The sequence below is a fragment of the Aurantibacter sp. genome (genome assembly GCF_039941195.1).
In the GTDB taxonomy this organism is placed as follows: domain Bacteria; phylum Bacteroidota; class Bacteroidia; order Flavobacteriales; family Flavobacteriaceae; genus Aurantibacter_A.
This window is the reverse complement of the sequence record NZ_JBDVFA010000105.1, coordinates 57,672-115,342: the sequence shown is the minus strand read 5'-3', so window position 1 is coordinate 115,342 and position 57,671 is coordinate 57,672. Positions and strand designations below refer to the sequence as shown.

Sequence of the window (57,671 nt, the reverse complement as noted above, 5' to 3'; positions counted from 1 at the left end):
AGCTATCGAATAAAAAAGAAAACAAAGTGCTGCTAGGAAGATTTTATTCGAAAAGGGCATAAGGTTATTTCGTTATTTTAAATAATAACTTACTATAAATCGTAAGTTTTTAGAGAATTATAGCTCCAAATATTGTAACAAGTATATTAATAAAAAAGGAGTTCCGTATGGTATTGAGTGTCTTTAAATATCGAAATCACCAAACACTTTTTTAATGATATTGAGCGTACTTATAAATTCATTGAAAACTAGTTTTACGAATATTGATTAAAGTGCAGCGCAAATTAATTCGTAGCCAACAAAAATACATTCTCCATTTTTTAATTTTTGCGCCCGAAGTAGTATTAAGGTTGTTTAATTCAGAATTTTATTGTTTTTAAAAAGATGATAAAAAGTGAAAATAAATAACGAACATTAGTAGATTGAGATACTTTTTATCAAAAAATAGTTCTATCATTTTGCAAAAAGGGGATTTTATAGCCAATCAAATAAGAAATGAAATGTTCCCCTAAGGAGTCAACAACTAAAATATGTAAGTATTTCGATTGCCTTTCATATTCACATGCCTCCAGCAAACGATGTTCACTTTAACTAATTCATGTAAAACGAATTCCTTTTCAAAGGGATTTTTATTAGAAAAAGCACAGCCTTCGTTCTAAATATCTGAAAATCAACCAATACTATTCCAAATCAATTTTAATATTAGATTTGCGGTTCATTTGTTCAAAAATTAAATTTCATTGCTAATAATTCAAAATAAAAAACAAACCATAATGAAATCGATAATTTGAGCGCAGAATTGAGACTTTTAAAGATTATTTTACAACAATTTCAATTACAAATATATCTTTGACGCTTGAAGAAGGTATTTAGAGTAATTCCCCCAAAAATGAAAATAAACGAGTTCTAAATGCAGGCCACCGATTGCCAGCGTATAAAATTGTAGTGCTAATGTCAATATTGAAGTTTAAAAGGTCGAGTATCGTTATGCCGCTGTCGCTTCTATGTCATTTGACCATAATTAATTGCACCCTATACTTTTTCACCCCAGAAACATATCTGCATACCAAAAGTATATTGTTTTATAATATTTGCTGGCTACTGGTAACCTTAGAATTTGAATTCTATACTATTTTAAGAAAGGAGAAGTTCCAAACCAACATCCGTAAAATTCTCCATGTCTATATTAGCTTTGGTTTACTTTATTTCGTGTTTTTCGTTTTCAATCCGGAATTTAAAATCTCAATAGAACATCAACTAAAAGTGTACCTTTTCCTTTGTTTAGAATTAGCTATTTATCGCTGGTTATTCTTTTGGTTGCGCGGAAAATATCGTTTTGAAGGCGGTAACTCTGTACAAGTTGTTGGCATCGGACGAGATAAAAATTTAAAAAAAATACGAAGAGTTTTTGACGACCCAAATCTCGGCTATCGCTACAAAGGATTTTTCGATGATGGTAAATCTAAAAGCCCTACTTATCTCGGAAAAGTAGCGGACTGTTTTCTGTATATTTTAGAAAATAATATCGACGAAATTTATTGTATCGCTTCTCAATTCTCAAGTAAGGAACTACAAAACCTCATCAACTTCGCTGACAATAACCTCATCAAAATAAAAATCATACCCGATAACAAAAACATTTTTACCCGTGCAATGACTATTGAAATGTATGATGACACTCCTGTGCTCAACATACGAAAAGTGCCCTTAGAAACAGCATACGCGAAAGTTACTAAGCGAATTTTTGATATCGTATTCTCGTTTTTGGTTATTCTTTTAATACTATCTTGGTTAACCCCTATCCTATATGTCTTGGTAAAATTAGAATCACCAGGGCCTTTGTTTTTTCGACAAAAAAGACACGGTTTAAAACGGAAAGTATTTTGGTGTTATAAATTTCGTTCTATGACCAATTCCTTGGATTCGAATAAACCTATGACCACCAAAAACGACTTACGTGTTACTAAAATAGGTCGTGTACTTCGTAAAACTAGTATTGATGAGTTGCCACAATTTTTCAATGTATTTATGGGAAGCATGAGTGTTGTAGGTCCTAGACCACATATGGAATATCATACCATGGGTTACGAAACCAGTGTCGATAAATATTTAGTGCGACACTTTGTAAAACCTGGTATTACTGGACTTGCTCAAGTACGCGGATACAGAGGTGAAATAACTGTACCTTCAGACATTGTTAATAGAATTCGACTCGACATATTTTATGTTGAAAAATGGTCATTATTTTTAGATATAAAAATAATTTTCTACACGGTCTACAACACCCTAGTCGGTGATGACAATGCCTATTAAACAGAAATTGATTCACTAAATTTAAACTCGAATTAAATAGCTACGATGAATTGGTTTGTGCTTCAAGTAAAAACGAATAATGAAATAAAGATTGCTGCCGCTCTTGAAAAAGAAGGCATTAAAACTTTCTGTCCCGTTCAAACTGAAGTTCGCCAATGGAGTGATCGCAAAAAGAAAGTGGAAGTACCACTTTTTAAATCATATGTTTTTGTACAACTTCCAGAAGCCGATAGAAACAAAGTTTTTGTAATTAATGGTGTGCTGCGTTATCTTTTTTGGCTGAACAAACCTGCCATTGTACGTGATGAAGAAATCACAAAAATAAGCAGTTGGCTTGCTGATGAAACCATTGAAAAAGTAGTTTTAGAAAATTACAAGCCCGGTGATGAAGTTACCATAAAAAGTGGACCGCTAAAAGATAAAAAAGGGGTGCTGCAACGCATCGATTCAAAGTACTCCAGAATCATACTGAAAGATATGGGTATTTTGGTTACAGCGAAAAATAAATACTTTCATTAGCCTCGATCGAATTAACCTCAAAAAATTTTTACGAAATATCCAAAATCGGCAATAATTATTGCCATTATTTCACCATACCCATTAATTAAAAAGGTAATCTTTAACCGAATTCTTAGTTGACTGATAAATTGATAATTAGCTATTGGTTAGCCAGTTAACAAAGCCCTCGAACATACCCATTTTATTAATTTAAAACTGTTTCTTTGCAGCTTTTACAGGACACTGGTGAATGCTAATATAATTGAATTGAACAGCAAGTAATTTCCCCCGTAACATGTTCAATGTTCACCTTTGTGTATACGAAAGCATTACCGAGGGATTATGTACTGTGACCCCATGCGGCGGAGCCGTGTAAAAAAGGAGACATACTCCACCCTAGTTGGTTGAAAATTCGAAAGAAAAACCACTAAAATCGCTTTCAACTTTTAGCTATATTTGCGGCTAAATACGGATTACTTACCCCACTTTGTTACGCTATTAAACATAGCTATTATTTATTTTTAGTTTTATATAAATTTAAAGTATTGACAATGTTCCGAAAAGTATTGCTTATTAGCATATGTTCTATGTTCCTTTTCTCGTGCTCGAAAAGAAGTCTAGGTTATTTTAACAATTATGGAGAGGGTAAGGTTTTAACTGAAGAAGTAGTTCTGTCAGACACAAGATCTATAATTCAACCAGGTGATTTATTACAAATAACGGTTACCGACCCCAACCAAGTTGCCGCAGCCCCTTTTAATAGAATTTCACAAAAATCATCAGGAACTCCGGGAGGAGCCAGTTCAACGGAAGGTTCTTCAGAAGGTTATTTGGTAGATGAAAACGGACTTATTGATTTTCCCATCATAGGAAGAGTGAAAATTGGAGGCCAAACAAAATCAGAGGCCAAATTAAATTTAACCAATTTATTAACCAATTATTTAGGGAACCCCCTAGTAAGCATTCGTTATTTAAATTATAGAATTACAATAGTAGGTGAAGTTAATAACCCAAATACGTTCCTGGTTCCTTCGGAGCGTATTAATTTAGTAGAAGCGCTAGGGATGGCTGGAGATTTAACCATCTATGGTAAACGAGAAAATATAATGGTTGTTAGTGAATCTGCAGGAGTACGTACCGTAGCACGGTTAGATTTAAATGACAAAGCCATTTTAGATTCTCCACATTTTTACTTACAACCCAATGCCATCGTCTATGTTGAGCCTGTGAAATCAAGAAAAGATCAAGCAAGTTTAACTAGAAGTAACATTTCCCTTGTTTTAGCTGTAATATCATTGGCTTCGCTAGTATATCTTAATTTCAAATAGATTAATAATTCATGTTCGAACTAAATACAAGATCGACAGTGTCTGAAAGCAAAAATTTTCGTGACATTTTAACACATTATTTAAAGTATTGGTATTTGTTTGCTGCTGGAGTAGTTCTTTGCTTAGGTGCAGCCTTCTTATATATTCGCTATAAAACGGTACCACAATACTTAATCAGTAGTACGGTTTTAATTAAGGATAAAGATAAAGGCTCAAGTTTTGGGCCGGGTGAGGCTATGGGAGATTTAGGTTTAATTAAAGCCTCAAGCAATATCGACGATCAAATAGGTATTTTCGGATCTTCCAGTTTAATGCAAAAAGTTCTTGATCGATTAGATTTAAATGTGAATTATCAAATAAAAGGGAAGATTCGCGATTTAAATGTTTATTGGAAAAGTCTTCCTTTTTATATTGATGCTAATCCAGCCCATCAGCCTACTACTTTACCCCCATTTAATGTTCAACCAAAAGATTCTCTATCTTTTGTTATAAAAGGGATTGATGGCATTGCAAGTGTTTTAGAGGGTACTTATAAATATGGTGATACATTAATTGCGGGAAATGGACAATTTCAAGTACTTAAAAATCCAACAGCTAACAGCATATTTTCAGAACATGAACCTGTAACTATTTCTTTTGTAAATACCCAAAATTTGGCGCAAGCATACGCAGGGCAATTGGAAGTTGAGGCAGTCAATACTACAGGTAGTTTGTTGGGTGTAAGTCTGCTAGATGCTATCCCTGAACGAGGAAAAGATATTGTGCTAAATCTTATTCAATTGTATGCCGAAGAATCAGTAAAATACCAAAATCAATTGGCTATTGGTACCATTGAGATTATCGATGAACGTTTAAAATTTTTGACCGGTGAAATAACGGAGGTTGAAAAGGACATTGCTGACTATAAACAAGAAAATGACCTTACCAATATAAGTTCCGATGCAGCAGTTTATTTGCAAAGTGCCAAGGAATCTAGCAGAAAGTTGGAGGAATATCAAACACAACTCGATATATTAAATTCGCTCGAATCATATATTAGAAATGGAAATGACGAAAGTTTGGTTCCAAGTTCCTTAAATATTCAAGATCCAACACTTTCTGGATTAATAGCACAATTTAATGCACAGCAATTGGAACGTAAAAATTTGTTGAGGAGTACTCCAGAAGATAATCCTTTGGTTGTAAATATTAATCGTTCATTAAATAATTTGAGATCGGATTTATTAGAAAATCTTAAAAACATTAAAACAAGCTTGCAAATTGCTTTAAATAACGAAAGGCAAAGCGCCAGTAGATCCAGAGCGCAAATCGCGAAAGTACCAAGTGCTGAGCGAGCTTTATTAAATATCAACCGTGATCAAAGCATAAAACAAGACTTGTACTTGTATTTATTACAAAAACGGGAAGAAGAAGCCTTGTCTTTAGAAGCTCCTATTTCTAATACGCGTATTGTAGATGCTCCAAGTTCAACTAATTTCCCAGTTAGTCCCAACAAAACTTCCATTTATTTGGGAGCATTAATTTTTGGTCTTTTTATTCCGTTTGCCTTCGTTTATGTAAAAGATTTAATGAATAATAAAGTAACAGATATTGATGACGTTGAGAAAATAACAGATACTCCTATTTTGGGTCAAATTTCACATGATGAACGGAGCAATGCGTTAGCTGTTTCTGGAAAGGATACCACATCGGTGGCTGAATTGTTTCGTTTAATACGCTTTAATCTAAGCTATTTAACAACGGGCAGAGCACATAAGGTTATCTTAATTACTTCGGGTATGCAAGGGGAAGGAAAGACATTCTTTACTGCAAATTTGGGTGCTAGCTTAGCATTAACAGGAAAGAAAGTAGTTGCCCTAAGTTTCGATTTACGTGCGCCAAAATTATTACAGAATTTGAAACTCAAAGAAACTATTGGTATTACCGATTATTTAGTCGACTCCAAATGGACAGCGAAAGATATCACAGTAGCATCTACTAACATTGAAAATTTTGATTTTATAGGATCTGGACCTATTCCGCCCAATCCCGGTGAACTAATGTTGCATCCGCGGATTGAAACCTTAATAGACGAATTAAAAGCCAAATACGATTATGTTTTAGTTGATTCAGCTCCAGTAGGTAAAGTAGCAGATGCTTTTGCATTAGCTCCACATATTGATGCCACTATATTTATGATTCGACAAGATTACTCCAGAAAGGATAATATTAAGATAGTAGATGATATCTATAAAAATCAGAAGCTTAAATTTCCTATGGTAGTATTGAATGACACCAATGCAAAGAATAGTTATGGTTACGGTGAGCACACCACTTAAGGCGCCTAAATAATATGCTAAGGTTGCCTATTTTCTAAAATAGCAATGTCACAAATTTTCAAATACAATCCAAGTTTAGATGGTCTTCGCGGTATTGCGGTAATTTGCGTGCTTTTGGTCCATGCTTCCTATGGCAAAATTAGTGGAGGGTTTTTAGGGGTGGATCTTTTTTTTGTACTAAGTGGTTATTTAATAACAGCAATTCTGCAAAAGGAATTTAGCTTGTACCATAAAATATCCTTTAAAAATTTTTACATAAAAAGAATACTACGGCTCGTGCCGCCACTGGTCGTTTGCATTGGACTCTATTTAATATATCAGTTTTTTATTCCACCAAAAGGGAATGAAAACCCATTAATGATTGTATTTGCCAGTCTCTTTTATTTTGTCAATTTTATACATGAATCGTATATGGGGCCTTTGGTACATTTGTGGTCCTTGTCTGTAGAAGAACATTTCTATTTATTCTGGCCTATTTTGGTAGCTGGTGTGCTGTTTAAACTTTCCAGAAAAAATCAAATACTATTTATTCTTCTTTTTGTAGTAGTAATAACCATATTTAGAATCTGGGTATATCATACCAATACCATAAACCCAATGACTGCCGGAATTTTCTCTATCGATTCTTATCGGTTTACCTTTTGCAGAATTGATGCCATCTTAATTGGTGCACTTGCAGCAGTAGCACTAAAAGTAAAACAATACGATTTTAAAATAAATATAAAGCCCAATATTGGTTTAGGTTTACTTTTGGCACCACTAGCTTTGTTGGTACTCTTTCTTGATGTTGACAACCAAATTTGGCGCTATGGCGGTTTTTTTGCCACCAACATACTTGCTTTAGTTATAATCCTATTTGCAATTGAAAACCCCAAGAATAAAATATTAGGTAATCAAATACTCTTATGGTTTGGGCAACGTTCGTATGGTATTTATGTATACCATTACTTAATTTTTCTAGCAATGGAGCCTATGCGAGAGCCGGGGAATATTATCAATTTAATGGTAATTACCTTGTTGCGCTTTCTAATTAGTCTGGTATTCGCAGAAATATCTTACCGGTTTGTAGAAAGACCTATTCTTATATTTAAAAAGAATTTTCAAAATACTAAATTAAGGCAGCCAATAGAAGGAAAGGAAAGATAATCATTAGTTTTATGAAAGTAGGTTTTTACTTAGAGTCAAAGAAATTAAAGAGTTTTACATGGGAAGACATGGAAAATAATTCCATTGGATTACCAGGTACAACTAGTCAGGCATTCAGACTAATTTATAATATTGAAAAAAAAACTAACTGGGAAATAAATTTATTCGATACTGGCACAATGCCTGATTATGGAAAAATAAAAGCTTTCACTGTAGATGATTTCAATTCAGGTGTAGAATCTGCAATTAAAAATCAATGTGAAGTTTTGATTATAATCATAAGCCCTAATCATAGAGATGAGGATGCTTTAGTTTTTAAAAAAGCAAATGATGCTAATTTAAAATTGATAGTTTGGTCGCACAATCAAATTTCTGAAATCAACTTAAAACTGTTCCATCAGTTAAAAATGGTTAAAAGAATTGTTGGGCCATCGGCCATAATGATGAATTGGTACCGGCATAAAAAAGCATTTAGCAAAATGACATTTGTACACAACGCTTTATATTTTGATTATGATAACAATTCTAAATCCAAATTAGATAATAAACAATTTGTATACATTGGTGCTTTAACAGAAGATAAGGGGTTTCATCATTTGGCGAAAGTCTGGCCCAATATTGTTAAGCGAATTCCGAAGGCCAGTCTTTTGGTGATTGGGAGCTCAAAACTATATAATATAAATGATGAATTGGGACCATTAGGAATAACATCCAAGGTTTTTGAAGAAGAATATCTCATACCCTATTTAGGAAAAGATAAGGAAAGTATTTCTAAAAAGAATGTTTCCTTTTTAGGCTTGCAAACCTCAATCGAAATAAAGAAACATATTGCAAATTCGCTTGCTGGAGTTGTAAATCCAAACTGGGAAATATCTCCAGAAACTTTTTGCGTTTCGGCCATTGAAGTTCAGTCAATGGGAAAACCAATTATAGGTGGCAATGTCGGAGGATTAGTGGAGGTTAGTAAAACCGGAGAAACAAGTATTCTAATTAACAATCATCTCCAACTAGAGAAAGCTATTTTAAAACTTTTAAATAGTCCCGGTCAAGCTACAGAAATGGGGATTAAGGCTAAAAAATATGTTTTAAATAAGTTTGACAAATCTAAAATTACAGATGAATGGATTCAAATGATTAGTAACATAGATACAAAAAAATTAAAAAAAGTGCCAATTACAAAGAATGATTCTACTATTAAAACTGTAATAAAAGAGGCTTTACGACTCCTAAATCATTTAATTTAATAGTAAAGAATGAATGATAATATAAACATAAGTTACAATTAGAAATAAACAATCAGTTTTAAATCAAAAATTCTTTATTTAAAACATACAGAAAGTCTTAAATATTGCCTATTAACAAACGTCCGACATTTATACAACGGTTTAAACAGCATGAGCTTTACGGTAAAACTATTAATTGGATGAAAATTATTAGTCTTACGGGTTCGGCTCAAGTAGGTGTACAAGCTATAGGCCTTTTATGCGGGATATTGGTCATTCGGATGCTTTCCACTGAAGAATATGCACTATATACGCTGGCAAACACCATGATGGGCACTATGGTGATGCTAGCCAATGCTGGTATACCCATTGCGGTAATGTCAGAAGGCGGTAAAGTTTGGCAAGATAAAAGTAAGCTAGGAGAAGTTCTGGTAACTGGTTTCGACTTTCGAAAGAAATTTGCTATTGGTAGCCTTTTGGTGTGCATTCCTATTTTGTGTGTTTTGTTATATCGTAATAATGCTAGTCTTTTAATGATTGGTTTAATTGTTCTAGGCCTAATTCCTGTTTTCTATACACAGTTATCCGATGTGCTTTTGCAGATTGCCCCTAAATTAAAACAAGACATTGTTCCGCTACAAAAGAATTTAGTACTGGTTAATTTAGGACGATTATTTCTTTTAGGAGTTTCTCTTGTAACATTTCCTTTTGCTTTTGTCGCTATATTTTCAGCCAGCATTCCACAGGTTTTTGGTAATCTCAACTTAAAGAAAATAACAAAACCGTACGCAGATTGGCAACAAAAACCATCTTCTGAATTAAAGAAAAAGATGATGGTAACAGTGAAAAGAGTGTTACCTGAAGCCATTTACTATAGTATTTCCGGACAAATCACCATTTGGATTTTGTCAATTTTCGGTTCTACCATAGCACTAGCTGAAATTGGAGCTTTGGGTCGCATTGCCATGCTACTGAACCTAGTTTCCATTATATTTGGCATGTTGATTATACCTCGGTTTGCCAGATTGGAAAACACTTTTAATTTGTTGTTACGACGATATATTCAAGTACAAATTTTGGTAATAGTTATTTTTTCCTTATTTGTGCTACTTGTTTACATCTTTCCAGAAGAAATCCTTTGGGTTTTAGGACCGCAGTATGCCGATTTAAAATACGAGCTCTTTTTGGCGGTAATTGGTAGTAGTTTAAGCGTTTTTTCAGTCATTGTATTTTCTTTATATTCGGCTAGAGGTTGGGTAATGAATCCGGGATTATCAATTCCAATAAGTATTGCCACAATAAGTATTGCAATTTGGGCAACTGATGTCACCTCTTTAATAGGAGTATTATGGCTAAATATTATTGTTGGCAGCGTGCAATTGTTAGTCCATAGTGGTTACGGTTTTGTGAAGATTCTTAAAATAAAATCTAAATAAACTTAATTTTTGTTCTTACTATTTTTAAAATATCTATTATCTTATAAATAACTATGATTAAGACCCTCCTTGCAGAACTTAAATTATATATCTGTAATAAGATAGTTTCTAAAATTCCTAGTCATCATTTTCGATTATGGTTTTACAGGGTATTTATGAAATTTAAAATCGGAAATAAAAACTCTATTTTCTTAAACTGTAATTTCGATAGCTCTTCGGGTTTAAAACTTGAAAATAATTGTGTGATAAACGCCAAATGTAGATTCGATACTAGAGGTGGAATTAGCATAGGATCAAATGTTTCAATATCAGAGGAAGTAGTTTTACTTACTGCATATCATGACCCTAACACTTCAGATTTTTACGGAAAAATTAATGGAATAAGAATTGAAGATTACGTTTGGATTGGCACACGTGCCATGATATTGCCAGGAGTTACACTACAAAAAGGAAGTTTAGTGGCTGCTGGAGCGGTAGTTACCAAGTCGGTTCCACCCTTTGAAATTTGGGGCGGTGTACCGGCCAAGAAAATTGGGGAGCGAAATCGAGAACTAGACTATACAGTAAAATACAGAAGATTTTTACATTAAAACAGCGCGTGACTAAATTTTTACAAAAATTATTTTTCGTATTACGGTTTCGATATTGGGCTACTGCTAGTTCATTTTTTAGAAAGGCCTACTACCGGTTTTTAGGAATGCAAATCGGGAAAGGGACTCAAATTCCAAAAATACATGTAACCTGGCCGCATCAAATAGTGCTTGGTCAAAACTGCAGATTAGAGCATGGTATTTTTTTTAAATATGATGGCGTTTGGCAGGAAAAAAAATCAATAATTATTAAAGATAATGTTTTTATAGGAGCCAACTGTGAGTTTAATATCTCCGATAAGATTGTAATAGGAGAAGAAAGTATGATAGCTTCTGGATGCAAATTTATAGATCATAATCATTCAACCGAATTATTACCAAAAAGAGAACGTAAAGGAGATTCTAGAAAAAAAATTTTAATTGGTAAAGATGTTTGGCTGGGTGTTGATGTAATAGTTTTAGCTGGAGTCAGTTTAGGTGATGGATGTATTGTAGGGGCGGGAGCTGTAATTTCGAAATCAATACCTCCATATGAAATTTGGGGTGGCGTACCAGCTAAAAAAATTAAAGACAGAAAGTTATATGATTTAAGATAGGTGATTCCAAAAAATTAAATTTTGGTGTTATTTTTAATCAATTACGTAAAATGAAGAAAATTATTGTTCTTACACCGATAAAAAATGAAGAATGGATACTGGACATTTTTTTAAAAACAACATCTTGTTTTGCGGATCATATATTATTGGCCGATCAAAACTCAGATGACAATAGTGCAAGCATAGCCAAAAAATTCCCGAAAGTTGATGTTATTAAAAACAATTCAAGTGATTTTAATGAAGCTGAAAGACAAACACTTTTAATAAATACAGCAAGGGATAAATATGGTTCTAATAATATACTCTTGGCTATAGATGCTGATGAAATAGTGGCCTTTAGCTCTTTAAAATCTAAAGAATGGGAACTTATAAAATATAGTGAGCCGGGTACTATTTTGTTTTTTGAAAAACCTACTTTTTACAATGGTGTTGAATTTGTAATTAGATACCAAGCCCAAGGTGGGTGGCCCTTAGGTTTTGTAGATGATGGCACGCAACATAAACCTGAATTCATTCATAGCACACGTATTCCTTTTAATGATAATGCTCCAAAGCTTGTTTTAAAAGAAATTAAGCTTTTACACTGTAACCTACTCTCATTAAGAAGGCAAAGAGCCAAAGTTAGGTACTACTGTATCTTAGAATCTATTGCGAATAGCAAGCCCTGGTATCATAGATTAAGAATGTACAGAAGAAGCTATGATTACGCTAAACAGGAAGGAGATGGTCTTGCACCCGCTCCGATAGAATGGACCGATGGATGGATTAAAAAAGGAATAGTATTTAAGCAACCTGAAATAATGGAACATTATTGGCATGATCGAGAAAGTCTTAAGTTGCTTAAAAAATATCAGTTTAGGACGTTTTGGTTTGAGGATGTTTGGGATGTAAACTGGAAAAATGTGGGTGATTACTTTAAAATTACTGATGTCAATTATAATCATCCATCTATTTTTATTTCGTTATTTCGCGAGATGACTTATTATTTGATAAAGTTTGTCTTTTTTTTAAAGAATTTAATATAAGTACTTGCAGTGATTATCCGCCAATAGGTTTAAACCTTCAAATCAAATGATGAAAATCAATTTAACACTTCTCCAAAAGATAATGAGTTTTCCATTGAGTTGAATAGATTTCTTTTGACCATTTTAAAATAAACTTTTCAACTGGCCACATCACAAATAATGTGGAGCAGGGAGCCAATAGAAACGACGGTACTAAAAATTAATAATAAATGTAGACCAGAAGAATGCTTTTTAACTCGATAGACTTTGCGGTTTTCTTACCAATAGTGTTTATACTATATTGGTATGCGACGCATAAAAATCTAAAGCTTCAAAATTTATTAATTGTAGTTGCGAGTTACACCTTCTATGGTTGGTGGGATTGGCGGTTTCTACTATTGATTATTTTTAGCACCATAATTGACTATACTATAGGCATAAAACTGAAAAAAGAAGATTCTGTGCTTAAACGAAAGGCCTTGCTATGGACAAGCATAGCTGTTAATCTTGGCTTTTTAGGCTTTTTTAAATATTACAATTTCTTTCTGGACAATTTTATTACAGCATTTTCATTTTTCGGAACCGAGATCAAAGCTAATTCATTAAACATTATTTTACCGGTTGGAATTAGTTTCTATACCTTTCAAACATTGAGTTATACCATAGATGTTTATAAAGAAAAACTAGAACCAACAAAAGATTTTATTGCTTTTTCTGCTTTTGTCAGTTTCTTTCCACAACTAGTAGCTGGCCCAATAGAAAGGGCCGCTCACTTGCTTCCTCAATTTTATAAAAAACGATCTTTCGACTATACAAAAGCAGTGGATGGAATGCGACAAATTCTATGGGGGCTGTTTAAAAAAATTGTTATTGCAGATAATTGCGCGGAATATGCCAACCAGATTTTTAATAACTCGGCAGATATGAATGGTAGTACTTTGGTTTTAGGAGCATTGTTTTTTACTTTCCAAATTTATGGTGACTTTTCGGGTTACTCGGATATTGCAATAGGTACGTCGCGTCTTTTCGGTTTTGATTTAATGCGCAACTTCAACTTCCCGTACTTTTCGAGAGACATTGCGGAATTTTGGAGACGATGGCATATCTCCCTTTCAACCTGGTTTAGAGATTACCTCTATATACCCTTGGGAGGTAGTCGTGGCGGAACATGGATGAAAATTAGAAATACGTTTATCATTTTTATTGTAAGCGGATTTTGGCATGGCGCAAATTGGACATTTATTGTGTGGGGGGCATTGAATGCGATTTATTTTTTACCACTTTTATTGACTAACAATAATCGTAATAATCTGGAAACGGTCGCGCAGGGTAAATTATTCCCGAGCATAAAGGAATTTTCGTTTATGTTGTTAACTTTCGGGTTAACGGTTTTTGCCTGGATATTTTTTAGAGCAAACGATATTGGTCACGCCACAAGCTATATTTCTGAAATTTTTTCGACCTCGTTATTCGCTATTCCAGTTTTTGCGGAAAGGGGCAAGGCTTTTATAGTCCTCGTATTGCTGATGTTATTTATCTTATTGGAATGGCAAGGTAGAGAGGGTTCATATGCAATTTCGCAACTAGGTCTTAAATGGAAAAGACCGTATCGGTGGGGGTTGTATTTAGGTCTAATTTCAATCATCTTCATCATGACGGGAAAGGAACAACAATTTATTTATTTCCAATTTTAATGCATTTGAAAATGTCTGGGTTTATAAAAAAAATAATATTTTTTGCAATTGCCTTTTTTGTTTTCGATAAGATATTTTATGCTTTTCTTTTTATCTCACCTCATCTTGAAAGTGACAAACGATTGGAAAAATTGGTAAATGGTGAAATAAATAAGGAAATTATTATTTTGGGTTCTTCTCGGGGAGCGAGGAATATTATAGCCAAACAAATCGAAGATTCCTTGCATTTATCTTCATTCAACCTATCCTATCCCGGATCTGACATAGCGTTTCAAGAGTTTTTATTACAAACACTATTAGCCAATAATAAAAAGCCTAAAGCTATTATTCTAACCCTAGACGACCCAATTCAATTAATGCCAAACGACTTTATCAATTTTAGATTTGATCGCCTATACCCATTGGCTAAATATGAGTCAATTAATAATGAAATGATAAAAAGAAGAGAAAAGAATTTCTTATCCCGTTTTTTAATTCTCTCTCGGATAAACCAAGTAAATTTTAATATTACGGAAAAGAAGTATTCCATTTGGGATTCTATTAGAAGTAATGGTTCTATGCCCATTTCGTTTCAGAGTAAAGATGCAGCGTTTAACTATGACAATGCCGCCCAAACTTATAATAAGGATAATGAATCCTTAGCTAAAATTAAATCATTTACGAATTTTCAAAGGCTTTGTTTGGATAACAGTATTGCATTGCATTTGATCTTCCCACCAAATTATAAAAGTCATAACCGCCAATTTGAGAATAGAATAAGACAATTGACCCATTCTGAGGTATCACTCTTTGTCCATGATACTTTAAATGATGTGTACCATGATAAATCTTATTTTTTTGATGAACGCCATTTATTGGTCAATGGGGCAGTAGTGTTTACAAATGAATTAATCGACATGTTAAAAGCTAAAGAGCATGAAAGTGCAATAACCGTATTAGGCCATTCCGTACAATAAATATAGTTCTTTCAATTATTAAAGATCTTAAAGGAAAATAGAATTAATGGTGAGTAATAAACAAAATATAGTATTTTTATGTGGTAGCCTTGAACCTGGACGCGATGGGGTTGGTGACTATACGAGACGCTTGGCGGGTGAAATAATACGACAAGGGCATAGAGCAACTATTATTTCTCTCAATGATGGTTTCTGCAATTTTTCCAAATTAGATATTCAAAAAGATGATAAAATTGATATACAAGTCTATAGACTTAGTTCTTTATTATCGCAAGCCGAACGTTTTCTGCTAGCTGATGAATGGATTTCAAAACTAAATCCTCATTGGCTCAGTCTTCAATTTGTACCATTTTCTTTTCATCCGAAGGGATTACCTTTTTCTTTATCTAAACAATTAAAAAAACTTGGACATGGAAGAAAATGTCATGTGATGTTTCACGAATTGTGGTTGGGAATTAACAGAGAATGTATAACCAAAAACAAAATTATAGGTTATTTTCAAAAGTTTATTTTTAAAGAAATACATCGAAATTTAAAGCCAGACTGTATCCATACGCATACTAAATATTACCAATTTCTACTTACCAATCTAGTCGAAGAACCAAATTTATTGCCTTTATTTTCTAACATTCCTGTTACAAAACCTGTTAAGCAATCAACACCTAACAACCAACTCAAGTTTGTGGTTTTTGGTGGGATAGCACCAGCCTCAAAATTTGAAGCCTTTACCAAAGAATTATCGGAATATGCAAAAAAAATGGGCAAAGAGGTTGTATTAACAATTGTTGGTAGATCGGGTTCCAACCAAAAAAAATGGGTGAATATATGGGAATCATATAATCTAAAATATCAAGTTTTAGGCGAACAGAATCCCGCACAAATATCAAAAATTTTAACAAACGCAGACATCGCTTTGAGTACAACACCTATTGCACTATTAGAAAAGAGTGGAACTGCTTCTGCCATGCTACTACATAAAACTCCAATCATTAGTGTTTCGCATAATTGGACTCCTAATGCAGCATTTAAACACGAACCCCTTTCGGGTACTGTACAATTTGTTGAGGGCCAATTGGAAAATAGTCTTTTAAATTTACAAATGACACAAACAGATATTCAAACGCTGAATCAAGTCGCTAGTAAACTATTGGATGATTTAAAGTGCAACTGATTATAGGATTAATTAAAACATAAAAAAACATAAATTGAAAATTTTACTTTTATCACATTATTTTCATCCATCGATAGGCGGTATTGAATTGATCTCGAATATTCTTGCAGAGGCTTTAACAGATTCAGGGCATGAAGTTCGTGTTATGACATGGTCACTAGATCCCGAGAAAACAAAATTTAGGTTCGAAGTTGTAAGAAATCCGAGTTTTTTAACGCTTATTAAAGAACATGTATGGGCAGATATGGTTTTTGAAAATAATATCTGCATACGTCTTGGTTGGCCAAGATTACTATTCAGAAAACCTGTCGTAATTGGTCTTCAAACCTGGTTAGGCTCTCAAACTAACGAAGCAAATTATCAGTGGAAAATTAAAAGGAAATGGTTGGGCAGTGCGAGAAAAGTAGTCGCTTGTAGTAAAATGATTAAAGATGATTGCTGGCCTGATGCTCAAATTATACGAAATCCATATCAAGAAGATGTATTTAAAATTATGCCACAAATAGATAAAAATCTAGATTTTGTATTCTTGGGAAGATTAGTCTCCGATAAAGGTGCAGATTTGGCAATTCAGGCATTTAAAAAAGTAGCATATGATTTCAAAGAAAGAGATATCTTTTTAACTATAGTGGGTGATGGACTCGAAATGAATAATCTTAAAAAAATGGTGACTGATTATGACTTAAATCACTTAGTTACATTTAAAGGTTCATTACAAGGCAGTGAGCTTGCCGAATGTTTGAATCAACATAAGTCACTTTTGGTGCCATCACGGTGGAAAGAGCCTTTTGGAATTGTGGCGTTAGAAGGAATGGCATGCGGTTGTATACCCATTGTTTCTGATGGTGGTGGATTACCTTTTGCTATTGGAAACGGAGGTCTTACCTTCTCTCGTAACAATGTTGATGATTTAGCGAATAAAATGAGTATGCTTCTCACAAATATACCTTTGACAGCAAAGTTAAAACAAGAGATGCCAGCACAAATTAAAATACATAGTTCTAAAGAAATTTCAGCGCAATATATCTCGCTTTTTGAAGCTGTAATGAAAGCACATTAAAGTTTTATCTTTTAAAACTTTCAAACGCTAAATAATCATTTCAACCCATACCAATAAAGGCCTTTTCCTATGAATCAAAAAAAAGTATTGATATCACAACCGTATGGCAACACTTTTGTTAGAGGCCTTTTACCTTCTTTAGAAAATGCGGGTATTTTAGGAAAGTATTATACTTTAATGGCAACAAAACCTGATGCACCATGGTTAAAACTAATGCCCAATTCTGTAAAATCAGAACTTTTGAGACGAACCTTTCCTATTGATGCTGATAAAATTGAAACATCGGTTTATCAAACTGTTGAGATAGGTCGTAAGCTATTAAACCAATTTGGATTAAGAGGTAAAGATTATGAGCTTATCCAATATATAAATCAAAATTTTGATAAATCAATTTCAAATAAATTAGAAACTATTTTAACCAAAGAAAATATTGGGTCGGTTTATGCCTATGAAGATATCGCCTTAAAAACTTTTAAAAAGGCTAAAACTCTGGGTTTAAAGTGTGTTTACGATTTACCTATAGCCTATTGGGAACATGCAAGGAAATTTCAGCAAGAAGAAGCAGAACGTTACCCAGAATGGGCTATCACACTGAAAGGAGGAATAGACGATCCAGAAGATAAATTAAAGCGCAAAGCTGAAGAAATTGAACTAGCCGATTTAACGGTGGTACCATCCCAATTTGTTAAAGATTCTGTGCCAAATTGGGTGCCAAGAGAGAAGATTTTAATTTCTCCATTCGGTACCCCAGAAAATTTACCTATCCTAAAAACAAATGCTGCCCATAATAAAAAAGAAAACAAATTACGAGTACTTTTCGTGGGATCTATGAGTCAGCGGAAAGGGCTTGGCGATTTGTTTGCTGCAATCAAAATACTAAACAATCCTCAAGTAGAATTGGTTGTTTTAGGATCATTATTGGCACCGATGAAGTTTTATCGTGATCAATGTCCAGATTTCGTTTATGAACCAGGAAGGCCACATGCTGAAGTATTGGAACTGATGCGCACTTGTGATGTATTTTGTTTGCCCTCGATTATTGAAGGACGTGCCTTAGTAATGCAAGAAGCTATGAGTCAAGGACTTCCCTTAATTATCACCCCAAATACTGGAGGAGATGATTTAATTGAAGAGGAAAAAACTGGTTTTTTAGTACCTATACGATCTCCCGAAATTATTGCTGATAAAATTAATTGGTTTCTAGAGAATAGTGAACGCTTGCCTCAAATGTCAAATTTGGCTCAGCAAAAGGCAATTGAATATACATGGGCTAGTTATGGTAGTAAAATCGTTAGCGCGATTAAAGAATTAACACCGTAAATACATAATAATCCACAATTTATAGTATAACATTATATTGTAATCAATTGTATTAAATCTATATAAATAAAATTTCTAATTCTTTTTGATTTAGTTTTAGCTCCCCCGATAATTAACATAAAAAAATCTGTGATAAAATTGACTGAAAGAGTTTCAGCTCAAAGCTTTGGACAGTCAATTATCGGAGGTAGTAAAAATTATATACATAAGGAAAGATTACTTCGTACCGCTAGGAAAAACGGTATGACTCATTTTAATGGTACACCTAGTTACGGATAACTAAGAAACCAACTTGTTATAATTAGTATCACTTATGCTCATAGATTTTTCAACTAGTCTTGACTCAGAGTTCACGGCAGATATTTGCATTATTGGATCAGGTGCGGCGGGCTTTGCAAGTAGCTTGTCCTTTATTAATTCTGGACTTAACGTTATCGTTTTAGAAGGTGGAAATGAGTTTTTTAACCAGGAGGCAGCTGACTTACATAAAGCTGAATTAGTAGGTAAATTTCATGGAGGAATTCACGAGGGACGTGAAAGGATTATTGGAGGCACTACCACAAAGTGGGGCGGACAAGTTTTTCCATTTATGAAAGAAGATTTTTGTGTACGACCGCATGTTCCTTTGAGTGGTTGGCCTTTAACATTTGAAGATCTTAAGAACTTTTATGATAAAGCAGAAAAAATTTTAGGCACTGACAGTTCTGTTCCTTTCTCCTATAAGCCGTGGAAAGATTGGAAAATAAAAGAGCCAACCTTAAATACAGAAAAATTAGATTTTATATTTACGAAATGGTGTAAAATACCTAATCTATTTATACAACACGGTACTAAGATTAAAAAATCAAAAAATATTATTCTTTTAAAAAATGCCAATGTAACGGAGTTGCTTCCAAATGCTGAACATACAAAAGTGAATGCTGTATCTATTAGCACTTTAAACAATAAAGTTGGTGTAGTTAATGCCAAATATTTTATTTCAGCGGGCGGAGCTTTTGAAACGGTAAGACTATTTCTAAATTCCAAGAAATTTAGTTCTTCAGGTATTGGAAACCAAAATGGACTTGTTGGGTTATATATTCAAGATCACGTAGCTTGTGTTGTAGGGAAAATCTTCCCTGAATCGAGAACTAAATTTCACGCCATTTTTGATCCCTTCTATAAAAATGGTTTCAAGTATTTTCCTCGATTAAGGATGTCTCCAAAGTGGGCTAATGAAAAAAAACTGTTATTCGCTTCTTCGCAAATTGTTTTTGATGTACAAGCAAAAAACACACTAACTATTGCAAAAGAGGTCTTTGCAAAGTTGCGCAATAAAAAATTGCCAATTAAAACTATAATTTACCTCATATTCAATCCATATAATTCAATAAACCTTTTAAACATATTATTTAGATGGAAGTTGAAAAATAGAGGTTTTTCACCAAAAGAAGGACCGATTTGGTTAGAGATTCATAGCGAACAAAATCCGAGTACCGAAAATAGTATCACACTTAGTAATGAAAAAGATTCGCTAGGAATGCCAAGAATAAAACTTAATTGGAACATTTCAGAATTAACAAGCAATACCATTGTTGAAATGGCAAAATTGACGGCTTCAGAAATAGAACAAAGCGGTATTGCAAAAGTGGAACTTGAAAATTGGGTTTTAAATCATAATACAAACAATCATGAATGGATGACTGACAGTTATCATCAAGCAGGTGGATTACGCATGTCTTTAGATCATAAAACAGGTGTAGTTGATTCTGACTGTAAAGTTTACGGTATCGATAATTTATATGTTGCAAGTTCAGCCGTATTTCCAACATCTAGTTTTTCAAATCCAACAATGACCATAATAGCTTTGGCTATACGAATAGCGGAATGCATCATAAGTAGTTCTGGTATCGTAAAAAATCCTAAAATGGATAAAATATGAAAAAGATAATTTTTATAAACTCTCATCCCATCCAATACTTTGCTCCATTGTATAAGTATATGAATAAAGCTGGGCTAAAAACAGCTGCATGGTATTGCTCCGACGAAACTATAAAAGGGAGTTTCGACCAAGAATTCGGAGTTAATATCAAATGGGATATTCCATTACTGCAGGGCTACGACTTTAAATTTTTTAAAAATTATTCTTGGAAACCATCGCTCTATAAAGGCTTTTTTGGACTAATTAACTTTGGGATGATTGGGCAATTATTTCGTGAACCAAAATCCGTATTTATAATACATGGTTGGAATTATTTTTCACATTTTTTAGTTATCATATTTGGAAAATTAAGGGGGCATACTATGTGTTTACGCGTTGAAACACCACTAGTTCATGAACAAAAAAAATCTGGTTTTAAGCAAAAAATCAAGCGTTTTGGTCTAAAATATATTCTCTTTCCTTTTCTAGATTATTACCTATATATTGGAAATCAAAATCGACTATTTTATGAAAGTTATGGCATAAAGAGTGAACGGTTGATTTTCTGCCCATATTCTGTAGATAATGAAAGATTCACGAATGATTATAAGCGTCTTAACCCCTTAAAAGCAAATTTAAGAGAGACAATTGGCATTCCTAACACTTCAAAAGTTATACTTTATTCAGGTAAATATATTGACAAAAAAAGACCACTAGATCTTCTACTCGCATTTATAGCATTAAATAAACCTGACTCTTTTTTAATATTGGTGGGTGAAGGAAATCTACGCGAAGAACTCGAAGCAATTATTGAGAAGCATCAGGTAAAAAACGTAATTCTTACAGGTTTTGTTAATCAAACAAAAATTGCGGAATATTATGCTGTTAGCGATGTATTTGTAATGTGTTCAACAGTTGGAGAAACATGGGGTTTATCTGTAAATGAAGCAATGAACTTTAATCTACCCGTTGTACTATCAGACTTAACTGGCTCTTCACATGATGTTATTAAAGAAGGGGTGAATGGATATGCCTTTGAAACTGGTAATATTAAAGAAATGGCAGAAAAATTAGAGCAGGTACTTTATAAGGAGTCTTTATCATGGGCTGAAAGTTCTAAAGAAATCATCGAGAAATATAGTTATAATACCATTGTTGAACAACTAAAAAATATAGCACATTAACTTAGTAAAGCAAAAAAAGATTAATTGAACGTACAACTGAAATAATTAATTTTGCAGCTAATAAGATTCACCAAATAGATATGGCATTTAGTTTACCTAAAGATTCTCTATCATTACTAAAATCAGGTATTTGGCTTTACCTTATCTTATTATTATTTGAAGGCGCGCTGCGAAAATGGATTTTACCAAATCTAGCTGGTCCATTAGCGCTAATACGTGACCCGTTAGTATTACTACTTTTATACTTAGCTTTAAAAAAAGGCTTTTTAAAGGTAAATGGTTATCTGATATTGGCAATTGTTTTAGGTATAATTGCTATGGGCACAACCTTTTTATTTGGGCATGGAAATGTAGCTGTATGTATTTATGGCGCACGTATAATCCTGTTGTATTTCCCATTAATATTTGTTATTGGCAATGTATTTGACAAGGGAGATTTACTAAAAATAGGTAATGCTTTATTATATATAGCAATACCCATGACCGTATTAATGATTCTACAATTTTATAGTCCTCAGAGTGCTTGGGTAAATAGAGGAATTGGAGGAGACTTAGGAGGAGCAGGATTTCCTGGCGCTTTGGGTTACTACCGCCCCCCTGGCACCTTCTCATTTATTTCTGGTCTAACGCAATTCTATGGCCTATTAACTACATTCATCTTTTACTTTTGGTTGAACCATAAATTAGTGAACCGCACCGTATTGATACTTGCAACAATAGGTCTTGTTGCGGCTATTCCTTTTTCTATTAGCCGCACATTATTGTACCAAACTATTATTGCCCTATTATTTATGTTATTTGCTATAGGTAGAAATTCTAAATACCTCCCGCGAATTTTACTTGGTGGTATTGGAGCAGTTCTCATATTTCTGGCATTAAGTAGCACCAGCTTACTAAAAACACCTATTGAAGCTTTTACTTCCAGATTTGAAGGAGCTACGAAATACGAAGGAGGGGTAAGCGGTACCTTAGTAGATCGTTATCTGGGAGGCATGTTAAATTCTTTCTCTTATACATCCGAATCTCATTTCTTTGGACATGGGTTAGGTATTGGTACGAACGCCGGAGGAAAATTAATGACTGGTGAAAAAACCATGCTTATTTATGCAGAAGATGAATGGGCTAGATTAATTGGTGAATCAGGTTTATTGATAGGCTTAGCACTGATATTTATTCGCGTCGTTTTGGGACTTCATTTAGCATTTTCATCACTTAAAGCATTAAAACAAAATAACCTACTTCCGTGGTTATTATTAAGTTTCTGTCTACTGCTTCTACCGAATGGGCAATGGGGTCAACCGACTACATTAGGTTTTAGTATTTTCGTTACAGGTTTATTAATAGCCTCGTTTAAAGACACAAAAAATTCCACTTTGTAGTTTTCTACCTTTAAATCATTAAACGTTTTTACTAATTAGTGAAAGTCATTTTTTTTACACATCCCGATTTTCTAGGTCACCAAAGTATGCCGCGATTCGCGAAAATGCTTTCTGATGGAATGCAAGACCGTGGGCATGATATTACAATGTGGTCGCCGGTAGCTAAATTTTCCCAACTACCAGCTCCAGCATTCCTAAAAAAATGGATGGGCTATATCGACCAATTCATCGTTTTCCCTAGAAGGGTGAAAAAATTGCTTAAAAATACTGACCAGAACACTTTGTTTGTTTTTACCGATCATGCACTAGGGCCATGGGTGCTATTAGTTGCCGACAAACCACATGTAATTCATTGTCATGATTTTTTAGCACAACGTTCCGCTAGTAACGAAATTGAAGAAAACCCAACGAGTTATACCGGTAAAATTTACCAGAAAATGATACGGAATGGCTATTCGAAAGGAAAAAATTTTATTTCAGTTTCACAAAAAACAAAAGAAGATTTACATCGATTTCTGAATAAGAAACCAGCTATTTCTGAAGTGGTTTATAATGGAATGAATGGAAGTTTTACTCCTCAGAATGTTACAGAAGTTCGCGAAACATTATCAAAAACCACTAACATCGACCTCACTGCAGGTTATTTATTGCATGTTGGTGGGAATCAATGGTATAAAAATAGAGTTGGGATTATTGAAATTTATAATGCACTTCGTTCTAGTTATAAGACTAACCTACCATTGCTTTTAATAGGTGAAAATCCTGATGTTGCATTGGTAAGCACACATGAAACTTCTGCTTATAAAAAAGACATTCACTTTCTTGTGGGTATTAATGATGCAACTGTAAAAAAAGCTTATGCTGGCGCCACATTACTTTTATACCCCTCGTATGACGAAGGTTTTGGATGGCCCATTGCTGAGGCAATGGCTTCCGGTTGTCCTGTAATAACTACAAATGAACCACCAATGACTGAAGTTGCAGCTAGTGCAGCTTTTCTAATACCAAAGCGTACCATTACCAATAAAAATCACTGGGCAGCTGACGCTGCAAAAAAAGCACATCAACTTCTTTCGTTAACACCAAATGAACGTGCGACCGTAGTAAAAAACGGATTAGAAAATGTAAAGCGCTTTGACCAAAAGAAGACCTTAGATGCTATAGAAAAAATTTACTCATCAATACTAGCCAATCCCGTAGAGCGATGAAAGTACTTCATGTTATTGATAAGATGGATCCCAAACGAGGAGGTGTGTGCCAAGCCGTACGTACCATTATTAAAGGTTTGGCACTACTTGAAGTCGAAAGTGAAGTGGTAAGTACGGATATGCCAACAGAAACTTTTTTACAACAAGATCAATTTATTACCCATGCGTTGGGGCCGGCCAACAACCCGCTATGTTATACTAAAGAACTGAAGCCTTGGTTAGTGAATAACCTCAATCGTTTTTCAGTTGTTATCATTCACGGCTTATGGCAATATCCTAGCTATGCCGTTTATAAAGCGAAAAAGTATTTAAATAAAAAGAATAATGGTGTCATAGCACCACGAATATATACCATGCCCCATGGGATGCTAGATCCTTATTTTCAAAAAGCACCCGAAAGAAAATTAAAGGCTATTCGAAATGTGTTGTATTGGAGTTTAATCGAAAAAAATGTAGTGAATGCCGTAGATGGTTTATTGTTTACTTGTGAAGAAGAGAAACAATTAGCGCGTATTCCATTTAAACCGTATGAGCCAAACAGTGAACTAGTTGTAGGACTTGGTGTTGAACAACCTCCGAGTTATGATACTGATATGACCAATGCCTTTATAGAAAAATGTACTGATTTAAAAGGGAGTTCTTATTTTCTATTTCTCAGTCGGATTCATCAAAAAAAAGGTGTGGACATTTTATTAAAAGCCTATTCCGAATTTAGTAAGCAGCAATTAGCTTTAGATATTTCAATTGAAATACCAAAATTAGTCATTGCTGGCCCGGGAATGGAGAGCAATTATGGAAAACAAATTGAGCGTATAATTCTAGCGGACGAACTATTACAAAAAAATGTCTTGCTTCCCGGTATGCTTTCGGGTAATGCTAAATGGGGAGCCTTTTATGGTTGCAAGGCTTTTGTTTTACCAAGTCATCAAGAAAATTTTGGCATTGCCATTGTTGAAGCTTTGGCCTGCGGTAGACCCATACTAATTTCAAATAAAATAAATATTTGGCGTGAAATTGAAAGCGGTGGAGGAGGATTTGTAGCTACGGATTCAAAGGTTGGAACAATTAATTTATTTGAAGCTTATTCCAAACTCGATACCAAACAATGGCAGCAAATGTCCAAAAAAGCAGTGGTAACTTATGAGCAGTATTTCGCGGTTGAAAGTGCTGCAAAAAGCTTCTTAAAAGCAATAGACCCTACATAATACTATGAAAGAAAACATCGAAAAACCCACTTCGAAAGTAAACCTGCAAGATTTCAAACCTTCCATTGGTTTAGATAGAGGTGTACCACGATGGAAAGAAGGGCTTTGGTATTTGATAAAGGTAGTTCTCTTTAGATCTGCTTTACCCTACCCCAGTAAAATCAAAGTAATTCTACTTCGTGCTTTCGGTGCTAAAGTGGGTAAAAGAACTGTAATAAAACCAAACATAAATATTCATTTTCCTTGGAAATTAGACATTGGAAATAATGTTTGGATTGGCGAGGAAGTGTTTATTTTAAATTTTGAAAAAGTTACCATAGGTGATAATGTGTGTATTTCACAACGTGCTTTTTTATGCGGTGGAAATCATAATTATAAATCACCAGGTATGGACTATAGAAATGGTCCAATAACTTTAGAAGATGGTTGTTGGGTAGGCGCCTCTTGTTTTGTAGGACCAAATGTAACTATTGGCGTTGATACAGTTGTAGTCGCTGGTTCCATTGTTACTAGTGATGTACAACCCAATCTCGTATGTAGAATAAATCCTAAAGCATTTGAAAAATCAAGATGGTAATCATCTAAGCTTCTCGACACTTTTATTAGAATCAATCAGCATTCCAACTGAATTTGTGAAACATTTCATTTTATTGTGAAGAAAAAAATCCTACTTATTGGGTACAATTTTTATCCCGAACTTACTGGTATTGGCAAATACAGTGGTGAAATGATTGAATGGCTTGCCAAAGAAGGCTATGTCTGTACCGTAATTACCACCTACCCCTATTACCCCTACTGGAAAATTCAAGAACCCTATAGGAAACGTCGCTTTTGGTATAAGAAAGAAAAAGAAACTTTTGACTCCGGGGGCGCTATTACCATCTATCGTTGCCCCATGTATGTGCCTAGAAAACCTACGGGTAAAAAACGAATGCTCTTAGATTTTTCGTTTTTCGCTTCTGTAACATTTCAATTAGCAAAGCTTGCATTCTTTAATAAATTCGATTTCATCTTTACCGTAGCACCTTCGTTTCAATTAGGCATCCTCGGTAATTATTTTAAAAAAATTAGAAAAGGAAAACATATTTATCATGTACAAGATTTACAAATAGAAGTGGCCAAAGATCTTGAAATGATAAAATCTAAAAAGCTGTTAAAAACACTGTTTAAATTAGAAAATAGCATTCTCAATAAATCCGACGTTGTGAGTAGTATCTCCGAAAACATGGTCGCTAAAATTGAAGGTAAAACAGAGAGCGAAGTGATATTGTTTCCAAATTGGGTAGATAATAAAATATTCTATCCCTTGAAGAATCAAAATCAATTGAAAGTTAATTATGGCTACCAACCAAAGGATAAAGTTGTTTTATATTCTGGTGCTATTGGCGAAAAACAAGGATTAATTGCTATACTTAAAACTGCCAAAAAATTCGAAACCCAACCAAACATCAAATTCGCAATTTGTGGGACAGGGCCATATAAAAAAGAATTGCAACGCCAAGCAAAAGAAATGAATTTAAAAAACCTTGGTTTTTTTCCATTACAACCTTTAGAAAAATTTAATACTTTTTTGAACATGGCTACCGTACATCTTGTCATGCAAAAAACCAAAGCGAGTGACCTAGTATTACCATCTAAACTCACCTCAATTTTAGCCGTTGGTGGGCTTAGTTTAATTACTGCTGATAAAGGCTCCAACCTTTATCATCTTGTCGATAAATATAAAATGGGAATTTTAGTACCTACAGAAAATCAGCAAGCACTAGATGAAGGTCTGGAAAAGGCCTTGAATGAAGAAAATGGAAAATTATTAAAACATAATGCTAGAATCTATTCTGAAAAAAACTTGAATATCGACAATATTATGCAAACTTTTAAAGATGCCGTTCTTACCTAAAAAAGCTATCAAATAAAATTTAGTTGATTCTAATGAAAGTTTTTAAAAGAGTAATAGCTACTGATAAATATAGGGCAGAGATTGATGGACTCCGGTTTATTGCAATACTTGCGGTATTATTGTTTCATGTTGATGGTTTTCTAACTTTGTATACGGATAAATCCTCATTCTTGTCACCTGTATGGTTTACAGGACATCTAGGGGTTCAATTGTTTTTTAGTATATCGGGGTTTGTTTTAATGTCTCAAATTCTAAGGTCTAAAAACTTTTCCTATAAGAAATATTTAATTCGAAGGATAGAAAGAATTGAACCTCCTTTCTTACTTACTACAATCATTTTTTATTTACTACTCAGTTTTAGAGATGGCTTTGATGAAGCCAAAAACAATAGTCTTTTTCATGTACTAACATACACAAGTAATTTTAATGAAAATCTTATTAATTTTGTAACCTGGTCGTTAGAAATTGAAGTAGTGTTTTATCTTCTTTTGCCACTTTTCTTTTATATCTTTAAAGATGACTTAAAAAAATGGTTATTATTTGGTGTTTTAATTTTCGCCTTTTCTAGGTTCTATGAACTACATTTTTTAACCTCGCACTTCCATTGGTTTATCGTTGGTATTTCCGTTGCAATCATCGAAAAAAATAATATTCAAGTACCTTTTTTAAACCTCGGAAAATACATAACTCTTCTAAGTTTACTTTCTTATTTTGCACTTGATATTTTTGATAAAAACAGCTTTATCACCCTCTTACAAATCGCACTACTATTTGTATTTTTATATGGCGTTTTAATAAAAGGACAGTTTAAAAAAACACTTTCAATAGAAATTTTGACTATCATAGGTGGTGCTTGTTATATAATCTATTTAATCCATTTTCAGGTAATCTCGGTTGTAGGTCATCAATTAATACCACTAATTAAGAATCGTGAATTGATAGTTCCTATTTTATTAATTATAACGCTTATGGTGTGCTTACTGGCATTCCCAATTCTAGAACGACCATTTATGAAAAGAAAGTGGTGGGCTATTAATAAATAAAGTATTGCACCTAATTCAATATTACAAGTAGCTCTAATTCTACAACACTTTTTAGCTCGGAAATCTTCCAACGATGAATGCCCCCGTGCCATGATTCATCGGGATGATATAAAAAGCCAATATTTTCATTATTAGGATGTGCAACTGCAAATGGCGATAGTACATTCCCTGCCATCCCTTCAAAAGGGATATGCTTTTTAACATTATCCCAAGGATGATTAGGATTCAATGACTGGTTAGTTCCAAATACGTTGAGTAATAAACCATTCTTATTATAATGTGCATATTGGTTCGTTTGAAAGCCTCCTTTCCAAAACTCCCCGTAATACCCCCAGAGGATATTATCTCCAAAAACCATCGCTTTACTCCCTGCATTATGAACATCATTCCCAGTATCGAAACCACCATCTAGTGGGTAATCACCATCATACTCGGACCCAGTTGCTTTAGAAGTTTTAAAGAGCCATTCGTTGGTCCTAATATCAAGTAACCCTAGATGATATCCTCCGCCCATGCCATTTTCTTCTGGTCTTCCATCAAAAGAAACTAGTTTATCATTATCCATTAAAAAAGTGCTGAACCACCCCGCATGGCGATGAAGTGGATCGTCTTTTTTGATATTCTGCAATTGTGCCAAAATAGAGCCGTTGGAAAAGATAGGATCATTATTAGCATCAAAACCAATTAACTCGTATTTCTCCCAGATAACACTCTTTCCTAATTCTGCCGGATTTGCATAAACAAGTGTTCCATCGTCGAGCCAAACCCAATAAAACCCATCCAATACTTTATCAGTAATTCTTATTCCGTTTTCCGATAATTCTGCTACTACAAAGTTTAGTCCTTCTGCTAGTAAAAAATAGGTTCTTCCATTTGAAAGCGTTACCGGCTCCCTAATTTTTCCAAAGGCATTATTATATTCGTCCTTAATAGTAAACCCCCAATTATTTTTTAATTTCCAAGTTTTAGCGACATCTTCCTCGGAGTAGTCAATTTCATATTCCAAAAAGTCCACAAACAATCGAGACGAATTGTTTTTGTCAATAGACATCATCAACCAATCTGGAGTGTATTGAATGGTTTCAATAAAATTTCGATTTTGACCATAGTGCATCATGCGATTGTTGCCGACATCTAACACCCAAAACGAACCATCGTTTTGAAAACTAATAGCCGCATGATTGTATAGCGGGCTATATATACCCCCATCGAAATTTTTAGTTTTTGAATCGGAGAAATAAAATTTGTCATTTGCCACTGCTGGGATATTTGCATAGCCCCCCAACTGCCCAAAGGCATTTGCTTCCGCTCCATTGGTTGCGTTAAAAAAACGCACCTGTTGCCGGGTACCACCATCACAAATTGCAATCTGATTATTATTTTTATTAAACCCCAAGGTTAGCGGTTCTTCGATTCCTAGCAGAATTTGAGTAGGCGACCCCAACATACCATTGGCGCTAATTTGGTATTTGGCAACCTGATTGGTATTTGAAATTATCCATAAATTTCCGTTCCCATCTGCCGTAAGTTCTCTAGGGGCATTAATTGATTTGATAGTTTGTACTAAAGTACCACCTGTGGTGATGTCCAAAACATGAATGGTATTTTGCAATTGCCGAGCAATAAACAAATAATTTCCGCTACGTGCTAAACCAGTGATATAAGAGTCCTTACCTTGTAAGGTATTGAGTGTTGAATTGTGGATTCTACCATAAGTAACCTCATAATTACTGGCCTTAGAAAATTGGTATTCTTCATTCTCTTCACGGGTAGTAACAAATACAAATGAGGTATCGCTATATACATCGTGGCCACTCCAAAACACGTAATTTTCATCTGCACAAACATATTTTATTACCGCGCCTTTATCTAAAACTGGCGTTGTAACTTGCGGGTCATGAATTGATGATTGATTGGCTGCTGTTCGCTGTTCGTTATAACCATTTGTCCAATATATGTCATCGTCTACTACAATAAATTTAAAAAATCCACTTAGTCCGTGATACCGATTTTCACCGGTTAAATGTTTTGAAGTATTACCAATTTTGGCACCTTCCCATTCGTATTGCACATTATTCGCCAAAACTTTAGCACTATAGGTTCCCTTTGTAACAGCTACTCCTTCATCATCTAAACCATCCCATTTTGCTGCATGAGAACCAGCAGTTTTATATTCATTGCTCCATAACGTACGTAGTAAAATACCTTCGGTAGTATAAATACCAGCACTTGTTGTCGCAGCTTCAGCTAAAGTATAAGTAAAGCTATTTTCTTCTGCAGCTGTATCGGGCGTATCCACTGCATAATGATAATTCTGACTTATTAACTGTGAAGAACAAAGCAAAAAGAAAAACAAGTATCTCATTGCCCTGAGATTATATATGCATTAGCAGCACTCTTTCGCAACAAACCAAACCGTACTTGCTTTTGATTACTAGCAAAAATTGCCGTGCCTCCTTCTTGGTAGTTAAGTTCTACTCCGGCAGCTGCTTTTACAGTTAAAATTGCTCCATTATGCGCTTCTAAATTAATTACATCACCAATAGGCATATCAAAATTTTCAGGCAGTGTTAATTCTGCTGTAGTCGTACATGCTATGGTATTGCCAATATCACTATTTGTAACTATTCTGGAAAGTGTAAAAGCAACGACTTCTGCTTTCTTGGCATAATCCCCATCAAAACCTACTAAAGTTTCAGCTGATTTGGAATGCAATGCATAGGGTACACTTAAAAGTTCACTTACCCCCACTATGGAATATTCTGTACCCCCGGTTGGGTCTATTTGTGTCTCAATAAAATAAGGCCCTTCGACCCATGTTATCGTATTAAAATCTTGATTTTTACTGAGCCCTGCTCCAATTTGTATAGTCACTAATCCCCCATTATTGGTAACCGGGGTATGTGATTCTGAATACACCACGGCGCCATCAATTGTATTTTGTAGTATGGAAATTTGTAAGCCGACCGGTTTATTGATTACCAAATTTTGATCAGCATCGCGCACCAAAGCCTGGTAACTAATTTTCTGAGGCGTTTGACTATGAACCAATAGTCCCACCAAAAACAATAGTATAAAAACAAGCCTCTTCATTTCTCTTAACGCTTTATAATTTTAAATGATTTTAGAAATTCATTGTCTTCTAAAACACTAATTATATAAATTCCTTGATGTAAGAAAGTAGAGGTTATTTTGGTTTTGAAATCTTGGATAAGATTCCTGGTCAAAATCTTTCCTTGTAAATTTACAAGCTGATAACTTAAATTCCTACTCTTATAGTCATCAACTTCAATAAAAAAATAATCGGTGGTCGGATTTGGATAGGCCTCTACGGCAATAGTGGTTATTAATTCATTTAAAGATTGATCTATTTGCTGCAAAACACCTTCAGTAATTTTATGCGCCGGTGAGCTCATGTCACTCAGAAATAATTGACCAATAGCATAACTTCCAGAACCATTTTCACCAGTAACAAGTCCACCAGCAGTATTTATTGACTGTAGCAAAACTTGATTGTCTATTTCTTCTGTAGTTACAATGTTAGAGTCAACAATTTGTGCCACACAACCCATAGTTGAAAAAAAGAAAAATAGAAATCGGTAAAAGAAATTCATTAAATAAAACTATGCTATTTGGGACTATGGATATACTGCTATTTCTGCTTGTACTATAAACGTTTAAAAGCTAAAAAATTACTTATAATGTCTGTTAAAATCGACAAACAGACACTTTAAGATTTAATTTTAACCTTACCTTAACTTTATGTTACCATTCATCGGTATTATCAATAAAGCCGTAACACTACAAGCTTTGCGTAATCCGTGTTTTAAGCGTTAAAATTTTTATCATTTGTAATGCAGAAGACCACTTTTATACGACAATGTTAAATTAGTGCTAAACCTGTCCTTTTCTATGCGAGCTACTTCTTTTAACCACAAACATTTAGTAGTATTGTTTATCGATTTTGATGTTTTATTAAATATCGATGTGCTTTCAACAGTTCCCCCGAAAAAGCCTCAGGTTGTACAAGTGAAATTGTATAATTAATTATTTTATTAGTGCTAAATCTTAACCTAGAACACATGGGAAAGAACCTATTATTAGTAGGCTACAATTATTACCCAGAACTTACCGGAATTGGGAAGTACAGTAGCGAAATGATTAATTGGTTGGCAGAAAATGATTATGACTGCGAAGTAATTACCACCTACCCCTATTACCCTTATTGGAGTGTACAGGAACCCTATCGCAAAAAGAGATTTTGGTACAGTACCGAAATTCAGCAAGTTGGTGACAAAAAAATAAAAGTACATCGTTGCCCGATGTATGTACCTACAAAACCTTCTGGCTTAAAAAGAATGCTGCTAGATGTTTCTTTCTTTATTTCTGCTTTCATTAGAATACTGATGCTTATGCCGAAAAGAAAATTCGATTATATTCTTACGGTAGCGCCATCTTTTCAAGTTGGCTTGCTAGGCTATTTCTATAAAAAAGTACGTAAAGCGAAACACATTTATCACATTCAAGATTTACAAATAGAAATGGCTAAAGATTTAAAAATGATTAAATCTCCAAAAGTTATTAATGCACTATTTAAAGTGGAAAAATTTATCATGAAAAATTCGGATACGGTGAGTAGTATCTCGAAAAAAATGGTAGATAAAGTTCAGAAAAAATCACAAAAGGAAGTGGTTTTATTTCCTAACTGGAGTGACACCAAAAGTTTTTACCCCTTACCTGATCGCAATAAAATAAAAGAAAATTTTGGTTTTAAAGCTGAAGATAAAATTATTTTATATTCTGGCGGCATGGGCGAAAAGCAAGGTTTGGATGCTATATTATATGCAGCTCAGGAACATAAAAAATATCAATTCATTTTTTGTGGTACCGGGCCTTACAAACTTCAATTGCGGAAAATGGCTAAACGAATGGAGTTGAAAAATGTGCATTTCTTTCCTTTACAACCGCATGAAAGTTTTAATTCGTTTTTAAACATGGCCGACCTTCACTTAGTGGTGCAGAAAAATGTTGCTAGCGATTTGGTTATGCCCTCTAAACTAAATACCATCTTATCTGTTGGTGGTCTTGCTTTAATTACCGCGAACAAAGCCACTGGTTTACATAATTTGGTAAAAAAGAATAAAATGGGAATTTTGGTAGATGCAGAAAATCAAAATGCGTTGAACCAAGGTATAAATCAAGCTTTCTCAAAGAACGGTGAAGAAACGAGAATGACCAGAAATGCTAGAATATATGCCGAAACACATTTATCGCTAAACAAAGTGATGAAGAATTTTGAAGACAGTGCTTTAAAAAATGTTTAGTCCTTTATAAATTTATTCAATTTTCTGAAACTTCCCGTCCTCACTTAATAGTAATACCATATTTGTAAACGGACTTTGTACACTGATATGCCAGCCGTATTTGTGCACCTCCAATTTTGGTGTTAGCTGCTTGCCTGCTATTTCAATAGGTGCTTCAATTTGTTGTTTTAAACTGACTCCAATATCCGATTGCTTATTCGACCAAATCTTTCGTGCTAGTGCATACAAATGCCTTTTTATTTTATCATCCTCAGGAATTTTAAAAGTCTCCGTGGCACTTTCTGCAAAATACACATAACCCCAATGTTCGGGTTCGTGCATATTAATTACGCCTTGTGGCGACCATACCCAATTATACTCGCGCTCGAATTTTCCTGCTGCATTTTTCTTTCGAGAATAGCGACCATCGATTAAATCGAAATCCCAATTCACCCGTGAAAAATTAATACGCCAAAACTCATTTACAGGCACTTTATTTTTAGTACTCCCTTCCAAAAGTGCCTTCCAAGGCATTGCAATCTCAACTTGCCATCCTTTATCGATATCCTCAGCATTATTTAAAGTCCCATTGATATGCACTGCAGATTTTAATCCCGCAATATCCCACCCATCTATAACTTTAGGTCCATTGCGATAGGGTTTGGTTAGCCAAAGGTCCCAGACCGTATTCAAAGCATTCATTTCAAACTCCATATAATTATGGGTATCTCCATCTGGATCAATAAAAACTTCAAAATCGTTATTATAGAAAATTACGGTATCGCGTTCTTTTAAAGTACCCCATACATGTGACTCCTCCATTTCTACATAAAAATAGAGGTTGTTTTCATCCCAAGTCATTTTCATTCGGGTATCATATTTTGGCTGCACCTCCCCTTCTATATCAATAAAATTTGAAGTCCAATCTGCTGTTGTCCACGCAGTTTCTTCAGCTTTTCCATCGATTATAATGTTAGCCGAAGTTTTTTGTGCGATGTAACTTCTAGGTAAATCTTGTGCCGTAAGTGGACTGAAAACTGTTTGTAAGTTTAAGAATAGTGCGCAGACCAAGTAACTTGAAAATCTCATCTTTAACATGCTATGATTTTAGATAAATATAGCTAGAAATGTTACAACTGATGAGACAAATTATTACGTTTATCTTTGCGCTAAATTAAAATCTATGGAGTTCCTCTTAAAACCATGGCCCTGGTATGTTTCTGGTCCATTAATTTCTTTAGTAATGCTATTGCTTATTTACTTTGGTAAAACCTTTGGCATGTCATCCAACCTTAGAACATTATGTACTATAGGTGGTGCCGGAAAGTATGCTGATTTTTTCCGATTCGATTGGAAAGTACAAAAATGGAATCTAACGGTTGTTTTAGGTGCTATTATTGGCGGATATATTGCTGTAACTTTTCTTTCTGATGGTGCACCTATTGATTTGAGTGCTGCTACTATTTCTGATTTGCAAGCGCTCGGATTTTCAGATGTCGGTGAAACTATTTTACCACAAGAAATATACGGACTCGAAAATGTATTTACCTTAAAAGGTTTATCTATTCTAATTATAGCTGGATTCTTGGTTGGTTTTGGAACGCGCTACGCTGGTGGTTGTACCTCCGGACACGCCATCACTGGACTGAGCAATTTACAATTGCCTTCTTTAATTGCTGTAATCGGATTTTTTATTGGTGGACTAGTAATGACACACCTTATTTTACCCCTTATCTTTTAATTATGAAGTTTATAAAATTTTTACTCGTTGGTATTTTCTTCGGAATTGTACTGGTTAAATCGGAAGCTGTTTCTTGGTATCGGATTTTTGAAATGTTCAAATTTCAATCGTTTCACATGTATGGCATTATCGGCTCGGCAGTAGTATTAGGGATTATTTTTATCTGGACTCTTAAGAAGTTTAATATAAAAAGCATCGAAGGAAACACTATTAATGTTCCTCCTAAAGCTAAAAGTGTTGCGCGATATATTCTAGGTGGCTCTATTTTTGGATTGGGTTGGGCTTTAGCTGGCGCTTGCCCCGGACCTATGTACATTCTTTTAGGGACTGGAGTTTATAGTATGTTAATCGTAATTGCTGCGGCAACTTTAGGCACATTTGTATACGGACTTGTTCGCCACAAATTACCGCATTAATTAAGACCATTGAATTACTATTGATAAACTCGAATATAGTCTACCTCCATGGTATCTTCTGTAAATTCGCTGTCTATTGCCCCACCTAATGTACCGCCAACAGCCACATTCATAATAAAGAAAAAATCTTCATTAAAAGGAGTGCCGGCTGTATTCATTAAGCTATTGTGGATAACCATATCATCTACAACAAACTTAATGCTCTCCGGTGTCCATTCAACCGTATAATTATGAAATTCTGTAGTTGCTGTACTATTTGTAGTTGCACCAACAACCGCCGTTCCGCCAAAATTACCAGGGTAATGTAGTGCACTGGAAACAACATTATTATTATTTCCAACATGTTCCATAATATCTATTTCACCACATGCAGGCCAACCTACTGTATCGAAATTTGCACCCAAAGCCCAAAGTGCTGGCCATGTGCCACCCGTAGAAGGTAATTTTGCACGTATTTCAACACGGCCATAGGTAAATTCATATTTATTTTCAGATTTAATTCGTGCCGAGGTAAAACTCCCCGCTGCAGCTTGCCCAAAATCAAAGAAAATAACAAACCTATCATAAGTTAAATCTGGTGCTTCACTGAAATCAAAAGTCAATTCTTCCCAAGAATTAGACACTGTAGTAGTGGCATCAACTTCATAACTTTCCTCTGTATTGGCAGCGTTTTCAAATTTCACCTTTACAACTACGCCAACCTCTGGAGACCAAGTCTTTAACTTTATAGTTGAATAGGTATTTAAATCTGCTGCAGCGGCTAAATCAAAATAGGTTCCTGCCCAAGTTTCTGCACCAATCGCTTTTGTAAACTCTGCGGCCATAGTAGAATTATTGATTGTTGAAGCGTCTGGATTATTTATTGTAGTTGTGATAGCACCGCCAAAATCTGAAAATGCTTGCGTTTCCCCCTCAAAATCTTGTATCGAAACCGATGTACCTGTGGTATTTTCTATGGTGATATCATCGAAATAATAAACACCAGCTTCACCTCCTTCTGATATTGCTGTTATTTTTAATAATCCATCTTCTACCTTAACGTTTTCGGAATTAGCTGTATAGGCCTGAGACTCGTTATTACCCCATCCGCCTGCACCAAGATCATAGCCCCAATTATCTGGATTTGGCGCACCGTCTACATCAAATTCATCGGACCAAACCAGATTAGTATATATTGTTTCAAGTTTCTCATCTCCTCCATTAACCGCAGGTTCGGAAGAAAATCGCAAATACCATGCAAAATCGGCATTAGCACTATCATAAGTTCTTACGTACAACATTTCGTCACTAATTGAAAGAATTTCATAGGTAGATGAACCTACATAATAACTCATAAAACCAGCATCGGAAAAATCTAGTTGCATTCCCGTAGTTTCAGCATCTGGCACATTACCAGAAACTGGGGATAAAGTAACTTCTTTAACTCCAGAAGCATCAAAATCGTAACAGAAATCTTCCGTAACTGTTCCGCCAACAACGTCTTTGTGAGCACCATTAAAAAACGTTTGTCCCTTATTATCCAATTCATAGGATAAAGCGCCATCACTTGCTACTGTGAAGGTTAACTCATCATCACAGAAACAATCCGAATCTCCACTAGCACATTTTTCAAAAGCTTGAGCAGAATACCATTTTGCATACCACCAGTCGCCATCAATGTCTTCTCTTGCAGGTCCAAGACCTAAGTGTCCTGGTTGCGATGCTGCTACATACCAAGTTTTAGTAGTACCGTTGGTTAAAAAGGTTATCACCTCCATATCTTCAGCAGATAAAGTATTTACATCAACTACAATATCAAATGTTTCCGAGATACTTGTATCACCAGAACCAAAAGCAGTTACCTTAATAGTAAATGTATTTTCTCCTTCTTGACTATAAACTTTAGCTACTTTACCATTAAGTGACTCTTTAGAAGTACCATCACCAAAATCGAAAACAAAAGAAAAAGCATTAGTAGCTGTTGCCGTCAATGACACGCTACCTGAACCATCTTCACTAATTTCTGTGCTAATGACAAGATTGGACGGGCCTACATTGCTGCTGGTTTTATCATCTTCCGAACAACTAATAAATACTATAATAAAGGATAGAACTAGAGGGAGTATTTTGTTCATAAGGATAGCTTAGATTATTATAAACCTCTCTACTATAAATGTCTTTATATAGTAGAGAGTCAAGCCAATATAAACAATATTGCAACAGATTAACTACTTAATTAAGAATTTGTAAGTTTTTAGGTGCAAATAATAGAATTATACAATCTCAGCACTTAAGCCCGCTTGTAATAATCGACTGCATCGTGGTTTTAAATCATCATACTCACCAGTTTTTACAGTGCATTTTCCTTTGTAGTGTACAATAAGTGAACATTGTTCTGCTTGCTCTGGTGAATGCTCACAAACATCAACTAAAGTATCAATGACATGATCAAAAGTATTAACATCGTCATTGAAAAGAACAATTTCGTTCTGTTTTACGGTTTCCTCTTCGACTAGTACTTCTTCTAGTATTCTTTCATTCGTGTCCATAAACAAATTTTCAACTAATATATTAAATTCTAAAAAATAGTCTCCAAAATTTAGCTAAAATTACAAAGTAGTTGATATTTAACATATTGACAATCTACTCCTTAATAAAATAAGCTGCAACCCATTCGCCATTTTTAAGGCTATTTTGGAAAACCATTCCGCATTCTTGACATTTATCAGAAATAAGAGGAATGTCTTCTGAAAAGAATCCGCTTAAAAAAAGTGCCCCACCCGACTTAAGAACATTAGCATAGGTAGGAATATCTTGTAGTAAAATATTTCTATTAATATTCGCTAAAACAGTATCATACTTATCTACTGTAACTAACAAACTCGCATCGCCCTCATACACTTTAATGTGCTCACAGTTATTGCGTTCTACATTTTCAATCGCATTTAAATAACACCAGTTATCAATATCGATTGCATCCACTGCAGTTGCTCCATGCATTTCAGCCAAAATTGCCAAAACTCCCGTACCACTGCCCATATCCAAAATAGATTTTTCGTTAAAATCGTTTTCCAGAACAAAACGCAACATCATTTGTGTAGTTTCATGATGTCCGGTACCAAAACTCATTTTTGGCTCAATAACAATATCATATTCAAAATCTAATTTTTCATGAAAAGGTGCTCGTACGCGACATCGATTCTCTACCTGAATAGGTTCAAAATTTGATTCCCATGTAACATTCCAATTTTCTTGCTCTATTTCTTTTGATTCGAATGAGATTTGAAATTCTGAATTCTCGAGAATAGCCACTCCCTCTAAAATAGTTTCTGACCAATCACTTTTTTGAATGTATGCTAAGAGTCCGTTTTCTTGCTCTACAAAACTTTCAAAGTTCCGTTCCCCAAGTTCTGCCATTAATATTTCTGCTCCTGGTTGAACCGGATTTATTTGAAAAGAATACTCTACGTAGTTAGAATTAGACACCGCTAGTTTTTAAAATTAAATGAGAATAATACTCACCAAAAAAAAGCACCTTCCCATGAGTATGAAAAGGTGCAAAATATTTACAAATTTATATTGCTTTTACAATCGCTATAAAATCATCTGCATTTAAAGAAGCTCCACCAATTAATCCACCATCAACATCTGGCTTTGAGAATATTTCAGCCGCATTTGCTGGCTTTACACTACCACCATATAAAATTGTAACATTATCAGCAATGGTTGCATCATATTCATTAGAAATAGTCTTTCTGATAAAAGCATGCATTTCTTGCGCTTGCTCTGGAGAGGCAGTTTCACCTGTTCCAATCGCCCATACTGGCTCGTATGCTAAAACAATATTTTGCCAAGCATCTGCCTTTAAATTAAAAAGACCTTTGGTTAACTGATCCGCAACAATATTAAAATGATTATCAGATTTTCTATCTTCTAATTCTTCACCAAAACAAAAAACTACTCGTAGTCCTTTTTCCAATGCTGCAATAACTTTTTTGGCTAATAACTCATCGGTTTCACCAAAAATAGAACGACGTTCTGAGTGCCCTAAAATTACTGTATCAATACCAATACCTTTAAGCATATCGGCGGATACTTCACCTGTATAAGCACCACTTTCTGCAAAATGCATATTTTGTGCTATTGGCTCTATAACCGATGATTCAAGCATTTTAAATGCTCTTGGAAGGTTTACAAAACTTGGTGACACCATTATTTCAGCATCCGTATCTGGAACTTTTGCTTCCAATTCACCTAATAAGGTTTCCATCTCATTATAGGTCTTGTTCATCTTCCAATTACCTGCTACTATTTTACTTCTCATCTTTTTGTATTTAATGTTTTCAGAAAACTCTTATTTCAAAATAAACCAATTAATTTTTCGTGTTGGTTATTCAAAAGTTAATTCGTCAAAATCGTTATAATGTACTTTTTGTTTAATTGTTCCTTTTTCTAAAACCAATATTCCTGGATTACTTCTTACTATCGTTTTCAATGTTGTTTCATCGGTAAAATAGAAATCGAAATCTAATTGATACTGCTTTTTTAAATCAGATGTCTGCGTTTCATTAGAGGCCGACATTCCAATTACTTTATAACCATTTTTAATGGCCAAATCGCTTACTTCCTTTACTTCTGAAAATGCATCTAGTGTACTTTTTCTTAAGTCGTATGCAATCACCATTACCAATTTTGGTTCTTGTAATAAACTAGCCGCAAAATCTTCGCCATTTTGTTCAACTGTAAAATCGTGTACGGGAGGCTCGTAGCCTTTTTGCACTTCTGTAGTTTCTACATCAACAAATTCACCATCTACCGACGGATAGTCTCCTTGCGTTACTATTACTTGCTCTTCGCCATTCACCTTAAAGCGCCAAGCATAATCAAAAATAGCTTTCGGTGCGTTTTCTGGCACCGTCATTCCATCAGCAATATTAGCTCCGATTTTATACGGTCTAAAATCGATTACCGGAAGGTGATTTAAAACATAATTAGCATATAAAGCACAAGCTAATAGCGACACGACCATAACTATTCGTTCTATATTAAATGACAGTATTGGTTTTATGTATTTCTTACCCACAAATAATATCAATATAAAAACGAGAAGAATTACATCTTTACTAAACGACTCCCATGGGGTTAATTTAATCGCATCGCCGAAGCATCCGCAATCTGTAACTTTATTAAAATATGCCGAGTAAAATGTGAGAAACGTAAAGAAGATTATCATCAATAATAAACTCCATAGCGTAAACTTAATTCGATAGCCTACTAATAACATTACACCCAATAACACTTCTACAATAACCACTATAATAGAAATTATTAGCGCATAATCCATAAAAAATGGAAGATCCAAAACACCCTGACTAAAATATTCTTCAAGCTTAAAAGAAAAACCTACTGGATCATTTAATTTTATATAACCACTGATGATGAATAAAATACCAACTACTATTCTAGAAAATGATACTAAATATTTCATGCTTGTACTGAATTTTCATCGAGATGAATCATCGCAAAAATAGCATAATTCACCATGTCTTGATAATTGGCATCAATACCCTCACTAACAAGTGTTTTTCCCTTGTTATTTTCTATTTGCTTTACACGAAGTAGTTTCTGAATAATTAAATCGGTTAAAGAACTCACACGCATATCGCGCCAAGCTTCACCATAATCATGATTTTTATTTTGCATCAATTCCTTAGTAGTATCTGCATGTTTATCGAATAATGCTACCGCCTTTTCCGTAGTTAAATCTGGTTCTTCAGCAATACCTAATTCAATTTGAATTAGCGCCATTAAAGAATAATTAATAATGCCTATAAATTCTGATTGCTGGCCTTCATCTACTTTGTGAACATCATTCTCTTGAAGCCCTCGAATTCTTTTTGCTTTTATAAATATTTGATCTGTAAGTGATGGAAGTCGTAAAATTCGCCATGCACTACCGTAATCTTTCATCTTTTTTTGGAACAGGTCTCTACACGTCTTTAAAACTGCATCATATTGTTCCGAAGTGTACTGCATCTACTATTATATTTTGCGTAAATTTCGCTTAAAATATTGGAATCATCAAGGCCACACAACGATAACTCACTGATGTTGCTGAAATGAGGTCTTAAATGCCCAAATATAATTAGTCAATGACCATTAATTGCAATCAAAAACTCATTAATCTTAATTCACCAAAGGTGATGGGTATTTTAAATCTCACGCCCGATTCGTTTTATGATGGTGGTAAGCACAGCGAACACAAGGCCATACTTTTACATTGTGAAAAAATGATAGCTGAAGGTGCAACTTTTTTAGACCTTGGGGCTTATAGTTCTAGACCAGGTGCTGATGATATTGCAGTCGAGGAAGAATTGCAAAGGATATTACCAATTGTTGCATTGTTACGAAAAGAATTTCCTGAAACTTTATTATCAATTGATACTTTTAGAAGTGAAGTTGCCGATAAATGTTTGGAAATGGGTGCAGCACTAATTAATGATATTTCTGCAGGACACCTTGATGACAACATGATGCATGTAGTTGCAAAATATCAGGTGCCTTATATAATGATGCACATGAGAGGAACACCAAAAACAATGCGTGACCTTACCGATTACGATGATATTATCATTGAAATGCGACAATATTTTTCGGAACGAATTAACCTTACTCGAAACCTCGGCATTACAGATATAATTATTGATATGGGCTTTGGTTTTTCAAAAACAAGAACTCAGAATTTTGAATTATTAAATCATTTAGAATTATTTCAAACTTTTGAAATACCTATCCTCGCTGGCCTAAGTCGTAAATCGATGATTTTTAAAACGCTACATACCAATGCAGCTTCTGCCCTTAATGGAACAACCGCATTAAACATGTTAGCCTTGGATAGAGGTGCTAAAATTTTACGGGTACACGATGTTAAAGAAGCCATAGAATGCGTTCATTTATATGAAGAATTAAAAGGTATAACCGATTAAGCCCTTTTTTTTCTAATTTTACAAAAACACTACGGATTGGATTTTCTGAATTTTATCGATTTTAAGATAACTGACTTCATCGACATTATTCTAGTCGCTATCTTACTTTACTACATTTATAAATTGGTTCGCGGTTCGGTTGCAATCAATATTTTTATCGGAATTGTAATTGTCTGGGGCTTCTGGAAATTGACAGAATTATTAGGCATGCAAATGATTAGTAGTCTAGTTGGTCAATTTATGCAAGTAGGACTTATTGCGCTAATTATTGTTTTTCAACAAGAAATTAGAAAATTTCTTTTGATGATAGGATCAACAAATTTTTCCAACAAACGGAATTTTGTAAAGCACTTTAAATTCTTTAGACCGGAGGAAGGCCTAGTAAGTAACCTCAATTTAACAGGTTTATTAAATGCCTGTGAACGCATGAGTGAATCGAGAACGGGTGCACTATTAGTAATAGAGCGAGCAAACTCCTTAGAATTTGTAAAAACTTCGGGGGATCAAATGAATATTGAAGTTACCCAACCTATTATCGAAAGTATTTTTTATAAAAACAGTCCTTTGCACGACGGTGCGGCAATAATTGAAGATAACTACATCGTTGCTACTCGTGTTGTCCTTCCTGTTGGGAATGACCGAAAGATTCCATTGAAATATGGTTTACGCCATAGAGCAGCCTTGAGTATAACTGAAAAAACCGATGCAATTGCACTTGTTGTCAGCGAAGAAACTGGCAAGATATCTTACGTGAAAAATGGTGAATTTGTAAATTATAAGGACATGACCAATTTAATGGAAATAATTAAAGAAGATGTAGTTTAAAAATCTACAATGAACTGTAAAAATTGCAAAAAATCTTTGATTACGGATTATAATTTTTGTCCTAATTGTGGTGCTAAAGTTATACGCAATCGATTAACACTAAAAAACCTTACCGCGGATTTCACCAGTAGGTTTCTAAATGTAAACAATACTATCTTTCAGACTTTTTTACATCTATTTACAAAACCTGATGTGGTTATTAAGGGTTATATAAATGGTGTTCGAAAGAAATACATTAACCCGATTAGTTACTTTGCTTTTTCGATTATTCTATCTGGATTAATGTTCTTTGTTTTAAAAAAAATTTACAAATTAACATTAATGGATTCATACCTAATTAGTGGCGGATCTAAAGCAGATGTACTTTTCGATTATCAAGGACTAATGACCTACGTAAGTCTGCCTATTTTTGCGTTTATTTCATGGCTCATATTTATTGATAAAAGGAAATACAACTTTACGGAACATGTAGTTATAAATATGTATATCATTGCCCATTACGCAATAGTACAATTTGTAATTTATTTAATTGTATTGGGACTGTTTAATGTTGGCTTCACTACTTTTTCTAACTATGCAGCTGCGGTAATTTTGACTTATACACTTTATGTCCTTAAAAAATTACACCAGTTAAATTTTAAACAAATTGTATTGCGTGGATTAATGTACATTCCATTATATTTTATTGGAACTACTATTGCAACAACACCTTTTATAATATACTTGCTATATACTGGGCAGTTGGAATTATCAGATTTAGCACCTAAACCTTAATATTTTTAAGCAACTTCATCCGCTAAAAATTGGGCCTCGTAAAGGTTTCTGTAGTACCCACCATTAGCTAATAATTCTTGATGCGTTCCCGTTTCAACAACCAAACCAGCATCCATTACCAATATTTTATCGGCTTTTTTAATGGTAGCCAAACGGTGTGCTATAATTATTGATGTACGGCCTTCCGTAATTTTCTCGGTAGCACGTTGTATGAGCTGTTCGGAATAAGTGTCTACTGAAGATGTTGCTTCATCCAACACCAAAATACTTGGATTACTAACATATGCACGTAGAAAAGCAATTAGCTGACGTTGACCACTGCTTAACATGGTGCCTCTCTCTTTTACATTATAATGATAACCTCCTGGCAAACTTGAAATAAATTCGTCTACTCCTATTTCTTTCGCTGCGGCTTCAATTTCAGCTAAACTTATCTTTTGATTTTTTAAAGAAATATTGTTTGCAATTGTATCTGCAAATAGAAAAACATCTTGTAAAACAACTGCAATTTGCCCTCTTAATGTCGCCAATCGATAATCGTTAATATTTACATCATCAACCAAAATACTTCCAGAATCAATTTCATAAAAACGATTTAATAAATTAATTATGGTTGATTTACCCGCACCTGTTGCTCCAACAATTGCTACCGTTTCTCCTGCTTTTACATCAAATGAAATACCGTGAAGCACTTCTTCATTTTCTACATAACTAAAATGTACATCAGCGAATGTAATATTACCCTTAACTTCTGCCTTCGCAACTGTACCCAAATCATCAATTCGGCTATCGGTATCTAAGATATCGAATACACGATTGGCAGCAACCATACCCATCTGAAGCGTATTAAATTTGTCTGCAATTTGTCGCAATGGCCGAAATAACATGTTGATTAAAAAGAAAAAAGTTATGATTGTACCCGCGTATTTTTCATCAATATTATTTACACTTTGTAATACACCAAACCATACAACCAAGCCAATTGCAAGCGCATTTACAATTTCAGCAATTGGAAAAAATATAGAGTTGTACCAAACTGTTTTTAGCCATGCATTTTGATGTTTTTCATTAATGACTCTAAATTTTTCCTTTTCTGTTTCTTCACGTGTAAATAGTTGTACAATTTTCATTCCCGTAATTCTTTCTTGTACAAAAGAATTTAAATTAGACACTTGAGCACGTACTTCTTTAAAAGCTACTTTCATTGCTTTTTGAAAAAGTCGGGTAGCATATAAAATTACAGGTAGTAATGCAAAAACAATAAGTGCCAATCGCCAATTTAACCACAACATTACACCAGCAGCTGCCAACATTTTTAGCATATCTGCAGCTATTACAAAGAAACCTTGACTGAAAATTTCACCTATGCGTTGCATATCTGCAACTGCTCTGGTCACTAAAACACCTAAAGATGATAAGTCAAAATATTTCATTTTAAAACCTAGCATCTTTTTGAAGAGTGTAATTCTAACGTCTTTAATTACAGATTCACCCAGCCAGTTTGCATAGTAGTTAAAACCTAATTGTGAAATTACCTCGGCCAACAGAAACCCGAACATCATCAAGGTTAATTGCAATAGCATTGAAGGGTCTTTTGTTTTTATTCCTTTATTGACAATATCACCCGCATAAACCGCTGTTAAAATTGCAAATACTGATATTAAGACAGCTGCAATTGCCACAAACCAAAAGGTTAATCTGTACGGTTTTGTAAGTGCTACGAGTCTTTTAAAAAGACGAAAATCAAAAGCATTACCGGTTTTGTCGTTGCTCATTTAGCGTTAGCTATTTGTTATTTCTTGAGGATATTTAATCGCCAGCAAATATAAGCCTTTTGCAGGCACTGAAACCCCAGCTTTGGTCCTGTCCTTACTTTCTAAGATAGTTTTAACATCTTCTAAAGTCCATTTCCCAATTCCGACTTCTATCAAAGTTCCAACTATGGCTCGAACCATATTTCTTAAAAAACGATTTGCTGAAATTGTAAAAACCAAACGATCATCAATTACTTGCCATTCTGCCTTTTTTAGGTCACATAAGAAAGTATGAACTTCTGTTTTTGACTTCGAAAAACATTCGAAATCAGAATAGGTCATCATTAACGCTGCTGCTGCATTCATTTTAGCAACATCCAAAGTGCGATTTATATAATGTGCATGCTCTAAATAAAATGGATTCTTTTTTTGAACCAACCAATATTCATAGGTTCTTTCTGTAGCATTAAAACGCGCATGAGCATCTGCTGAAACCTCAAAAATGCTTTTTACTGCAATATCATCTGGTAAAAAAGAATTCAAACGGAAAATTAGGTCTTCCGTATTTTTAATTTGCTCGCAGTCGAAATGTGCAAACATTTGCTTAGCATGAACGCCAGCATCCGTTCTTCCCGCGGCAACCAGAGCTATTTCATTACCCAATAACGTACTAAATGCTTTTTCAAATACCTGTTGCACTGTAATTGCATTGGGTTGAATTTGCCAGCCATGATAGGCTTTTCCGAAGTATGAAAACTCAACAAAATATCTCAAATCGATTCTTTAGCTTTGTACCGCAAAGATAATCAAGTTATGATCTAAGAATGACCAAAATACTTCTACTCTCTGATACCCACAGCCATATTGATGACAAAATTTTAAAGTATGCCGCCCAAGCCGATGAAATATGGCATGCTGGAGATATTGGTTCACTTAAAGTTACCGATGCATTGCAAAAAATTAAACCACTTAAAGCTGTATACGGTAACATTGATGACCATATTATTCAAAAGGAGTTTCCACTTAACCATCGGTTTTTTTGCGAGAAGGTTGATGTTCTTATAACACATATTGGCGGTTATCCGCCGAAGTATAATGAAAGAACACGAAATATTATTTCACAGAATCCACCGAAATTATTTATCTGTGGACATTCGCATATTCTAAAAGTTATGCGTGATAAAAAACGAGATGTTTTACATATGAATCCCGGCGCCTGTGGCAAACACGGGTTTCATCAAGTTAGAACTATGTTGCGTTTTGAAATAGAAGGTGCTGATATTAAAAACTTAGAAGTTATTGAACTTGGCAAACGTGGATAAAAAAATCCGATAACATAAGGATGTTATGTTATCGGATTTTCGTCCCCACAATTGCATTAGTTTAAATGCAATGAATTATTTACTAAGCTGACTGTTCAGTCTTTGATTTTGTCTTTGACGATATCTTAAAATATCTAAATAACGTAATGCTTCACTATTTCTGTAGTCTGAATACGATTTCGAAGCAAACTCTACTGCCTTATCTAAATCTCCATTAATTTCATTGCTAATTGCCATATTGTAAAACGCTCTACCTGCAACTTTTTCATCAGAATTTCCTAATTCTCTTTCCCATAATTGAGCTGCTCCATCCCAATCACCAGTTTGAGCTCTTCTTTTGGCAACTACAAAATTATCAGTTCCCTTTACAAAGTAATTACGCGTAACTCGTACTTTATAAGGTCTAATTCTTCTAGCGTAGGCATTACCAATATTCTTGCTATGTTCTACTACTGCTTCTTTTCTATTAATTACTGTTTTTACCGCTTCTATAGGGTTTATGCCTTTACCCACACCAACAACATACTCATTATAGTTGTATTCATCTAAAATGAGTTTGCTTTTAGGATCATACACTCTCCAACCATTTTTTATGTGCGTTCTTAGCGTTACCTCATGACCTGGTATTGGTAACTTAACACCAAGACTGTTAGGAACCATTACAGTTGTTTGCTTATAATCTACCTTAGTATCCGTATCGTAATAAGCTAATGAGAAGATTACATCTACCGCATACTTATCGCATAGTGCTTCAACCTGCGTCCACGTTAATGTAGCTGGTAAAATTCCAAGTCCTTTTTGTAATTCGGTTTCATTTTCTATTTGAACGATATTTGAAAATCTGCCTTCAGCAATTAATTCTTCTTGTAAAGCTATAGTAGCAGCAGCGGCACCGTGTTTATCAAGGTTTTTACCTTCAACAGATAAAATTTTATCAATTTGATCAATGGTTTTATGTCCTTCGGATGGAAGACTTCTATTAATAATACCAATATTTTGAACATCTCCAGCAATTGTTACAGGAGCAGGCTCAATAGCATTCATGGTAAGCTGATTGGTTGACACACAAGAACCTAAGAAAGATAAGGAACAGACAGAAACGAATAAATAAAGTAGGTTTTTCATTGTTAAGTTTGGTTAAGCCTATAATTTTTAATTTATAGATAAGATTAAGGGTGATTAGTAAAACTCAAAATTCGATAAGATATTGTGTTTCAAACACTTCAATAAAAGCAAAAACCCTGATGTTTCCATCAGGGTTTCTTCGCACTAATACTACTAAGATGTTTGGTTTAACGTAAACGATCAACAGATTTTACAAGATCCTCATCCTTTTTGATGGCTCTATTGGCAAGAACCAGAAAAACGATAGAAACAATCGGAATGAGCATCCCAATACCCTTCTCAGAAATGTTACTTTCTCCGGATAGGTTTAGCGACCGGTAAACGAAAAATCCCAGTAAAAAAAGATTCAATATCATATTCAACCTGTTTACCACAAATTGATTTTTTCTGTTTTTAAATAATACTATAGCAATAATTGCCAAAATGGCTGAAACAATAAATGCAACTAAAATAAAAGGTTCGTTTTGTGCAAAAACTTCATTTCCGTCAACATTTGTATAGAGACTAATCAGAAAAGGCAATACTGCACCTAAAAGGCACACTACTACTAAAAATACGGTCTGAATTCTTTGAATCATCGTCTAAAACTGTTTCGAAAGGCAAAAATACGTGTCTTTTTAAAAAATATCGACTAATTATTTAAAATAATTCGTATCATTGTGTCGTTATTAGTTATAGTACTTGCCTTTAGGGAGATCAATCCCAATCAATACCCAAATAACAAAAAACTTCATAACTTCTTATTTAGTATAATTTATTTACCAACTTCATGTTTGAAATTTCAGATTTAAAAGCTAAAAAGCTGCCTGAACTACAGGAAATAGCAAAAGGATTGAATGTTCCAAAATTCAAAACCTTAAAAAAATTAGATTTAGTATATCAAATTCTAGATTTACAAGCTGCAAACCCAAAAGCTGCTGCAGAAATATTGCCGGCAGAGAAAAAAGAGGAACAACAACCACGACCTAAGAGGGTTGTTAAACCAGCGAAAAACAAAAAACCTAGAATTGTTAAAGAAACTAATGAGGTTAAAAAACCTCATAATAATAATAATAATAATAATAATAATAATAATAATAATAGCACTCCAGATAAGGTAGACAATACTAGTAAGCCTACTGAAACTACGGAAAGCAAAAGGCAACAGCCCAATAGGCCGAACCCTAGAAAAGACAATCAGAAAAATAATCAGCACCAAAAAAATAACAAGAATCAAAGACACCAGAATCAAAAACAGCCTCATGATAAGAGCAATTTTGATAAGGAGCTGAAAAATAGATACAAGCAACCGGAATATGAATTCGATAGTATCATTGAAAGTGAAGGTGTTTTAGATATTATGCAAGATGGCTACGGCTTTCTTAGATCTTCTGATTACAACTACCTTTCCTCTCCTGATGATATTTATGTATCGCAATCTCAAATTCGTCTATTCGGATTAAAGAATGGAGACACTGTATTAGGTAATGTACGCCCGCCAAAAGAAGGTGAAAAATATTTCCCACTTATTAAAGTGATTAAAATAAACGGAATAGATCCACAAGTTGTACGTGACCGTGTTGCTTTTGAACATTTAACACCATTATTTCCTCAGGAGAAATTTAATCTAGCTCATAGACAAAGTGATATCTCTACTCGAATTATAGATATGTTTTCACCTATCGGTAAAGGGCAAAGAGGTATGATTGTGTCGCAACCTAAAACGGGTAAAACGATGTTACTTAAGAGTGTTGCGAATGCGATAGCCGCAAATCACCCAGAAGTATATTTAATTGTTTTATTAATTGATGAAAGACCGGAAGAAGTTACCGACATGCAACGTAATGTTCGTGGTGAGGTGGTTGCTTCTACCTTTGATAAAGAGGCTTCAGAACACGTTAGAATTGCAAATATTGTATTAGAAAAAGCAAAACGCCTTGTTGAATGTGGCCATGATGTTGTAATTCTTTTAGATTCAATTACAAGATTAGCACGTGCATATAACACAGTGCAACCAGCATCTGGGAAGGTATTAAGTGGTGGTGTTGATGCCAACGCTTTACATAAACCGAAAAGATTCTTTGGTGCGGCTAGAAATATTGAAAATGGTGGTTCATTATCAATAATAGCTACAGCATTAACAGAAACAGGATCCAAAATGGATGAAGTTATCTTTGAAGAATTCAAAGGAACTGGTAATATGGAATTACAATTGGATCGTAAGATATCTAACCGTAGAATATTCCCTGCCATTGATCTTACTTCTTCTAGTACACGTAGAGATGATTTACTACTAGATGAAAGTACTATTCAACGACTATGGATATTGCGTAAGTATTTAGCTGATATGAACCCAGTAGAAGCAATGGAATTCATTGAACAGCGTATTAAGCAAACGAAAACTAATGAAGAGTTTTTAATGACCATGAATCAATAGGTCCTTTTCATTATCAAAAATTAAAAATCCAATGATTAAATTCATTGGATTTTTTTTGCTAGAAACTCAATTCATCGATTATTATAAAATAAATTATCCTTTACATGGATTAAATACTACTTTAGTACATAACAAACGTGTTCCCCCTCAGCGTATTAGCTTACTAACACTTAAATATTTCGCAATGGTGAACACAAAAAATATCTGCTCCTCAAAATTAGTAGTAATAGCTATTTGTACTTTATTCTTCAACTGCAAAGACCAAAAAGTCCAAACTCCAGTTGACATGGACGAACCTATGGAAGTAACCGTAAATAGACCCGATGAAATTATTGAAATAGACCAAGCGCATACCCAATACATTACATACCAAAAACGTAGAGTGAAATTAATACAGCATTATGAAGACTCCGTAGATTTACAGCAAAAGGGGTTTAAATATGTAGCACCAAAGGAAGGTGACAAAGACCCAAACGGAAATCACTTTGATGTTGCCAGATATGTTTATTGGGATTATAAAACCATAAAGAATTATCTACAATACATAGAAAAAGAGGCTGCAGAAGCAAAAGTTGATATTTCTACCTTACGTTTTTATTTTACCAATAATCCCATGGAGCATAAATCAGCTGTACATCCAAGACAAAATTCCATAATAATTACACCCACATTAAAGAAAAATGAGCAAGAGTACATTTTTGCGATTGATGATAGTGATATTCAAAATATTAAACCACAGCTACTTACTGATGATTTTGTTCCAATTTCAGACCCCTTAAAAGCAAATGGACAAACTATTAAAAAAGAGGATGAAAAGGCTTATGCTTCGTTCATACCAAGTACAAATACTAATACAGTAAATCCATTACCCGTTTTTGCAGCTCGAAGTATTTCTCTGAACAAAGGAAACAGTGCACCACCACCTCATTAAACTTAAATAATAAAGAGGTGTTAGATATTCTTAAAAGCAATTTTTTCGTAGTTCTTTATGCGATAACCTGGGCGCTTTCAATTTTAAAGCTACCCAAATATTTCGATTCAACTTTAAAGTATTTTCCGATAATTATAGGCTATACTTTGTGTACCGAAATTTTAGGCGCTTTAATTCGGAGCGTACCTGATTTTACACTTTTTTCAGATGAAAAATATGCTTCTTACACGCTTCTCATTTATAATATATATGATTTATTTTTCTTTACTTTTTTTTTCTTTGTGTATTGGAAATCAATAAAAGCAGCTAAATACAAGACACTAATTAAATATGGAGCTTGCATTTATTTAATCTGTCTAGCAATTAATGCTATTCTTGTAAATCCGATGTTATTTGAACTTTGGCATGCCTATGTTTTAGGCTCATTGTTTTTAATTACCATTTGCATCACCTATTTATATCAACTTTGGCAGCAGAATAAGTTAATTGATTATGCTTCAAATTTACTTTTCTGGATTAGTATAGGACTTATAATTTTTCATTTGGGCTATGCTCCTATTACGGTATTTAAGAACTTAAACTTATCTATTACTAGCAACGAATTTAATATGTTAAGAAGTGTGCACATTAGCTTAATAATTATAATGTATACTAGTTTCATTGTTGGACTTATAAAGATGAAGCGATATAGACACTAATAATAACCAACAAAAAAGCCTCAACGTAAACGTTGAGGCTTTTTAATTTGTTTAAGTAAACTTATAAAGCAGCAATGTGCTTTGATAATTTACTTTTTAAGTTAGCAGCTTTGTTAGCATGAATCACATTGCGCTTTGCAAGCCTGTCAATCATACTAGAAACTTCAGGAAACATTTTCTCCGCATCCTCTTTCTTCTCAGTACCACGTAATTTCTTAATAGCATTACGTGTAGTTTTGTGCTGATATCTATTACGTAAACGCACAGTTTCGTTTCTACGAATTCTCTTTAATGCTGATTTGTGATTTGCCATTCTACTTAACTAAATTTATTATACTCTTTTCGAGTGTTTGTAGTCCGTAGGGGAATCGAACCCCTGTTACCAGGATGAAAACCTGGCGTCCTAACCCCTAGACGAACGGACCATTATTTGCGCAATTGCGGATGCAAAAATACAATTATTTTTTACTATCACAACTACTTGACAAAAAAATTAATAAGCTTTTGCAAAAAAGACTCTTTTATTCGATGGTTTACCTGTTACCATACACACACCTTCTTCCTCTTCAACATCCAGTGGAATGCAGCGTATAGTGGCTTTGGTCTCAGTTTGTATACGATCTTCGGTCTCTTTTGAGCCATCCCAATGTGCTGAAATAAATCCTCCTTTTTCTTCTAAAACTTTTTTAAATTCTTCATAAGAATCCACTTCAGTGATATTTTCTTTTCGGTAATCGAACGCTTTTTTATAAATATTCTTCTGAATATCATCCAATAAAAATTCGATTTTTTCAACCACCGCATTCGCCGCAATAGTCTCTTTAACTAATGTATCTCTCCTTGCCACTTCAAAAGTTCCATTATCCATATCACGCTGTCCTATGGCTAAACGGACAGGTACACCCTTTAACTCGTACTCATTAAATTTAAACCCAGGTTTGTGTGTATCGCGATTATCATATTTTACAGAAATGCCTTTTGCTCGCAATTCTTTTACAAGTGGAGCGACTTTTTCTGAAATAGCATCTAATTGCTCTAATCCTCTATATATAGGAACAATTACTACTTGAATAGGTGCTAATTTTGGAGGTAACACCAATCCATTATCATCGCTATGCGTCATAATCAAAGCACCCATAAGTCTTGTAGAAACACCCCATGATGTCGCCCAAACATGTTCTTTCTTACCTTCCTTATTAGCAAATTTCACATCAAAAGCTTTGGCGAAATTCTGACCTAAGAAATGAGAAGTTCCAGCTTGCAATGCTTTACCATCTTGCATCAATGCTTCTATACAATAGGTTTCAACTGCACCTGCAAAACGTTCGCTCTCCGTTTTCACACCCTGTATTACCGGCATTGCCATGTGGTTCTCTGCAAAATCGGCATAAACACCCAACATTAGTTCAGCTTCATCAATAGCTTCCCTTTCTGTTGCATGAGCCGTATGCCCTTCTTGCCATAAAAATTCAGCTGTTCTTAAGAACAACCTCGTTCGCATTTCCCAACGAACAACATTCGCCCACTGATTAATTAATAGTGGTAAATCGCGATACGACTGAATCCATCTGCGATATGTATCCCAAATAATAGTTTCAGAAGTGGGTCGAACAATAAGCTCTTCTTCTAGTTTTGCTTCGGGATCCACAATAATGCCGCTACCATTTTCATCGTTTTTTAATCGATAATGGGTAACAACTGCACATTCTTTAGCAAATCCTTCTACATGACTAGCTTCTTTACTTAAATATGATTTCGGAATAAAAAGTGGGAAGTAGGCATTTTCATGACCTGTTTCCTTAAACATTTTATCCAATGCTGCTTGCATTTTTTCCCAAATAGCAAACCCATAAGGTTTGATGACCATACAGCCACGAACCCCTGAATTTTCGGCTAAATCAGCTTTTACAACCAATTCATTATACCACTTGGAATAGTCTTCTTCTCGTTTAGTTAAATTTTTACTCATTAACAGTACTTTGGCACAAAACTTGTGTTATTGATAGAAAATAGTTGGGTAAAACTAGTTATTTTTAGTATGTTCAACAATAAATTCTACAGCTATGATTAATTCCCTACCCCTGAAAAAATATCGCACGACTATGCTTATTGGCATAGTGGGCATTTTATTTACATCCTGTGGGTCATACCAACAAGCTACTTATTATGACAATGACGGTATATATGCAGATAATACCGACCGACGTGTTGTAACTGAAAATCAACCTCAAAATCAACAACAACCTATTGAAGATAGTAATGTTTATTCAGATTATTTCGCCTTACAATCTAATCAATATGAAAATGTAAATGATGGCGAAATTTTTACTGACATCGATTCATACTCTAGTGTAGAAAATGACAGTCTTTCTAATGGGAATTTAACGGATTATTACGACAACAATAACGATTATGCATCTTACGGAGGTTGGGGAGAAAACACAACTAGTGTAAATGTAAACATCTATGATAATAGCTGGGGTTATGGATGGAGTTCTCCATGGTTATGGAATGGATATGGTAGATATGGATATGGCTGGGGTGGCTATGGATATGGTTGGAACCGATGGAATAGATGGAACAATTTCGGCTGGGGTGGCTATGGTTACGGTTGGGGTGGCTACGGATATGGCTGGGCTGGTACATGGTGCCCTCCTTTCGGCTACTATCAAGGCTTTAATAATTATAACTATGGAAGATTTAATAGATATGGTAATTATTATGGTAGAGCTTATGCTTATAATAACTCCAGACGAGGAATCTATAGAAATACAAATTCAATAGTTGGTAATTCAACAGCACTTCGTGGACGTTCTAATGTAAGTGCGGCACGTGGAAATACAGCCAGATATAGAAGTTCAACTTCACGTTCTACTGCCGGAAGAAATGTAGCTACTAGAAGTTCAAGATCTAGTACTACGGCTAGAAGAAATGTAGGTGTAGATCAAAATCGCAGCTATAGAACTAGTAGAACTACGAGAAGTACACCGCGCTATAATACGAGCTCTAGAAGTACAACAGCTAGAAGTTCTTCTGCAACTCGCACTAGAAGTACAACTCCAAGATCTTCGACTTACAGAAGCTCTGGTAGCACTTCTAGAAGTAGTGGAAGCTACAATAGATCAAGCGGAACAAGCAGCAGAAGTTCTGGGAGCTATAGAAGTTCGAGTAGTTCAAGTAGGTCCTCTTCGGCTAGTAGATCTTCTTCAAGTGGATCAAGCAGGTCTTCAGGCTCTAGAAGCAGTAGTAGCAGAAGAAATTAATTCTTGATTTAAAATCATTCAAAAACGATTGTAATTTATACCCTATGAAAAGATATTTGACTTTCATTACACTATTGTTATGTGCTTTTGGTACCGCACAGAACCTTAACGATGCATTACGATATAGTTCTGAAAACCTACAGGGATCAGCTAGATATCAAAGTATGGGTGGTGCGTTTGGAGCACTAGGTGGTGATTTATCCGCCCTAAACGTTAACCCAGCAGGATTGGCGGTTTTTAATAACAGCCTTTTTGGTATCACCGGTACAAACTATAATAGAAATAATGATGCCGCCTATAATGATGGAAGAACGAATTCTAAATTAAATTCATTGGAATTTAATCAAATTGGTGGAGTTTTAGTTTTTAAATCGAAAAACGAATCTCCTTGGAGAAAATTCACCTTAGCGATTAACTATGATTTAGCGGAGAATTTCGACAACGAAACTTTTGTTAGAGGAAGTAGTACCGAGGGAATCGACAATTATTTTCTTAATTATGCACAAGGGGCTCCTTTTTCTTCCATTTTAACCCTTGACGGAGAATATTTGGAAGATGCTTATTTAGACATTGGTGCGCAACAAGGGTTTGCAGACCAACAAGCTTTCTTAGGTTATTATGGTGGAATAATTAACCCTGTGGATGAAAATGATGACAACAATACAGCTTACATTAGCAATTCAAATTATAATTTGGTAAATCAAGAATTTACACATAGTACAACAGGCTACAACAGTAAATTTGTTGTAAATGGTGCTACTCAATTTGGTGAGAATCTATACTTTGGGGCTTCATTAAACTTTCATACTATAGTTTATACCCAGTATGACGAATTTACAGAAAGAGGTTACAATACCGACTCACCTACCAATTTTACAACTTTCGATAATTACTTAAGTACCGAAGGCGACGGATTTTCATTTAGTTTAGGTGCTATTGGGAAAATTAACGATTTTATTCGCTTTGGAGCAAGTTACCAATCGCCTACTTGGTACCGCTTAACCGACGATTTTTCACAACGAATAAATTCAACTACTGCGGACATTGATATTGACTATATTAATTTTGACATAATCAATCTTTTTGAACCTTATAAGCTTAAAACCCCAGGTAAATTAACTGGAAGTCTTGCATTTGTATTTGGTAAGAATGGTCTTTTAAGTTTGGATTATGGATATCAAGATATGTCCAGTACTCTATTAAAACCTGATTCAGATTTTTCAAATGTGAATGCTGAAATTGAAAATACCTTAGGGCAGGTATCAACAATTAAATTAGGCGGTGAATACAGAATACAAAGATTTAGTTTACGCGCTGGTTATCGGTATGAGCAAAGTCCGTTTGTTAACGGCAATACTATTGGAGATTTAAATGGTTATTCAGGAGGACTTGGTATTAACTTCAGAAAAAGCAGATTAGATATTGCATTAAATCGCACAGAACAACAAGTAAATGAAAGCTTGTTCACCACGGGAATTACTACTCCTGCAACCATAGACAGAATAAATACAAATGTATCTTTAGGATATACTGTAAACTTCTAAAAGTGAAAAAGAAAAGCGAACAAAATAGGGCTGGTAAAACCAGCCCTATTTGTATTATCGTTTTAATGTAAAATGCGTTTGAATAGTTCTAGCTACAACCACGGTATCATCAGTACGTTCGTATT

Annotated in this window: 53 protein-coding genes and 1 tRNA gene (2 of these 54 cut by a window edge); 35 read left to right on the top strand and 19 right to left on the bottom strand. The window is 34.4% G+C overall.

Going from position 1 to position 57,671, the window contains the following annotated elements; translation table 11 throughout:
• Nucleotides 1-60, bottom strand: the beginning of a protein-coding gene (locus tag ABJF52_RS18740) for a tetratricopeptide repeat protein (protein ID WP_348153662.1). Its footprint begins 2,130 nt before the window's first position; only the first 60 of its 2,190 coding nucleotides appear in the window; it begins with the start codon at nucleotides 58-60; its stop codon lies beyond the left edge, outside the window.
• Nucleotides 61-951: 891 nt separating this feature from the next.
• Here ABJF52_RS18740 and ABJF52_RS18735 point away from each other — a divergent pair.
• The 23 genes from ABJF52_RS18735 to ABJF52_RS18625 all read left to right on the top strand — a co-directional run bounded on the left by ABJF52_RS18735 (nucleotide 952) and on the right by ABJF52_RS18625 (nucleotide 28,469).
• On the top strand, nucleotides 952-2,313 hold the full coding sequence (locus ABJF52_RS18735; RefSeq protein ID WP_348153660.1) for an exopolysaccharide biosynthesis polyprenyl glycosylphosphotransferase: 1,362 nt from the start codon (nucleotides 952-954) through the stop codon (nucleotides 2,311-2,313).
• A 45-nt stretch (nucleotides 2,314-2,358) separates the two neighbouring features.
• A complete protein-coding gene (locus tag ABJF52_RS18730) occupies nucleotides 2,359-2,832 on the top strand; it encodes a UpxY family transcription antiterminator (RefSeq protein ID WP_348153659.1) in 474 nt (157 codons plus the stop codon).
• Nucleotides 2,833-3,362: 530 nt separating this feature from the next.
• A complete protein-coding gene (locus ABJF52_RS18725) occupies nucleotides 3,363-4,139 on the top strand; it encodes a polysaccharide biosynthesis/export family protein (protein ID WP_348153657.1) in 777 nt (258 codons plus the stop codon).
• A gap of 11 nt (nucleotides 4,140-4,150) precedes the next feature.
• Complete coding sequence (locus tag ABJF52_RS18720) at nucleotides 4,151-6,457, top strand: polysaccharide biosynthesis tyrosine autokinase (RefSeq protein ID WP_348153655.1); 2,307 nt, start codon at nucleotides 4,151-4,153, stop codon at nucleotides 6,455-6,457.
• A gap of 45 nt (nucleotides 6,458-6,502) precedes the next feature.
• The gene (locus ABJF52_RS18715) at nucleotides 6,503-7,603 is read left to right on the top strand and encodes an acyltransferase (RefSeq protein ID WP_348153653.1); all 1,101 of its coding nucleotides are present in this window, start codon (nucleotides 6,503-6,505) and stop codon (nucleotides 7,601-7,603) included.
• 11 nt (nucleotides 7,604-7,614) lie between these two features.
• Nucleotides 7,615-8,847 (top strand): glycosyltransferase family 4 protein, encoded by a 1,233-nt coding sequence (locus ABJF52_RS18710; RefSeq protein WP_348153651.1) that lies wholly within the window; start codon nucleotides 7,615-7,617, stop codon nucleotides 8,845-8,847.
• Between the two features lie 179 nt (nucleotides 8,848-9,026).
• A complete protein-coding gene (locus ABJF52_RS18705; RefSeq protein WP_348153649.1) occupies nucleotides 9,027-10,262 on the top strand; it encodes a polysaccharide biosynthesis protein in 1,236 nt (411 codons plus the stop codon).
• Between the two features lie 155 nt (nucleotides 10,263-10,417).
• A complete protein-coding gene (locus ABJF52_RS18700; protein WP_348153647.1) occupies nucleotides 10,418-10,852 on the top strand; it encodes an acyltransferase in 435 nt (144 codons plus the stop codon).
• An 8-nt stretch (nucleotides 10,853-10,860) separates the two neighbouring features.
• A complete protein-coding gene (locus tag ABJF52_RS18695) occupies nucleotides 10,861-11,448 on the top strand; it encodes a DapH/DapD/GlmU-related protein (protein WP_348153645.1) in 588 nt (195 codons plus the stop codon).
• A 50-nt stretch (nucleotides 11,449-11,498) separates the two neighbouring features.
• Nucleotides 11,499-12,473 carry a glycosyltransferase family 2 protein gene (locus tag ABJF52_RS18690; protein ID WP_348153644.1) on the top strand — a complete coding sequence of 325 codons (975 nt, stop codon included), beginning with the start codon at nucleotides 11,499-11,501 and terminating at the stop codon, nucleotides 12,471-12,473.
• A gap of 224 nt (nucleotides 12,474-12,697) precedes the next feature.
• Nucleotides 12,698-14,146: an MBOAT family O-acyltransferase gene (locus ABJF52_RS18685; protein WP_348153642.1), complete on the top strand. Its 1,449-nt coding sequence runs from the start codon at nucleotides 12,698-12,700 to the stop codon at nucleotides 14,144-14,146.
• The gene (locus ABJF52_RS18680) at nucleotides 14,047-15,102 is read left to right on the top strand and encodes a hypothetical protein (RefSeq protein WP_348153672.1); all 1,056 of its coding nucleotides are present in this window, start codon (nucleotides 14,047-14,049) and stop codon (nucleotides 15,100-15,102) included. Before ABJF52_RS18685 ends, ABJF52_RS18680 begins: the two co-directional genes overlap by 100 nt.
• A 46-nt stretch (nucleotides 15,103-15,148) precedes the next feature.
• Complete coding sequence (locus tag ABJF52_RS18675; protein ID WP_348153640.1) at nucleotides 15,149-16,273, top strand: hypothetical protein; 1,125 nt, start codon at nucleotides 15,149-15,151, stop codon at nucleotides 16,271-16,273.
• 34 nt (nucleotides 16,274-16,307) lie between these two features.
• Nucleotides 16,308-17,333: a glycosyltransferase family 4 protein gene (locus ABJF52_RS18670; protein ID WP_348153638.1), complete on the top strand. Its 1,026-nt coding sequence runs from the start codon at nucleotides 16,308-16,310 to the stop codon at nucleotides 17,331-17,333.
• 69 nt (nucleotides 17,334-17,402) lie between these two features.
• A complete protein-coding gene (locus ABJF52_RS18665) occupies nucleotides 17,403-18,653 on the top strand; it encodes a glycosyltransferase family 4 protein (protein ID WP_348153637.1) in 1,251 nt (416 codons plus the stop codon).
• Between the two features lie 313 nt (nucleotides 18,654-18,966).
• Complete coding sequence (locus tag ABJF52_RS18660) at nucleotides 18,967-20,574, top strand: GMC family oxidoreductase (RefSeq protein ID WP_348153636.1); 1,608 nt, start codon at nucleotides 18,967-18,969, stop codon at nucleotides 20,572-20,574.
• A complete protein-coding gene (locus ABJF52_RS18655) occupies nucleotides 20,571-21,737 on the top strand; it encodes a glycosyltransferase family 4 protein (RefSeq protein ID WP_348153634.1) in 1,167 nt (388 codons plus the stop codon). Before ABJF52_RS18660 ends, ABJF52_RS18655 begins: the two co-directional genes overlap by 4 nt.
• 80 nt (nucleotides 21,738-21,817) lie before the next feature.
• Complete coding sequence (locus ABJF52_RS18650; protein WP_348153633.1) at nucleotides 21,818-23,116, top strand: hypothetical protein; 1,299 nt, start codon at nucleotides 21,818-21,820, stop codon at nucleotides 23,114-23,116.
• 38 nt (nucleotides 23,117-23,154) lie between these two features.
• Complete coding sequence (locus ABJF52_RS18645) at nucleotides 23,155-24,324, top strand: glycosyltransferase (RefSeq protein ID WP_348153631.1); 1,170 nt, start codon at nucleotides 23,155-23,157, stop codon at nucleotides 24,322-24,324.
• A complete protein-coding gene (locus ABJF52_RS18640) occupies nucleotides 24,321-25,529 on the top strand; it encodes a glycosyltransferase (RefSeq protein WP_348153629.1) in 1,209 nt (402 codons plus the stop codon). The genes ABJF52_RS18645 and ABJF52_RS18640 overlap by 4 nt, the downstream gene beginning before the upstream one ends.
• Nucleotides 25,530-25,533: 4 nt before the next feature.
• Nucleotides 25,534-26,106: a WcaF family extracellular polysaccharide biosynthesis acetyltransferase gene (locus tag ABJF52_RS18635; RefSeq protein ID WP_348153627.1), complete on the top strand. Its 573-nt coding sequence runs from the start codon at nucleotides 25,534-25,536 to the stop codon at nucleotides 26,104-26,106.
• A 75-nt stretch (nucleotides 26,107-26,181) separates the two neighbouring features.
• Nucleotides 26,182-27,426, top strand: coding sequence for a WcaI family glycosyltransferase (locus tag ABJF52_RS18630; RefSeq protein WP_348153625.1), 1,245 nt, complete (start codon nucleotides 26,182-26,184; stop codon nucleotides 27,424-27,426).
• A gap of 32 nt (nucleotides 27,427-27,458) precedes the next feature.
• Nucleotides 27,459-28,469: an acyltransferase gene (locus tag ABJF52_RS18625; protein WP_348153623.1), complete on the top strand. Its 1,011-nt coding sequence runs from the start codon at nucleotides 27,459-27,461 to the stop codon at nucleotides 28,467-28,469.
• Between the two features lie 10 nt (nucleotides 28,470-28,479).
• Here ABJF52_RS18625 and ABJF52_RS18620 read toward each other — a convergent pair whose 3' ends face one another.
• Genes ABJF52_RS18620 through ABJF52_RS18610 form a run of 3 tightly spaced genes read right to left on the bottom strand, consistent with a single transcriptional unit; the run spans nucleotide 28,480 to nucleotide 32,083 of the window.
• Nucleotides 28,480-30,834 carry a FlgD immunoglobulin-like domain containing protein gene (locus tag ABJF52_RS18620; RefSeq protein WP_348153621.1) on the bottom strand — a complete coding sequence of 785 codons (2,355 nt, stop codon included), beginning with the start codon at nucleotides 30,832-30,834 and terminating at the stop codon, nucleotides 28,480-28,482.
• Nucleotides 30,831-31,562, bottom strand: coding sequence for a hypothetical protein (locus tag ABJF52_RS18615; RefSeq protein WP_348153619.1), 732 nt, complete (start codon nucleotides 31,560-31,562; stop codon nucleotides 30,831-30,833). The genes ABJF52_RS18620 and ABJF52_RS18615 overlap by 4 nt, the downstream gene beginning before the upstream one ends.
• Before the next feature lie 5 nt (nucleotides 31,563-31,567).
• The gene (locus ABJF52_RS18610) at nucleotides 31,568-32,083 is read right to left on the bottom strand and encodes a T9SS type A sorting domain-containing protein (RefSeq protein WP_348153617.1); all 516 of its coding nucleotides are present in this window, start codon (nucleotides 32,081-32,083) and stop codon (nucleotides 31,568-31,570) included.
• Nucleotides 32,084-32,551: 468 nt separating this feature from the next.
• Between ABJF52_RS18610 and ABJF52_RS18605 the strand changes: the two genes are divergently transcribed.
• Nucleotides 32,552-33,793, top strand: coding sequence for a WcaI family glycosyltransferase (locus ABJF52_RS18605; RefSeq protein WP_348153615.1), 1,242 nt, complete (start codon nucleotides 32,552-32,554; stop codon nucleotides 33,791-33,793).
• Between the two features lie 12 nt (nucleotides 33,794-33,805).
• On the opposite strand, the gene ABJF52_RS18600 is transcribed toward ABJF52_RS18605, so the two are convergent.
• Nucleotides 33,806-34,861 (bottom strand): carbohydrate-binding family 9-like protein, encoded by a 1,056-nt coding sequence (locus ABJF52_RS18600; protein ID WP_348153613.1) that lies wholly within the window; start codon nucleotides 34,859-34,861, stop codon nucleotides 33,806-33,808.
• 94 nt (nucleotides 34,862-34,955) lie between these two features.
• On the opposite strand from ABJF52_RS18600, the gene ABJF52_RS18595 reads away from it, so the two are divergent.
• Both ABJF52_RS18595 and ABJF52_RS18590 read left to right on the top strand, forming a co-directional pair.
• Nucleotides 34,956-35,513, top strand: a complete 558-nt coding sequence (locus tag ABJF52_RS18595; RefSeq protein WP_348153612.1) for a YeeE/YedE thiosulfate transporter family protein — start codon at nucleotides 34,956-34,958, stop codon at nucleotides 35,511-35,513.
• 2 nt (nucleotides 35,514-35,515) lie between these two features.
• On the top strand, nucleotides 35,516-35,929 hold the full coding sequence (locus ABJF52_RS18590) for a DUF6691 family protein (protein WP_348153610.1): 414 nt from the start codon (nucleotides 35,516-35,518) through the stop codon (nucleotides 35,927-35,929).
• A 17-nt stretch (nucleotides 35,930-35,946) separates the two neighbouring features.
• Here ABJF52_RS18590 and ABJF52_RS18585 read toward each other — a convergent pair whose 3' ends face one another.
• The 6 genes from ABJF52_RS18585 to ABJF52_RS18560 form a co-directional block, all read right to left on the bottom strand.
• On the bottom strand, nucleotides 35,947-38,043 hold the full coding sequence (locus tag ABJF52_RS18585; RefSeq protein ID WP_348153609.1) for a glycoside hydrolase family 16 protein: 2,097 nt from the start codon (nucleotides 38,041-38,043) through the stop codon (nucleotides 35,947-35,949).
• A gap of 138 nt (nucleotides 38,044-38,181) precedes the next feature.
• Nucleotides 38,182-38,457 carry an ATP-dependent Clp protease adaptor ClpS gene (locus tag ABJF52_RS18580; RefSeq protein WP_348153607.1) on the bottom strand — a complete coding sequence of 92 codons (276 nt, stop codon included), beginning with the start codon at nucleotides 38,455-38,457 and terminating at the stop codon, nucleotides 38,182-38,184.
• A 94-nt stretch (nucleotides 38,458-38,551) separates the two neighbouring features.
• The gene (prmA, locus tag ABJF52_RS18575) at nucleotides 38,552-39,394 is read right to left on the bottom strand and encodes a 50S ribosomal protein L11 methyltransferase (protein WP_348153606.1); all 843 of its coding nucleotides are present in this window, start codon (nucleotides 39,392-39,394) and stop codon (nucleotides 38,552-38,554) included.
• 88 nt (nucleotides 39,395-39,482) lie between these two features.
• Nucleotides 39,483-40,232 (bottom strand): triose-phosphate isomerase, encoded by a 750-nt coding sequence (gene tpiA / locus ABJF52_RS18570; protein ID WP_348153604.1) that lies wholly within the window; start codon nucleotides 40,230-40,232, stop codon nucleotides 39,483-39,485.
• 66 nt (nucleotides 40,233-40,298) lie between these two features.
• Nucleotides 40,299-41,396, bottom strand: a complete 1,098-nt coding sequence (locus ABJF52_RS18565) for a BT_3928 family protein (RefSeq protein WP_348153602.1) — start codon at nucleotides 41,394-41,396, stop codon at nucleotides 40,299-40,301.
• The gene (locus tag ABJF52_RS18560) at nucleotides 41,393-41,944 is read right to left on the bottom strand and encodes a DUF1599 domain-containing protein (protein ID WP_348153600.1); all 552 of its coding nucleotides are present in this window, start codon (nucleotides 41,942-41,944) and stop codon (nucleotides 41,393-41,395) included. Before ABJF52_RS18560 ends, ABJF52_RS18565 begins: the two co-directional genes overlap by 4 nt.
• A gap of 116 nt (nucleotides 41,945-42,060) precedes the next feature.
• Between ABJF52_RS18560 and folP the strand changes: the two genes are divergently transcribed.
• From folP to ABJF52_RS18545, 3 genes are read left to right on the top strand one after another with little or no spacing between them, the layout of a single operon-like run.
• Nucleotides 42,061-42,894 carry a dihydropteroate synthase gene (folP, locus tag ABJF52_RS18555; protein ID WP_348153599.1) on the top strand — a complete coding sequence of 278 codons (834 nt, stop codon included), beginning with the start codon at nucleotides 42,061-42,063 and terminating at the stop codon, nucleotides 42,892-42,894.
• A 36-nt stretch (nucleotides 42,895-42,930) separates the two neighbouring features.
• Complete coding sequence (locus ABJF52_RS18550) at nucleotides 42,931-43,719, top strand: diadenylate cyclase (RefSeq protein ID WP_348153597.1); 789 nt, start codon at nucleotides 42,931-42,933, stop codon at nucleotides 43,717-43,719.
• A gap of 9 nt (nucleotides 43,720-43,728) precedes the next feature.
• Nucleotides 43,729-44,493 carry a DUF3667 domain-containing protein gene (locus tag ABJF52_RS18545; protein ID WP_348153595.1) on the top strand — a complete coding sequence of 255 codons (765 nt, stop codon included), beginning with the start codon at nucleotides 43,729-43,731 and terminating at the stop codon, nucleotides 44,491-44,493.
• A gap of 5 nt (nucleotides 44,494-44,498) precedes the next feature.
• Here ABJF52_RS18545 and ABJF52_RS18540 read toward each other — a convergent pair whose 3' ends face one another.
• Both ABJF52_RS18540 and truA read right to left on the bottom strand, forming a co-directional pair.
• Nucleotides 44,499-46,268, bottom strand: coding sequence for an ABC transporter ATP-binding protein (locus ABJF52_RS18540; protein WP_348153593.1), 1,770 nt, complete (start codon nucleotides 46,266-46,268; stop codon nucleotides 44,499-44,501).
• A gap of 6 nt (nucleotides 46,269-46,274) precedes the next feature.
• Complete coding sequence (gene truA / locus ABJF52_RS18535) at nucleotides 46,275-47,021, bottom strand: tRNA pseudouridine(38-40) synthase TruA (RefSeq protein WP_348153592.1); 747 nt, start codon at nucleotides 47,019-47,021, stop codon at nucleotides 46,275-46,277.
• A gap of 50 nt (nucleotides 47,022-47,071) precedes the next feature.
• Between truA and ABJF52_RS18530 the strand changes: the two genes are divergently transcribed.
• On the top strand, nucleotides 47,072-47,569 hold the full coding sequence (locus ABJF52_RS18530; RefSeq protein WP_348153590.1) for a metallophosphoesterase family protein: 498 nt from the start codon (nucleotides 47,072-47,074) through the stop codon (nucleotides 47,567-47,569).
• A 75-nt stretch (nucleotides 47,570-47,644) separates the two neighbouring features.
• Here the strand turns inward: ABJF52_RS18530 and ABJF52_RS18525 are convergent, their stop codons facing one another.
• Both ABJF52_RS18525 and ABJF52_RS18520 read right to left on the bottom strand, forming a co-directional pair.
• The gene (locus ABJF52_RS18525) at nucleotides 47,645-48,694 is read right to left on the bottom strand and encodes a DUF6340 family protein (RefSeq protein WP_348153588.1); all 1,050 of its coding nucleotides are present in this window, start codon (nucleotides 48,692-48,694) and stop codon (nucleotides 47,645-47,647) included.
• Between the two features lie 167 nt (nucleotides 48,695-48,861).
• Nucleotides 48,862-49,272 carry a DUF4293 domain-containing protein gene (locus ABJF52_RS18520; protein WP_348153586.1) on the bottom strand — a complete coding sequence of 137 codons (411 nt, stop codon included), beginning with the start codon at nucleotides 49,270-49,272 and terminating at the stop codon, nucleotides 48,862-48,864.
• 191 nt (nucleotides 49,273-49,463) lie between these two features.
• Between ABJF52_RS18520 and rho the strand changes: the two genes are divergently transcribed.
• The 3 genes from rho (at nucleotide 49,464) to ABJF52_RS18505 (ending at nucleotide 52,739) form a co-directional block, all read left to right on the top strand.
• Nucleotides 49,464-51,110, top strand: a complete 1,647-nt coding sequence (gene rho, locus ABJF52_RS18515; protein ID WP_348153584.1) for a transcription termination factor Rho — start codon at nucleotides 49,464-49,466, stop codon at nucleotides 51,108-51,110.
• Between the two features lie 184 nt (nucleotides 51,111-51,294).
• A complete protein-coding gene (locus ABJF52_RS18510; RefSeq protein WP_348153582.1) occupies nucleotides 51,295-52,041 on the top strand; it encodes a hypothetical protein in 747 nt (248 codons plus the stop codon).
• A 17-nt stretch (nucleotides 52,042-52,058) separates the two neighbouring features.
• Nucleotides 52,059-52,739: a hypothetical protein gene (locus ABJF52_RS18505; RefSeq protein ID WP_348153580.1), complete on the top strand. Its 681-nt coding sequence runs from the start codon at nucleotides 52,059-52,061 to the stop codon at nucleotides 52,737-52,739.
• 61 nt (nucleotides 52,740-52,800) lie between these two features.
• On the opposite strand, the gene rpsT is transcribed toward ABJF52_RS18505, so the two are convergent.
• From rpsT to proS, 3 genes are all read right to left on the bottom strand, one after another.
• The gene (gene rpsT, locus ABJF52_RS18500; RefSeq protein ID WP_348153578.1) at nucleotides 52,801-53,052 is read right to left on the bottom strand and encodes a 30S ribosomal protein S20; all 252 of its coding nucleotides are present in this window, start codon (nucleotides 53,050-53,052) and stop codon (nucleotides 52,801-52,803) included.
• A gap of 40 nt (nucleotides 53,053-53,092) precedes the next feature.
• A tRNA-Glu gene (locus ABJF52_RS18495) sits at nucleotides 53,093-53,164 on the bottom strand.
• A 68-nt stretch (nucleotides 53,165-53,232) separates the two neighbouring features.
• Nucleotides 53,233-54,708, bottom strand: coding sequence for a proline--tRNA ligase (proS, locus tag ABJF52_RS18490; protein WP_348153576.1), 1,476 nt, complete (start codon nucleotides 54,706-54,708; stop codon nucleotides 53,233-53,235).
• A 94-nt stretch (nucleotides 54,709-54,802) separates the two neighbouring features.
• Between proS and ABJF52_RS18485 the strand changes: the two genes are divergently transcribed.
• Complete coding sequence (locus tag ABJF52_RS18485; protein ID WP_348153574.1) at nucleotides 54,803-56,002, top strand: hypothetical protein; 1,200 nt, start codon at nucleotides 54,803-54,805, stop codon at nucleotides 56,000-56,002.
• A 44-nt stretch (nucleotides 56,003-56,046) separates the two neighbouring features.
• Entirely contained in the window at nucleotides 56,047-57,546 is a 1,500-nt protein-coding gene (locus ABJF52_RS18480) for an outer membrane protein transport protein (RefSeq protein WP_348153572.1), read from the top strand.
• 54 nt (nucleotides 57,547-57,600) lie between these two features.
• Here ABJF52_RS18480 and ABJF52_RS18475 read toward each other — a convergent pair whose 3' ends face one another.
• Nucleotides 57,601-57,671 carry the 3' portion of a T9SS type B sorting domain-containing protein gene (locus tag ABJF52_RS18475; RefSeq protein WP_348153570.1) on the bottom strand. 1,327 nt of this gene lie beyond the right edge of the window, so only the last 71 of its 1,398 coding nucleotides appear in the window; its start codon lies beyond the right edge, outside the window; it ends in the stop codon at nucleotides 57,601-57,603.

Excerpts from the sequence above, each read along its gene's own strand:
- ABJF52_RS18735 (WP_348153660.1), top strand. The coding sequence starts at position 952 with ATGTCAATATTGAAGTTTAAAAGGTCGAGTATCGTTATGCCGCTGTCG.
- ABJF52_RS18730 (WP_348153659.1), top strand. The coding sequence starts at position 2,359 with ATGAATTGGTTTGTGCTTCAAGTAAAAACGAATAATGAAATAAAGATT.
- ABJF52_RS18725 (WP_348153657.1), top strand. The coding sequence starts at position 3,363 with ATGTTCCGAAAAGTATTGCTTATTAGCATATGTTCTATGTTCCTTTTC.
- ABJF52_RS18720 (WP_348153655.1), top strand. The coding sequence starts at position 4,151 with ATGTTCGAACTAAATACAAGATCGACAGTGTCTGAAAGCAAAAATTTT.
- ABJF52_RS18715 (WP_348153653.1), top strand. The coding sequence starts at position 6,503 with ATGTCACAAATTTTCAAATACAATCCAAGTTTAGATGGTCTTCGCGGT.
- ABJF52_RS18710 (WP_348153651.1), top strand. The coding sequence starts at position 7,615 with ATGAAAGTAGGTTTTTACTTAGAGTCAAAGAAATTAAAGAGTTTTACA.
- ABJF52_RS18705 (WP_348153649.1), top strand. The coding sequence starts at position 9,027 with ATGAAAATTATTAGTCTTACGGGTTCGGCTCAAGTAGGTGTACAAGCT.
- ABJF52_RS18700 (WP_348153647.1), top strand. The coding sequence starts at position 10,418 with ATGAAATTTAAAATCGGAAATAAAAACTCTATTTTCTTAAACTGTAAT.
- ABJF52_RS18690 (WP_348153644.1), top strand. The coding sequence starts at position 11,499 with ATGAAGAAAATTATTGTTCTTACACCGATAAAAAATGAAGAATGGATA.
- ABJF52_RS18685 (WP_348153642.1), top strand. The coding sequence starts at position 12,698 with ATGCTTTTTAACTCGATAGACTTTGCGGTTTTCTTACCAATAGTGTTT.
- ABJF52_RS18680 (WP_348153672.1), top strand. The coding sequence starts at position 14,047 with ATGGAAAAGACCGTATCGGTGGGGGTTGTATTTAGGTCTAATTTCAAT.
- ABJF52_RS18675 (WP_348153640.1), top strand. The coding sequence starts at position 15,149 with ATGGTGAGTAATAAACAAAATATAGTATTTTTATGTGGTAGCCTTGAA.
- ABJF52_RS18665 (WP_348153637.1), top strand. The coding sequence starts at position 17,403 with ATGAATCAAAAAAAAGTATTGATATCACAACCGTATGGCAACACTTTT.
- ABJF52_RS18660 (WP_348153636.1), top strand. The coding sequence starts at position 18,967 with ATGCTCATAGATTTTTCAACTAGTCTTGACTCAGAGTTCACGGCAGAT.
- ABJF52_RS18655 (WP_348153634.1), top strand. The coding sequence starts at position 20,571 with ATGAAAAAGATAATTTTTATAAACTCTCATCCCATCCAATACTTTGCT.
- ABJF52_RS18650 (WP_348153633.1), top strand. The coding sequence starts at position 21,818 with ATGGCATTTAGTTTACCTAAAGATTCTCTATCATTACTAAAATCAGGT.
- ABJF52_RS18640 (WP_348153629.1), top strand. The coding sequence starts at position 24,321 with ATGAAAGTACTTCATGTTATTGATAAGATGGATCCCAAACGAGGAGGT.
- ABJF52_RS18635 (WP_348153627.1), top strand. The coding sequence starts at position 25,534 with ATGAAAGAAAACATCGAAAAACCCACTTCGAAAGTAAACCTGCAAGAT.
- ABJF52_RS18625 (WP_348153623.1), top strand. The coding sequence starts at position 27,459 with ATGAAAGTTTTTAAAAGAGTAATAGCTACTGATAAATATAGGGCAGAG.
- ABJF52_RS18620 (WP_348153621.1), bottom strand. The coding sequence starts at position 30,834 with ATGAGATACTTGTTTTTCTTTTTGCTTTGTTCTTCACAGTTAATAAGT.
- ABJF52_RS18615 (WP_348153619.1), bottom strand. The coding sequence starts at position 31,562 with ATGAAGAGGCTTGTTTTTATACTATTGTTTTTGGTGGGACTATTGGTT.
- ABJF52_RS18610 (WP_348153617.1), bottom strand. The coding sequence starts at position 32,083 with ATGAATTTCTTTTACCGATTTCTATTTTTCTTTTTTTCAACTATGGGT.
- ABJF52_RS18605 (WP_348153615.1), top strand. The coding sequence starts at position 32,552 with ATGGGAAAGAACCTATTATTAGTAGGCTACAATTATTACCCAGAACTT.
- ABJF52_RS18600 (WP_348153613.1), bottom strand. The coding sequence starts at position 34,861 with ATGAGATTTTCAAGTTACTTGGTCTGCGCACTATTCTTAAACTTACAA.
- ABJF52_RS18595 (WP_348153612.1), top strand. The coding sequence starts at position 34,956 with ATGGAGTTCCTCTTAAAACCATGGCCCTGGTATGTTTCTGGTCCATTA.
- ABJF52_RS18590 (WP_348153610.1), top strand. The coding sequence starts at position 35,516 with ATGAAGTTTATAAAATTTTTACTCGTTGGTATTTTCTTCGGAATTGTA.
- ABJF52_RS18585 (WP_348153609.1), bottom strand. The coding sequence starts at position 38,043 with ATGAACAAAATACTCCCTCTAGTTCTATCCTTTATTATAGTATTTATT.
- ABJF52_RS18580 (WP_348153607.1), bottom strand. The coding sequence starts at position 38,457 with ATGGACACGAATGAAAGAATACTAGAAGAAGTACTAGTCGAAGAGGAA.
- tpiA (WP_348153604.1), bottom strand. The coding sequence starts at position 40,232 with ATGAGAAGTAAAATAGTAGCAGGTAATTGGAAGATGAACAAGACCTAT.
- ABJF52_RS18565 (WP_348153602.1), bottom strand. The coding sequence starts at position 41,396 with ATGAAATATTTAGTATCATTTTCTAGAATAGTAGTTGGTATTTTATTC.
- ABJF52_RS18560 (WP_348153600.1), bottom strand. The coding sequence starts at position 41,944 with ATGCAGTACACTTCGGAACAATATGATGCAGTTTTAAAGACGTGTAGA.
- folP (WP_348153599.1), top strand. The coding sequence starts at position 42,061 with ATGACCATTAATTGCAATCAAAAACTCATTAATCTTAATTCACCAAAG.
- ABJF52_RS18545 (WP_348153595.1), top strand. The coding sequence starts at position 43,729 with ATGAACTGTAAAAATTGCAAAAAATCTTTGATTACGGATTATAATTTT.
- ABJF52_RS18540 (WP_348153593.1), bottom strand. The coding sequence starts at position 46,268 with ATGAGCAACGACAAAACCGGTAATGCTTTTGATTTTCGTCTTTTTAAA.
- ABJF52_RS18530 (WP_348153590.1), top strand. The coding sequence starts at position 47,072 with ATGACCAAAATACTTCTACTCTCTGATACCCACAGCCATATTGATGAC.
- ABJF52_RS18525 (WP_348153588.1), bottom strand. The coding sequence starts at position 48,694 with ATGAAAAACCTACTTTATTTATTCGTTTCTGTCTGTTCCTTATCTTTC.
- ABJF52_RS18520 (WP_348153586.1), bottom strand. The coding sequence starts at position 49,272 with ATGATTCAAAGAATTCAGACCGTATTTTTAGTAGTAGTGTGCCTTTTA.
- rho (WP_348153584.1), top strand. The coding sequence starts at position 49,464 with ATGTTTGAAATTTCAGATTTAAAAGCTAAAAAGCTGCCTGAACTACAG.
- ABJF52_RS18510 (WP_348153582.1), top strand. The coding sequence starts at position 51,295 with ATGGTGAACACAAAAAATATCTGCTCCTCAAAATTAGTAGTAATAGCT.
- rpsT (WP_348153578.1), bottom strand. The coding sequence starts at position 53,052 with ATGGCAAATCACAAATCAGCATTAAAGAGAATTCGTAGAAACGAAACT.
- proS (WP_348153576.1), bottom strand. The coding sequence starts at position 54,708 with ATGAGTAAAAATTTAACTAAACGAGAAGAAGACTATTCCAAGTGGTAT.
- ABJF52_RS18485 (WP_348153574.1), top strand. The coding sequence starts at position 54,803 with ATGATTAATTCCCTACCCCTGAAAAAATATCGCACGACTATGCTTATT.
- ABJF52_RS18480 (WP_348153572.1), top strand. The coding sequence starts at position 56,047 with ATGAAAAGATATTTGACTTTCATTACACTATTGTTATGTGCTTTTGGT.